Annotated in this window: 52 protein-coding genes and 1 pseudogene (1 of these 53 running past the window's edge); 28 read left to right on the top strand and 25 right to left on the bottom strand. The window is 36.1% G+C overall.

Annotated features, from left to right (window positions below):
* Nucleotides 1-146: 146 nt before the first annotated feature.
* From lpxL to gltP, 7 genes are all read left to right on the top strand, one after another.
* Nucleotides 147-1,097, top strand: a complete 951-nt coding sequence (gene lpxL, locus A9G42_RS03885) for an LpxL/LpxP family Kdo(2)-lipid IV(A) lauroyl/palmitoleoyl acyltransferase (RefSeq protein ID WP_065568311.1) — start codon at nucleotides 147-149, stop codon at nucleotides 1,095-1,097.
* 46 nt (nucleotides 1,098-1,143) lie between these two features.
* Complete coding sequence (gene rlmM / locus A9G42_RS03890) at nucleotides 1,144-2,226, top strand: 23S rRNA (cytidine(2498)-2'-O)-methyltransferase RlmM (RefSeq protein WP_065582290.1); 1,083 nt, start codon at nucleotides 1,144-1,146, stop codon at nucleotides 2,224-2,226.
* Nucleotides 2,227-2,246: 20 nt separating this feature from the next.
* Nucleotides 2,247-4,088 carry a penicillin-binding protein activator gene (locus A9G42_RS03895; RefSeq protein WP_065582289.1) on the top strand — a complete coding sequence of 614 codons (1,842 nt, stop codon included), beginning with the start codon at nucleotides 2,247-2,249 and terminating at the stop codon, nucleotides 4,086-4,088.
* 7 nt (nucleotides 4,089-4,095) lie between these two features.
* A complete protein-coding gene (locus A9G42_RS03900; protein ID WP_255307294.1) occupies nucleotides 4,096-4,425 on the top strand; it encodes a YraN family protein in 330 nt (109 codons plus the stop codon).
* A gap of 15 nt (nucleotides 4,426-4,440) precedes the next feature.
* Entirely contained in the window at nucleotides 4,441-5,019 is a 579-nt protein-coding gene (locus tag A9G42_RS03905) for an SIS domain-containing protein (protein WP_065568336.1), read from the top strand.
* Between the two features lie 96 nt (nucleotides 5,020-5,115).
* The gene (gene gyrA / locus A9G42_RS03910; protein ID WP_065652713.1) at nucleotides 5,116-7,806 is read left to right on the top strand and encodes a DNA topoisomerase (ATP-hydrolyzing) subunit A; all 2,691 of its coding nucleotides are present in this window, start codon (nucleotides 5,116-5,118) and stop codon (nucleotides 7,804-7,806) included.
* A 94-nt stretch (nucleotides 7,807-7,900) separates the two neighbouring features.
* A complete protein-coding gene (gltP, locus tag A9G42_RS03915; RefSeq protein ID WP_065582293.1) occupies nucleotides 7,901-9,211 on the top strand; it encodes a glutamate/aspartate:proton symporter GltP in 1,311 nt (436 codons plus the stop codon).
* Nucleotides 9,212-9,478: 267 nt separating this feature from the next.
* Here the strand turns inward: gltP and rpmG are convergent, their stop codons facing one another.
* A complete protein-coding gene (gene rpmG, locus A9G42_RS03920; RefSeq protein WP_034884348.1) occupies nucleotides 9,479-9,646 on the bottom strand; it encodes a 50S ribosomal protein L33 in 168 nt (55 codons plus the stop codon).
* Nucleotides 9,647-9,661: 15 nt separating this feature from the next.
* Nucleotides 9,662-9,898: a 50S ribosomal protein L28 gene (gene rpmB, locus A9G42_RS03925; RefSeq protein WP_034884345.1), complete on the bottom strand. Its 237-nt coding sequence runs from the start codon at nucleotides 9,896-9,898 to the stop codon at nucleotides 9,662-9,664.
* Nucleotides 9,899-10,270: 372 nt separating this feature from the next.
* Here rpmB and aroE point away from each other — a divergent pair, with 372 nt between their 5' ends.
* The 5 genes from aroE (at nucleotide 10,271) to argA (ending at nucleotide 15,451) form a co-directional block, all read left to right on the top strand.
* Complete coding sequence (aroE, locus tag A9G42_RS03930) at nucleotides 10,271-11,101, top strand: shikimate dehydrogenase (protein ID WP_065583006.1); 831 nt, start codon at nucleotides 10,271-10,273, stop codon at nucleotides 11,099-11,101.
* Nucleotides 11,102-11,264: 163 nt separating this feature from the next.
* Nucleotides 11,265-11,618 carry an Aca2/YdiL-like domain-containing protein gene (locus A9G42_RS03935; protein WP_065583007.1) on the top strand — a complete coding sequence of 118 codons (354 nt, stop codon included), beginning with the start codon at nucleotides 11,265-11,267 and terminating at the stop codon, nucleotides 11,616-11,618.
* Between the two features lie 218 nt (nucleotides 11,619-11,836).
* Entirely contained in the window at nucleotides 11,837-12,349 is a 513-nt protein-coding gene (aroL, locus tag A9G42_RS03940) for a shikimate kinase AroL (RefSeq protein ID WP_065652714.1), read from the top strand.
* A 273-nt stretch (nucleotides 12,350-12,622) separates the two neighbouring features.
* Nucleotides 12,623-13,819 (top strand): MFS transporter, encoded by a 1,197-nt coding sequence (locus A9G42_RS03945; RefSeq protein ID WP_065582308.1) that lies wholly within the window; start codon nucleotides 12,623-12,625, stop codon nucleotides 13,817-13,819.
* Nucleotides 13,820-14,122: 303 nt separating this feature from the next.
* Nucleotides 14,123-15,451, top strand: coding sequence for an amino-acid N-acetyltransferase (gene argA, locus A9G42_RS03950; protein ID WP_065582309.1), 1,329 nt, complete (start codon nucleotides 14,123-14,125; stop codon nucleotides 15,449-15,451).
* A 119-nt stretch (nucleotides 15,452-15,570) separates the two neighbouring features.
* Here the strand turns inward: argA and mutH are convergent, their stop codons facing one another.
* From mutH to A9G42_RS03965, 3 genes are all read right to left on the bottom strand, one after another.
* Nucleotides 15,571-16,245, bottom strand: coding sequence for a DNA mismatch repair endonuclease MutH (gene mutH / locus A9G42_RS03955; protein ID WP_065582310.1), 675 nt, complete (start codon nucleotides 16,243-16,245; stop codon nucleotides 15,571-15,573).
* Between the two features lie 80 nt (nucleotides 16,246-16,325).
* Entirely contained in the window at nucleotides 16,326-16,874 is a 549-nt protein-coding gene (locus A9G42_RS03960; RefSeq protein ID WP_065652715.1) for an NADPH-dependent FMN reductase, read from the bottom strand.
* A 71-nt stretch (nucleotides 16,875-16,945) separates the two neighbouring features.
* Nucleotides 16,946-17,482, bottom strand: coding sequence for a Dps family protein (locus A9G42_RS03965; RefSeq protein ID WP_065580888.1), 537 nt, complete (start codon nucleotides 17,480-17,482; stop codon nucleotides 16,946-16,948).
* Nucleotides 17,483-17,739: 257 nt separating this feature from the next.
* Here A9G42_RS03965 and srlA point away from each other — a divergent pair, with 257 nt between their 5' ends.
* From srlA to A9G42_RS04000, 7 genes are all read left to right on the top strand, one after another.
* Complete coding sequence (gene srlA, locus A9G42_RS03970) at nucleotides 17,740-18,288, top strand: PTS glucitol/sorbitol transporter subunit IIC (protein ID WP_065582312.1); 549 nt, start codon at nucleotides 17,740-17,742, stop codon at nucleotides 18,286-18,288.
* Nucleotides 18,289-18,309: 21 nt separating this feature from the next.
* Nucleotides 18,310-19,296, top strand: a complete 987-nt coding sequence (gene srlE, locus A9G42_RS03975; protein ID WP_065582313.1) for a PTS glucitol/sorbitol transporter subunit IIB — start codon at nucleotides 18,310-18,312, stop codon at nucleotides 19,294-19,296.
* A 93-nt stretch (nucleotides 19,297-19,389) separates the two neighbouring features.
* A complete protein-coding gene (srlB, locus tag A9G42_RS03980; RefSeq protein WP_065568332.1) occupies nucleotides 19,390-19,758 on the top strand; it encodes a PTS glucitol/sorbitol transporter subunit IIA in 369 nt (122 codons plus the stop codon).
* 11 nt (nucleotides 19,759-19,769) lie between these two features.
* Nucleotides 19,770-20,549: a sorbitol-6-phosphate dehydrogenase gene (gene srlD / locus A9G42_RS03985; RefSeq protein WP_065582314.1), complete on the top strand. Its 780-nt coding sequence runs from the start codon at nucleotides 19,770-19,772 to the stop codon at nucleotides 20,547-20,549.
* A 73-nt stretch (nucleotides 20,550-20,622) separates the two neighbouring features.
* Complete coding sequence (locus A9G42_RS03990; protein ID WP_065582315.1) at nucleotides 20,623-20,991, top strand: transcriptional regulator GutM; 369 nt, start codon at nucleotides 20,623-20,625, stop codon at nucleotides 20,989-20,991.
* Between the two features lie 99 nt (nucleotides 20,992-21,090).
* Nucleotides 21,091-21,870 carry a glucitol operon DNA-binding transcriptional repressor SrlR gene (gene srlR, locus A9G42_RS03995; protein ID WP_065582316.1) on the top strand — a complete coding sequence of 260 codons (780 nt, stop codon included), beginning with the start codon at nucleotides 21,091-21,093 and terminating at the stop codon, nucleotides 21,868-21,870.
* 707 nt (nucleotides 21,871-22,577) lie between these two features.
* Complete coding sequence (locus A9G42_RS04000) at nucleotides 22,578-23,912, top strand: hypothetical protein (RefSeq protein ID WP_065582317.1); 1,335 nt, start codon at nucleotides 22,578-22,580, stop codon at nucleotides 23,910-23,912.
* Between the two features lie 272 nt (nucleotides 23,913-24,184).
* Here A9G42_RS04000 and serA read toward each other — a convergent pair whose 3' ends face one another.
* The gene (serA, locus tag A9G42_RS04005) at nucleotides 24,185-25,426 is read right to left on the bottom strand and encodes a phosphoglycerate dehydrogenase (RefSeq protein ID WP_065582318.1); all 1,242 of its coding nucleotides are present in this window, start codon (nucleotides 25,424-25,426) and stop codon (nucleotides 24,185-24,187) included.
* A gap of 81 nt (nucleotides 25,427-25,507) precedes the next feature.
* Nucleotides 25,508-26,164, bottom strand: a complete 657-nt coding sequence (gene rpiA / locus A9G42_RS04010) for a ribose-5-phosphate isomerase RpiA (RefSeq protein WP_065582319.1) — start codon at nucleotides 26,162-26,164, stop codon at nucleotides 25,508-25,510.
* 208 nt (nucleotides 26,165-26,372) lie between these two features.
* On the opposite strand from rpiA, the gene A9G42_RS04015 reads away from it, so the two are divergent.
* From A9G42_RS04015 to A9G42_RS04030, 4 genes are all read left to right on the top strand, one after another.
* A complete protein-coding gene (locus tag A9G42_RS04015) occupies nucleotides 26,373-27,266 on the top strand; it encodes a LysR family transcriptional regulator ArgP (RefSeq protein WP_065566208.1) in 894 nt (297 codons plus the stop codon).
* 108 nt (nucleotides 27,267-27,374) lie between these two features.
* Nucleotides 27,375-28,445 (top strand): uroporphyrinogen decarboxylase, encoded by a 1,071-nt coding sequence (hemE, locus tag A9G42_RS04020; RefSeq protein WP_065566207.1) that lies wholly within the window; start codon nucleotides 27,375-27,377, stop codon nucleotides 28,443-28,445.
* Nucleotides 28,442-29,035 carry a YjaG family protein gene (locus tag A9G42_RS04025; protein WP_065582320.1) on the top strand — a complete coding sequence of 198 codons (594 nt, stop codon included), beginning with the start codon at nucleotides 28,442-28,444 and terminating at the stop codon, nucleotides 29,033-29,035. The genes hemE and A9G42_RS04025 overlap by 4 nt, the downstream gene beginning before the upstream one ends.
* Nucleotides 29,036-29,223: 188 nt before the next feature.
* A complete protein-coding gene (locus tag A9G42_RS04030) occupies nucleotides 29,224-29,496 on the top strand; it encodes an HU family DNA-binding protein (protein ID WP_065566205.1) in 273 nt (90 codons plus the stop codon).
* A gap of 214 nt (nucleotides 29,497-29,710) precedes the next feature.
* On the opposite strand, the gene ybaK is transcribed toward A9G42_RS04030, so the two are convergent.
* From ybaK to gltB, 6 genes are all read right to left on the bottom strand, one after another.
* Complete coding sequence (gene ybaK / locus A9G42_RS04035) at nucleotides 29,711-30,205, bottom strand: Cys-tRNA(Pro) deacylase (RefSeq protein WP_065652716.1); 495 nt, start codon at nucleotides 30,203-30,205, stop codon at nucleotides 29,711-29,713.
* Between the two features lie 103 nt (nucleotides 30,206-30,308).
* Nucleotides 30,309-31,163, bottom strand: a complete 855-nt coding sequence (locus tag A9G42_RS04040; protein ID WP_065652717.1) for a hypothetical protein — start codon at nucleotides 31,161-31,163, stop codon at nucleotides 30,309-30,311.
* 60 nt (nucleotides 31,164-31,223) lie between these two features.
* Nucleotides 31,224-33,296, bottom strand: coding sequence for a glycine--tRNA ligase subunit beta (gene glyS, locus A9G42_RS04045; RefSeq protein WP_065652718.1), 2,073 nt, complete (start codon nucleotides 33,294-33,296; stop codon nucleotides 31,224-31,226).
* 10 nt (nucleotides 33,297-33,306) lie between these two features.
* Complete coding sequence (gene glyQ, locus A9G42_RS04050) at nucleotides 33,307-34,239, bottom strand: glycine--tRNA ligase subunit alpha (RefSeq protein ID WP_065566201.1); 933 nt, start codon at nucleotides 34,237-34,239, stop codon at nucleotides 33,307-33,309.
* 1,186 nt (nucleotides 34,240-35,425) lie between these two features.
* Nucleotides 35,426-36,838 carry an FAD-dependent oxidoreductase gene (locus A9G42_RS04055; RefSeq protein WP_065652719.1) on the bottom strand — a complete coding sequence of 471 codons (1,413 nt, stop codon included), beginning with the start codon at nucleotides 36,836-36,838 and terminating at the stop codon, nucleotides 35,426-35,428.
* Nucleotides 36,839-36,854: 16 nt separating this feature from the next.
* Nucleotides 36,855-41,312 (bottom strand): glutamate synthase large subunit, encoded by a 4,458-nt coding sequence (gltB, locus tag A9G42_RS04060; RefSeq protein WP_065652720.1) that lies wholly within the window; start codon nucleotides 41,310-41,312, stop codon nucleotides 36,855-36,857.
* Between the two features lie 375 nt (nucleotides 41,313-41,687).
* Here gltB and A9G42_RS04065 point away from each other — a divergent pair, with 375 nt between their 5' ends.
* Entirely contained in the window at nucleotides 41,688-42,869 is a 1,182-nt protein-coding gene (locus A9G42_RS04065; protein WP_065652732.1) for an NAD(P)/FAD-dependent oxidoreductase, read from the top strand.
* Nucleotides 42,870-42,888: 19 nt separating this feature from the next.
* On the opposite strand, the gene A9G42_RS04070 is transcribed toward A9G42_RS04065, so the two are convergent.
* Nucleotides 42,889-44,328 carry a sigma 54-interacting transcriptional regulator gene (locus tag A9G42_RS04070; RefSeq protein ID WP_141673642.1) on the bottom strand — a complete coding sequence of 480 codons (1,440 nt, stop codon included), beginning with the start codon at nucleotides 44,326-44,328 and terminating at the stop codon, nucleotides 42,889-42,891.
* Between the two features lie 250 nt (nucleotides 44,329-44,578).
* Here A9G42_RS04070 and lysA point away from each other — a divergent pair, with 250 nt between their 5' ends.
* Genes lysA through A9G42_RS04090 form a run of 4 tightly spaced genes read left to right on the top strand, consistent with a single transcriptional unit; the run spans nucleotide 44,579 to nucleotide 50,018 of the window.
* Complete coding sequence (gene lysA, locus A9G42_RS04075) at nucleotides 44,579-45,976, top strand: diaminopimelate decarboxylase (protein ID WP_065652721.1); 1,398 nt, start codon at nucleotides 44,579-44,581, stop codon at nucleotides 45,974-45,976.
* Nucleotides 45,977-46,029: 53 nt separating this feature from the next.
* On the top strand, nucleotides 46,030-47,457 hold the full coding sequence (locus A9G42_RS04080) for an APC family permease (protein ID WP_065566331.1): 1,428 nt from the start codon (nucleotides 46,030-46,032) through the stop codon (nucleotides 47,455-47,457).
* 4 nt (nucleotides 47,458-47,461) lie between these two features.
* Nucleotides 47,462-48,568, top strand: coding sequence for an alanine/ornithine racemase family PLP-dependent enzyme (locus A9G42_RS04085; RefSeq protein WP_065566332.1), 1,107 nt, complete (start codon nucleotides 47,462-47,464; stop codon nucleotides 48,566-48,568).
* 52 nt (nucleotides 48,569-48,620) lie between these two features.
* Nucleotides 48,621-50,018: an amino acid permease gene (locus tag A9G42_RS04090; RefSeq protein ID WP_065652722.1), complete on the top strand. Its 1,398-nt coding sequence runs from the start codon at nucleotides 48,621-48,623 to the stop codon at nucleotides 50,016-50,018.
* A 196-nt stretch (nucleotides 50,019-50,214) separates the two neighbouring features.
* Here the strand turns inward: A9G42_RS04090 and A9G42_RS04095 are convergent, their stop codons facing one another.
* The 11 genes and pseudogenes from A9G42_RS04095 to lplT all read right to left on the bottom strand — a co-directional run.
* Nucleotides 50,215-50,817: a MarC family protein gene (locus A9G42_RS04095; RefSeq protein WP_065566334.1), complete on the bottom strand. Its 603-nt coding sequence runs from the start codon at nucleotides 50,815-50,817 to the stop codon at nucleotides 50,215-50,217.
* A 146-nt stretch (nucleotides 50,818-50,963) separates the two neighbouring features.
* Complete coding sequence (gene rplS, locus A9G42_RS04100) at nucleotides 50,964-51,314, bottom strand: 50S ribosomal protein L19 (RefSeq protein WP_034913735.1); 351 nt, start codon at nucleotides 51,312-51,314, stop codon at nucleotides 50,964-50,966.
* A gap of 31 nt (nucleotides 51,315-51,345) precedes the next feature.
* Nucleotides 51,346-52,098, bottom strand: a complete 753-nt coding sequence (gene trmD, locus A9G42_RS04105) for a tRNA (guanosine(37)-N1)-methyltransferase TrmD (protein ID WP_065566335.1) — start codon at nucleotides 52,096-52,098, stop codon at nucleotides 51,346-51,348.
* 16 nt (nucleotides 52,099-52,114) lie between these two features.
* Entirely contained in the window at nucleotides 52,115-52,645 is a 531-nt protein-coding gene (gene rimM / locus A9G42_RS04110) for a ribosome maturation factor RimM (RefSeq protein ID WP_065566336.1), read from the bottom strand.
* Between the two features lie 23 nt (nucleotides 52,646-52,668).
* On the bottom strand, nucleotides 52,669-52,917 hold the full coding sequence (gene rpsP / locus A9G42_RS04115) for a 30S ribosomal protein S16 (protein ID WP_034900786.1): 249 nt from the start codon (nucleotides 52,915-52,917) through the stop codon (nucleotides 52,669-52,671).
* A 267-nt stretch (nucleotides 52,918-53,184) separates the two neighbouring features.
* Entirely contained in the window at nucleotides 53,185-53,550 is a 366-nt protein-coding gene (locus A9G42_RS04120; RefSeq protein ID WP_065579565.1) for a DUF956 family protein, read from the bottom strand.
* A gap of 138 nt (nucleotides 53,551-53,688) precedes the next feature.
* Nucleotides 53,689-54,600: a PTS system mannose/fructose/sorbose family transporter subunit IID gene (locus A9G42_RS04125; protein WP_065580681.1), complete on the bottom strand. Its 912-nt coding sequence runs from the start codon at nucleotides 54,598-54,600 to the stop codon at nucleotides 53,689-53,691.
* A gap of 15 nt (nucleotides 54,601-54,615) precedes the next feature.
* Nucleotides 54,616-55,041 (bottom strand): PTS sugar transporter subunit IIC, encoded by a 426-nt coding sequence (locus tag A9G42_RS14650; protein ID WP_442903189.1) that lies wholly within the window; start codon nucleotides 55,039-55,041, stop codon nucleotides 54,616-54,618.
* A 12-nt stretch (nucleotides 55,042-55,053) separates the two neighbouring features.
* Nucleotides 55,054-55,632, bottom strand: a pseudogene (locus A9G42_RS14655) (mannose/fructose/sorbose PTS transporter subunit IIA); the annotation flags it as partial.
* A 153-nt stretch (nucleotides 55,633-55,785) separates the two neighbouring features.
* Nucleotides 55,786-56,691 carry an N-acetylmuramic acid 6-phosphate etherase gene (gene murQ, locus A9G42_RS04135; RefSeq protein WP_065582338.1) on the bottom strand — a complete coding sequence of 302 codons (906 nt, stop codon included), beginning with the start codon at nucleotides 56,689-56,691 and terminating at the stop codon, nucleotides 55,786-55,788.
* A protein-coding gene (lplT, locus tag A9G42_RS04140; RefSeq protein ID WP_065587731.1) for a lysophospholipid transporter LplT crosses the window boundary here: on the bottom strand, nucleotides 56,678-57,671 show its 3' portion. 194 nt of this gene lie beyond the right edge of the window; 994 of the gene's 1,188 nt are visible here — the last part of the coding sequence; its start codon lies beyond the right edge, outside the window; its stop codon occupies nucleotides 56,678-56,680. Before lplT ends, murQ begins: the two co-directional genes overlap by 14 nt.

Consider the following 57,671-nt stretch of genomic DNA (forward strand, 5'->3'; position numbering starts at 1 on the left):
AATGTTTATTTTAAATTATCATTTTTACTCAAAACAAAAATTAAAGGAAGTATTTATTTAAATGTAAGTATTTTATTTTCTGCTTCGCAAATCAAGATATGGTATATAATAATCTACTACTGTTTAAATAGCTATTTGATCTTACTATGAGCCCAAATCAGGAAATTCGCCCTATTTTTACTAAACGGTTACTGCACCCTCGTTATTGGTTAACGTGGTTTGGTATCGGCGTTTTATATGTAACTGTTTTATTACCTTACCCAGTTATTTACCAAATTGGTAAAGGACTAGGTTTACTTTCAATGCGACTGATCGGAAAACGTAAAGAAACAGCAAGGCAAAATCTTAAGCTCTGTTTTCCAAAAAAATCGCAACAAGAACGAGAGCAGATGTTGCGTGAAAATTTTATTTCGACTGGCTTGGCTATTTTTGAGACAGGTATGGCTTGGTTTTGGTCAGATAAACGGCTTGCGAAATATGTTTCTATTGTTGGCGACTTTAACATTACAAAAGTGCAACAATCAGGCCAAGGTGTTTTGCTTATTGGCATTCATTTTTTAACTTTGGAATTAGGTGCTCGTATTTTAGGAATGAGCCATCCTGGTGTAGGTGTTTATCGACCCAATGATAATCCGGTCATGGATTATGTTCAACTTAAAGGTCGGCTCAAGTCAAATAAATATATGCTAGACCGTCATAACACAAAAGGGATGATTCGTGCACTAAAAAATGGCGAGCTGTTGTGGTATGCGCCTGACCACGATTATGGTCCTAAAAATAGCGTATTTGCACCACTATTTTCAGTTGAAAAAGTGGCAACAACGGTGGGAACTCGCATATTAGTTAAATTAGGTCAGCCTGCAATTATTCCCTTTACGCCAAAACGTGAAAAGGATGGTCACTACACAGTTTACGTTACCTCAGAACTGGAAGGTTATCCAATAGATGATGATGTACGTGCTGCTACTTTTATGAATAAAGTCATTGAGCAAGAAATTTTAAAAGCACCAGAACAATATATGTGGTTACATCGGCGATTTAAAACTCGCCCAAAGGGAGATGCTCCTTTATATACCGATAATGTTCAATCCGATTAAAATTGCTGTTATTTATAGCTTTTGTTGAAAGAGTAAAAATTACAATATGCAAAAACTAAATAAAATTATTTTATATTGTCGCTGTGGATTTGAAAAAGAGTGTGCAGCAGAAATTACCGATAGAGCAGCAAAAAAAGAAATATACGGCTATGCAAAAGTGAGAGAAAGCAGTGGCTATGTTGTCTTTGAATGTTATCAAGATAGTGATGCACAATTGATAATAAAAGATTTAGCTTTTCGAACATTAATTTTTGCAAGACAAATGTTTGTATCGGGCGATTTATTAACAGATTTGCCGACAAATGATCGAATTTCTCCTATTATTGATGCATTAGCTGGTCTTATCGATAAAGCTGGCGATTTGCGTGTTGAAGTTGCCGATTCAAATGAAGGCAAAGTGCTTTCTGGATTTTGCCGAAAATTTACTGTTCCCCTTCGCCAAGCATTGCGCAGTAAACGTATTTTATTAAAAGTCCAAAATCCATTAAGACCTGTAATTCACTTATTTTTTATCAATAATAATAGCTGTTATGTTGGTTATTCGCTAAGCCAAAATAATTCACCTTTTTATATGGGCATTCCTAGACTAAAATTTCCAACTGATGCGCCAAGCCGTTCTACACTAAAATTAGAAGAAGCTTTTCATATTTTTATTCCTTATGAAGAATGGGATGAGCGTTTAAAGGGGGGGATGAATGCGGTTGACTTAGGTGCTTGTCCTGGCGGTTGGACTTATCAGTTGGTTAAAAGATGTATGATGGTTTATGCCATTGATAATGGGGCTATGAATGAAAAACTAATGGAAACAGGGCAAGTTAAACATTATCGTGAAGATGGCTTCAAATTTGTGCCTAAAAAGCATAATATTTACTGGTTGGTTTGTGATATGGTTGAAAAACCAGCCAAGGTAACTGAATTAATAGCCAAATGGCTGATTAATGGCTGGTGCAGAGAGGCTATTTTTAACCTCAAACTACCAATGAAAAAGCGTTATGAAGAAGTAAAACAAAGTTTACAATTGTTAAACGATGAATTAAATAATAAAAAAATCAATGTACAAATTCAGGCTAAGCAGCTTTATCATGATCGAGAAGAAGTGACCGTTCATGTACAACGAATTTGGGGATAATAACTTACAAGAGAATGGGTATGAATTTAAAACGCTCCTTTTATATTATGTTAATTATGTCACTATTTACATTTTTGGCAGGATGTACTTTTGAAACATCAAAGCAATCACTTAGCTTTGATAATAACAAAAATTCTAGTTATTATTTATCACAAGCAGATAATAGTTCTGGCTCTGTGAAAGTTAATTGGCAATTATTAGCTATTCGAGCCCTAATAAAAGAAAATAAATTGACACAAGCAAACACATTATTATCAAATTTACCTTCCGATCTTAATGCTGAACAGAAAGAAGAAAAATTATTATCACAAGGTGAAATTGCTGTAAAAAAAAGGCGTCCATTTGACCTTAATCAATTAACGATTGTTGATTTGAATAACTCACAGCTATATCGCTATTATATGATAAAATTAGGCTTAGATATAAATAGTAAAGATATTAATGCCCAAGCTCATGATTATCTTCAATTAGAAAAATATGTATCTGAAACTGAAAAAAGGCAACTATTAAACAGTACATGGAATTTTTTTAGTAAGTTAAAGGCTGATAAAATTGGTAAAGTTTTAGTGGGTGAAGATGACATTACATTACAAGGTTGGATTGATTTGGCATATGCTTATCAACAAAATAATGATGTACCTGTTCCACAAGATGATGATACGCCAGACACAATTGCTACAAAATCTCAAAATCAAAAGCAATTATTAAAACAAGCCATTAATAATTGGGCTATACAATACCCTGATCATCCAGCTAAAGAAATTATATCAATATTGACTGGTGAACAAACGCTTGCAGTTGATGCTAATGGAAAAAAGGTTGCTTTATTGTTACCATTAAGTGGTTCTTCTCGTATATTTGGTGAAACTATTCGTCAAGGTTACATTGATGCTATAAAGTTTTTTCCACAAGAACCGCAACAAAATGTAATTGTAGTCGATACAACTAGTGCTCCTATGGATGCTTTAATCCAGCAAGCACAGGAACAACATGTTGAATTAATTGTCGGTCCTTTATTAAAAAATGAAGTAACTAAAATAAAAGAGCTAGCGCCTGCTATCCCTGTTTTAGCCTTGAACAAAGTTGATAAAACAACTACTTCTGCTAATAAAATGTGTTTTTTTGCTTTATCTCCAGAAGATGAAGCAAAAGATGCAGCTGACCATATTTATTCCCAAAATAAAATAAAACCACTGGTATTAGTGCCTCAAAATGATTTGGGAAGGCGTGTTGCGCAAAGCTTTGCAGCACAATGGGCACAACTGTCGGCAAATAGTTCACAAGCTTACGTACAATATTTTGGTAACGCTAAAACACTAAGTGCTAATATGAATCACAATGTCGGTATTAGCCTTGCGGGAAGCCCTATTTCGAATGATGAAGTATCATCAGGTGAAATGATATCGGCTGGGTTTGATGCTATTTACATTTACGCATCATATGATGAATTGACGTTGATAAAACCAATGCTTGATATGGGCGCTAATAAGAATATTGGTAACTCATCTGCTGTCATGCTTTATTCAAGCTCAAAAAGCCATGTTGCTAATGCTTCTGATGATTTTTATTATGATATGAATAAAACTGAATATGCTGAAATTCCTATGATTCAAAAGGATAATGTGAATACAAAGATACCTAGCAATGTTCAGAAAGATTATTCGTTAATGCGTTTATATGCCATGGGGATTGATGCGTGGAGGCTTACCAATCGATTTAATCAACTCAATTCATATCAACTCAATTTTCTAGATGGTATGACTGGTAAATTATCAACAAGTGATCAATGTGAAGTGACTCGCTCACTCTCTTGGCAGCAATACATTTATAGCGGAGCTAACTCTGATTCGAAAAGCGAATAAAAAACAAATTGGTGAGTATTATGAAAATATTGCTTGCCAATACCTACTTAAGCAAGGACTCAAACTTCTGGCCTATAATGCCCAATTTCGCTTTGGTGAACTTGATTTAATTATGCTAGATGGTAAATGCCTTGTTTTTATTGAAGTACGTTATAGAAAAAATGCCAATTTTGGCCATGCTGAAACGACTGTGACGTTAAATAAGCAAAATAAAATAAAGCAAGCTGCTCAGCAATGGATGATAACGCAAAATTTAAATATTGAAGATACAGAGTTTAGGTTTGATGTTTTTGCTATTACAGGTAAAAGTCAAAAATGGATTATTAACGCATTTTAATTTTTGGGTGAAAGCGTGCAAGATTTAATTAAAAATTATTTTACTGAAAGTATTCAAACTCAAATTGTGATGGCAGAATCACTTGGTTATTCTATTGAAAAAGCAGCAAATATTATTGTTGAGAGTTTACTTAATGGCAATAAAATAATGAGCTGTGGTAATGGCCCATCTGCTGCTAATGTACAAAGCTTTACTTCGCGTTTGATCACCAGTATTAATATCGAAAGACCAAGCATTCCTGCAATAGCTCTTGTATCGGACAATGTTTTATTAAGTGCAATTGCCAACCATGAAGAAATTTATGCTCGCCAAATTCAAGCATTAGGGCAGCAAAGTGATGTTTTAATTATAGCAACGTGCCAAGGAAATAGCAGAGCCATTATTCGAGCCGTTCAAGAGGCAGTAATTAAAGACATGAAAATTGTCGCTTTAACTGCTTTTGATGGAGGCGAAGTTATTGGTTTGCTTGGGCAAAATGATATTGAAATAAGAGTCCCATCTTACAACAAAGTGATGGCATATGAAATGCACGCAATGATTTTAAATTGCTTATGCCAATTAATTGAAAATACATTGTTTATTCATAGCGAATAAGTTGAAATAAAAACAGTTTAGTTCTGCATTAATAGCGTTTTTATGCTATATTATAGCCTGTTATGATGACTTAAATTAATAAGAGAACATGGTGTTATGACCGAATTAGCCAAAGAAATAACCCCCGTTAATATTGAAGATGAACTAAAATCCTCTTATCTTGACTATGCAATGTCTGTTATTGTTGGACGTGCTTTACCTGATGTCCGAGATGGCTTAAAGCCTGTTCATAGGCGTGTTTTATTTGCTATGCATGAAGCGGGATATGAGTGGAATAAACCTTATCGAAAATCAGCTCGTGTTGTTGGGGACGTTATCGGTAAATACCATCCACATGGTGATTCAGCTGTTTATGATACAATTGTGCGGATGGCTCAGCCATTTTCATTACGTTATATGTTGGTTGATGGTCAAGGAAACTTCGGTTCTGTTGATGGTGATTCAGCAGCGGCAATGCGTTATACCGAAATTCGGATGCAAAAATTTGCTGGGGCGTTATTGACTGATCTTGATAAGGAAACAGTTGATTTTTCACCTAACTATGATGGTTCAGAAATGATCCCCGATGTATTACCGACTCGTATCCCAAACTTATTAATTAACGGCTCTTCAGGGATTGCTGTTGGTATGGCAACAAATATTCCTCCACACAATCTCTCTGAAGTTATTAATGGTTGCCTAGCTTTTATTGAAGATGAAAATATTTCGGTTGATGGTTTAATGGAGTATATTCATGGGCCAGACTTTCCAACCGCAGCATTAATTAATGGCCGTAAAGGCATTGAAAATGCTTATCGTACAGGTCGTGGCATTATTTATATTCGGTCTAAAGCGACAATTGAAGTCGATGATCATAGTGGGCGGGAAACCATTATAGTCCACGAGATCCCATATCAAGTTAATAAGAAAAAATTGATTGAAAAAATCGCAGAATTAGTTAAAGATAAAAAAGTAGAAGGCATCTCAGCATTACGTGACGAATCTGACAAAGATGGTATGCGTATTGTTATTGAAATCAAGCGAGATGCGGTTGGTGAAGTTGTATTAAATAATCTTTTCTCGTTGACTCAATTACAAGTTTCGTTTGGTATCAATATGGTTGCTTTACATAAAGGTCAACCAAAGCTTTTAAACTTACGTGACATGATTGAAGCTTTTGTCCTTCATCGTCGAGAAGTAGTAACACGTCGAACAATATACGAATTACGTAAAGCTCGTGAGCGTGCTCATGTATTAGAAGGTTTAGCGATAGCACTTGCTAATATTGATCCTGTGATTGAACTTATTCGAGCTGCATCAACGCCTAGCGAAGCAAAAACGAAATTATTAGCGCAAGCTTGGCAATTAGGTAATGTTGCTGCAATGCTTGAAAAGGCGGGTAATGATGTTGCTCGCCCTGAAGATTTAGCACCAGAATTTGGTATTTGCCAAGAGCACTATTACCTATCAGAGGCACAAGCACAAGCTATATTAGATCTTCGTTTACATCGTTTAACAGGCCTAGAACACGAAAAAATTCTTGATGAATATAAAGATCTATTAGTTCAAATTGGTGAGTTATTGCGCATCTTAGCTAGTTCAGAACGCCTAATGAAAGTGATTCGCGAAGAACTAGAAAGTGTTCGTGACCAATTTCAAGATGCAAGGCGAACTGAAATTACGGCAAGCAGTGCAGATATCAATATTGAAGACTTAATAGCTCAAGAAGATGTCGTTGTTACGCTTTCGCACCAAGGTTATGTCAAATATCAGCCGCTTTCAGATTATGAAGCTCAACGTCGTGGTGGTAAAGGTAAATCGGCAACTAAAATTAAAGAAGAAGACTTTGTTGAAAAATTATTAGTTGCTAATACTCACGATACTATTCTTTGCTTCTCTAGCCGTGGCAGATTGTATTGGATGAAAGTTTACCAACTTCCTGAAGCTAGTCGTGGTTCGCGAGGGCGCCCAATAATTAATTTATTACCGCTTGAAGAAAATGAACGCATTACCGCAATTCTACCAGTTAGAGAATTTGATGATGAACATTGCGTATTTATGGCAACAGCGCAAGGTACCGTTAAGAAGACGTCATTAATTGAATTTAGTCGCCCTCGAAGTGGGGGGATTATTGCGATTAACTTACGTGATGATGACGAGCTAATTGGCGTTGATTTAACGAGTAATGAAACGTCTGATACCGTTGATGATGAAGAACTTAATGATGATGCCATTGTTGATGAGATTGAGAATGATGATGAAGTTTCTCAAATCTCTAATACAGAAGATATTATGTTGTTCTCTGCAAATGGTAAAGTTGTTCGATTCCCAGCAAATAAAGTTCGCTGCATGGGGCGAACCGCGACGGGCGTTCGAGGTATTAAGTTAGAGGGCGATGACAAAGTCGTATCACTGATAGTTCCTCGAGGAAATGGTGCAATACTAACAGCAACTCAAAACGGTTATGGTAAGCGTACTGAGAAAGAGTTATACCCAACTAAATCACGCGCAACTAAAGGAGTGATATCTATTAAAGTGAGCGAACGAAATGGTGCAGTTGTTGGTGCAGTACAGGTTGAAGAAACCGATCAAATCATGCTGATTACTGATGCAGGTACTTTAGTGCGTACTCGAGTATCTGAAGTAAGTATTGTTGGTCGAAATACTCAAGGTGTAACCCTGATTCGAACAGCCGAAAACGAAAAAGTTGTTGGACTGCAGCGAATTGCTGAAACGGAAGATGAAGTTGAATCAGAATTATCTCAAGATGCTTACGATAGTGATGATTCCACTCAAGAATCTGAATAATAATTTTTAATTACAAAAAAGGATTAGTCGGTATTGCTAGTCCTTTTTTGTTTTCCAATATCGTGAAAAGGAATAGAATTACATGTCTTTCTCAATAAAAAAAGTCTTAACTAATCTTGCATGGCAGATTTTGATTGCATTAATTTTAGGGATAGCGGTGGGGGCTTATTTATTTGAACTCTCTACTCCTAGCCACCCTTTACACTCTTATTATCAATTTTCGATAGTCAACATTTTCCAACCAGCGGGCGATATTTTTATTCGTTTAATTAAAATGATTGTCTTGCCTATTATACTTAGTACATTAACTTTAGGTATTGCTGGTATTGGTGGTTCGAAACGATTAGGGACATTAGGTCTAAAAACAATACTTTATTTTGAGATTATTACCACGATTGCTATCTTATTAGGTCTTTGCTGGGGAAATATTTTTGCGCCGGGAGCGGGAATTGACTCTTCAACACTTGCAACAGCAGATGTGAGCAAATATGCAAAGGCTGCTGAAGAATTAAGTGGAAAACCTCATGGCTTAATTGTCATGATTCTTGATATGATTCCTGCAAATATCTTTAAAGCAATGGCTGATGGAGCTATATTGCCTGTTATCTTTTTCTGTGTCTTTTTCGGCTTAGGTCTAATGTCGTTACCAGATAAACAGCGCGAGCCTTTTGTATTTTTCTTAAAGGTTATCTCTGACACAATGTTTAAAGTTACTAACATGATTATGCGTTATGCCCCAATTGGTGTATTTGCTCTCATTACTGTGACAGTTGCCAAATATGGTTTTGAATCTTTATTACCACTACTTAAACTGATTCTAACTGTTTATTCAGCGATGATTATATTTACATTAGTGGTACTTGGTCTTGTTTGTAAAATTTGTCATTTTAATATTTTCACACTGCTAAAAATATTGAAAGAAGAACTGGTTATCGCATTTTCAACTGCAAGCTCTGAAACAGCATTACCGAAAATTATTGAAAAAATGGAGTCATATGGTGCACCAAAATCAATTACAAGTTTCGTTATTCCAACTGGTTATTCATTTAATCTTGATGGCTCAACGCTTTATCAAAGTATTACAGTCATCTTTCTAGCCCAATTATTCCATATTGATTTAACTATTTTAGATCAAATTATAGTTGTCATTACCTTAATGATAGCTTCTAAAGGTATAGCAGGAGTACCAGGTGCTTCAATCCTTGTGTTATCCGCAACCCTTGGCAGTGTTGGCATTCCCCTTGAAGGGATTGGTTATATTATGGGGGTAGAGCGTATTTTAGATATGGGTAGAACGGTTGTTAATGTGGTTGGCAATGCATTAGCTGCAATTGTTATAGCTCGCTGGGAACATGTTTTTGATGACAAAAAAGCAAGAGCCTATGAACAACAATATTTGAAATAGAGTTATTTGTTTACTGACAAAAGCGCCGTTAACAACTGGCGCTTTTTTATTTTTTCAAGGAGTGCTTTTAAATAGCTAACCATCTTAATTGCTATCAGTTGTATGATTTTGGGCTTAAGTTATTCTTAATTTAAAATAGTAAAAAAGGCAGGCTAACATGCAAGTATGGGTAATAAGTTGGTAGGCAGATATTGATAGTTATGATGGTTATGTATAGAAAAGAAAATAAAAAACCCAGCATTTGCTGGGTTTTTTATTTATCTAAAACTATTTAATTTTAGCTTCTTTATAAACTACATGCTGACGAACAACAGGATCATACTTTTTGATCTCCATCTTTTCAGGCATAGTTCTTTTATTTTTGCTAGTGGTATAAAAATGACCTGTACCAGCAGAAGAAACTAATCTAATTTTTTCGCGTACACCTTTTGCCATGATATGGTTTCCTTATTAGTACTTTTCACCACGGGCACGAAGTTCAGCTAAAACCGCATCAATACCCTTTTTATCGATAGTACGCATACCTTTAGCAGATACACGCAATTTTACAAAACGTTTTTCACTCTCAATCCAGAAACGGTGAGTTTGAAGGTTTGGTAGAAAACGACGTTTAGTAGCATTCATCGCATGAGAACGATTATTTCCTACTAAAGGGCCTTTTCCTGTTACTTGGCATACTCGTGACATGTCAATAATTCTCCGAAATTTCAATGCTTAAGCCCTGGGCGTAATATGTTAATGGAATTAACCTCGTCAGGCTTTTAGTTTGCTGCAGTTCTATCTGAGAAGCAGTCTAACCTCTCACACTACACCCATAATAATGAGGTAGCGAAGTATACGCTGTTATACACAAATTCTCAAGCATTATCTTATTTAAGTGTAAAAATAAGATCATTATCCAAATAATTATTAACAAATAAATAATAATTGTTGTGATAACACTATTATGGCTAAGGTTAATTTAGATAAATATAAAAACCGTTTAATTTTATGATAAATATGGTTTAATACTATTAATTATCGCTTTTATCTATTAGATCTAATTTTCAAGGAGATTGTATGAGCCAGTTCACGCCATATAGTATATACGGCATTATCGGTTATCCGTTAGGGCATAGTATGAGTCCTCTTATTCATACTACATCATTTCAAGATTATGGTATTCCTGCCGTTTTAGTGCCTTTTGCTACGCCACCTGAAGAAATATCAACACTATTTAAATCAGTAAGACTATTAAATATTAGAGGGTTATGTGTCACTATTCCACATAAGCAGGCTATTATTCCTTATTTAGACGAAGTAACTGAGCATGTCAAAAAAGCAGGGGCAGCTAATTTAGTTTATTGGAATGGCGATAAGCTTTGTGGCGATAATACGGATATTGTTGGCTTTATGCAGCCACTGGAACAAAAGAAATTACCTGTTGAATATAAAAAAGTTTTATTACTAGGAGCGGGAGGCGCAGCACGTGCTGCTGTTGTTGGATTGCAAGACCTTGGTTATACCGAAATTACTGTGACAGACATTATGCTCGACTCAGCCAAAGCATTAGCAAAAGAGTTCAATCTAAAAGCAATAGCTTGGGAAGAACGCAGCCAAGTTGAAGCACAAATTATTATTAATTCTACCCCATTAGGTATGCAAGGTAGATTTGAAGATCAGACGCCTTATGAACAGGCTTGGTTTAAAGGGAAAGGCTTGGCGTATGATATTGTCTATACACCATACAATACTCGATTTAGACAAGAAGCAGAAAAAGCGGGCTGGGAATCAATATCAGGGCGTGAAATGTTTATTGGTCAAGCAAATGCTCAATTTAAAATTTGGACAGGAAAAGATCTTTCTGAACGAGCAAAACAATCTGTAATTGATGCTTTAGCCGGAAAATAATTACTCAACAGATAAACACATCTAACGACATTGGAATTAGCTGTGTTTTTTTATGATTTTATCATTAGGTTAGTAATTAATAACTCTCTGCATTAATAAATTAGCTTAATAAAAATTAGCACATTAAGTGGATAGATCAAAAGCATTATAATAAGGAGTATTTATGACTAGCGTAGAATTGCAAGCGTATCGTCGTTTTCTTATGATAAAAGTGTCAGAAGCAAGCGAATATATTGGTAAAACAGATACAAATACATGGCTTGATTGGGAAAAAGGTATAACACCTGTGCCCAAATTCATTATAACGGCTATGCAAGAGCTAAAAAAGCTTCGAAACGAAAAAATTAATCTTATCATTAATAGCATCAATGATCGTGTTGGTAGTAATACTATTCGCTATTTTATGACATATGAAGAGTTTAAAAAGGTAAATCCAGAGCTTGACATCATTCAATGGCGACTACATCAATCAATTGCCACAGAGCTTTATTTCCGAGGTTTAGAAAAACTATGCTAATTAACTTAACCAAGATTATTTTAGGATCCTAATAGAGTATATTTACAAATAATGTAAATTTTAATTTACAAATTTAAGTTAAAAAATTTTAGTTAATTTATTGAAAAATAAATATTTTTTCAATTGTACCGATAATGTGTAAAAATATATTGCAAAAACAAATGTGAATCACTAGCATGGTGACTATATTCTGTAAATCTAAAAGGGCAGAACCCAATATGAATAAAACAATTTTTTTAGTTGGTGCTAGAGCTGCGGGTAAAACAACAATGGGAAAAATGTTAGCTGACAAGTTATCGTTTTCTTTTGTTGATACTGACAAGCATTTATTTGAAACCACTCAAAAAACAGTAGCTGAAATTGTTGAAAAAGAAGGTTGGGAAGGATTCAGAGCAAGAGAAAGCCAAGTACTTGTTGATATAGCTAAACCAAATCATGTTATTGCAACTGGTGGAGGAATGGTATTAGCTGAGCATAACCGAGATTTTATGAAACAAAATGGCACGGTTATCTTTTTATCAGCACCTGCAGCAACACTGGCAGCGCGTTTAATGAAAGATCCTAATGTTGCTCAGCGCCCATCACTAACAGGTTTGTCTATTTTTGATGAACTGGAAAAGGTATTAACTGAAAGACTACCTTTATATCATGATGCTGCACATTATGAGGTCAATGTTGATCAAGATGAAAACTTGGTTCTCACGAAAATCCTTGAAATGCTTAAGCGTTAAATTTAGCCAAAATATTACCTAAAAAGTGGTGTTGTTTAATAAAAGCAAATAATCAATTTAATAAAGAATTCTATATAAATTTATATCTTAATTAAACTTTTGCTATTCTATCTAAAAAATAGCAAAGCCTTGTTCTTCAGGACAAGGATAATGCCAATTAGGAATAAAGAAGGTACAAGTTAAGCAACAAATTTATACTGGCTATCTTTTTGATTAATAATTATATATTTAAATGAAGTTAAAATGTTATGTTGTACATATGGAGCACGACACATGGATAATCAAAAAGTCAATTCTTATGGAATTGTTGGATCTATTTATGCTAACTATATTATTCAAAGCATTGCATTAATTGTGATTATGCAATTTTCTCAATCGCTTTCACAGCAATTAAATACTGATATAGTTGGGCTTGGTTATGTTGCATCAGGTATAGGCATTGGCAAGATATGTTTAATGTTTGTTGGTGGTGTGCTATCCGATAAGTTTGGCAGAAAGTTATTTATTTATCTTGGTATGACTTGTTACGCTATCTTCTTTATTGGAATGATTTTTTGCACTAATATTAATATTGCATATTGTTTAGCAATTGCTATTGGGGTTGGCAACTCTTTTTTAGATACAGGTTCAATGCCTGCACTGACTGAATGTTTTCCTCGCTCAGCGGGTTCGGCAAGTGTACTAATAAAAGCATTTATTTCTATTGGCACCCTAATTCTTCCATTAATTGCTACTTTCTTTTATGCCAATCAAATATGGTATGGTTGGGCATTTCTTGGTTTTACTGCTTATTTAGTCATTAATGGCTTATTATTGCCAAAACAATTTCCTCATAAAGATACAGTAATTAAAGGATACCAAGGGGAAGTAAATTATTTTAAATCTAATCCTGCATTTGGCTGTGAAGGTATTTTATTGATTTTGATGGGATTTACAACAACAGCCACATTTGTCATTATTTTGCAATGGCTGCCGACTATAGCTATTAAAGGTGTTAATATGAGTGATATTGATGCTAAACAGCTTATAAGTTATTATAGCGTAGCATCGATTATTTCTGTATTTGTTACTGCTTTTGTTGTAAAACATTTATTAAAACCAATCTTTTGTATCATTATTTTGCCTGCTTTATCTGCGTTGGTATTAATTATTTTTTATTTTCATATCTCGCCAGTAATGTGTGTTATAGCTGCAATTGGCATGGGATTTACTGCTGCAGGGGGTGTGCTACAATTAACTTTGGTTGTGATGCAACAAATGTTTCCAACTCGTAAAGGTCTTGCTGTCGGTTGTATGTATACTTTCAGTGGATTAGCGTTTGTAGTTATACCACTTATCGTACCCAAATTAACCATGATCAATGTAAGTTATGCTATTTTAATTGACTTTTTTATCGCATTATTAAGTGTCATATTTGGCTCAATTATTTTTTATCGTTTTAAAAAGGTGATTGATTTTACGAAAATATAAATCACAAGCTTCATGAATAGAAAACAAAATAATTGATTATAATTAATCTTATTTGTAGTTAAAAAATAGCCAGTATTTTATATCAGGAGCATGGAAGCAATAGCATGCTCCTTATTTAGCTGGCGATTAAACCCCTATCTTCTGACCTTTCATATCTTTATTAAATATCACCATATGAGCACTTGGCTTATATCTTCATAAAAATTACTCTTACAAATATTTATAAAAATATCTTGCTATTAAATTAAAAATAAATAAAAATACATAAAATATGAATAAATATTCATTTTGGGCGGTGTGAAAATGAAAGAACGTACCACTGAATTAGTTGATGGATTAAGACATTCGGTACCGTATATTAATGCACATCATGGCAAAACGTTTGTAATTTTGCTTACAGGTGCAGTATTAAAAAGTAATAATTATTCAAGTATTATCAATGATATTGGCTTACTCTACAGCCTTGGTATTAAACTTGTTATTGTCAATGGCGCACGCAACCAAATTGACGAGTCCCTTAAAAATTATAATATTAAACCTAAATACTATAAAAATACTCGCATCACTGATGCAATCACGCTAGATATTATTAAGCAAGTTACTGGGTTATTGCAGCTTAATATTACAGCCAGTTTATCTATGAGCTTAAATAACACACCGTTACAAGGAGCTCACATTAGTGTTGTCAGTGGTAACTTTGTTATTGCGCAACCTTTGGGGATTGACGATGGCGTTGATTATTGTCATACAGGCAAAATTCGCCGTATTAACAAAGAGGCTATTGAACAGCAATTAGCGCGAGGATCTATTGTACTATTGGGGCCTGTTGGGGTATCGGTTACTGGTGAAAGTTTTAATTTAGCGTCAGAAGATGTTGCTGCTGAAGTTGCTATTCGCTTAAAAGCGGATAAATTAATCAGTTTTTGTGCTGAGCAAGGTGTTTTAGATGAGCATGGTCTGGTTATCACTGATCTTTATCCTATTGACGCTGACAATTATGTCAATCAAAAAGAGCAACAAGGAAAACATTTATCGAGCGAATCACGCTTTTTACGAGCCGCGGCGAAAGCATGCCGTAACGGAGTAAGACGAAGTCATTTAGTCAGTTATTTGCTAGATGGATCTATTTTACAAGAATTATTTTCGCGTGATGGGATTGGAACACAAGTTTCTATGGAGCATTCTGAGCAGATTCGCTTAGCAACGATTAATGATATAGGGGGAATTTTAGAGCTTATTCGCCCACTTGAAGAACAAGGTATTTTAGTCAAACGCTCACGTGAACAATTAGAGATTGAGATTGACAAATTTACTATTATTGAACGTGATAACATGACAATTGGATGTGCAGCGCTTTATCCTTATCCAGAAGAAAAAATGGGTGAAATGGCTTGCGTTGCTATTCACCCACAGTATCGCAATTCGTCTCGTGGTGATTTATTAATAGAAAAAATAGTCGAAACAGCTAATAATTTAGGATTAGAAAAAATATTTGTCTTAACGACACGTAGCATTCACTGGTTTAGAGAAAAAGGATTCTATCCAGCTGAAGTGGATGATTTGCCAATTAAAAAGAAACAGCTCTATAATTACCAAAGAAACTCAAAAATTTTAATGCTTGATATTTCTTAATTTATTTTCAAATAAAATTGGAAGTTATTGATGTTTCGAGCATTAATGGTTTGTATTAAAAAAACAATTCTTAATAAGCTATAAAAAGTAAAGTGAGCTAGCTAAGTTTTTATAAGAAATCATTGATATTTTACAACAGCATTTAGAATTTGCATAGTAAATGTTTTTTTTAAATAAAATCCTCGTGGGCGAGTTAAAATAATTTCACCATTTTCACCAATTGCTTCGGTGAGCGCTTGCCCATTGGCTGCCTTTGGTCTAATTTGTAGATAAGTACCGTATCTTGCAGTAATTTTTTCAACTTGCCCTAGTGCTATCATATCCATTAATTCTTGCCAATCCTGTTTAAGCTGCTGTTCTTGTGCTTGAGTTGGTGTCCATAAAATAGGCTTCCCCACTTTTCGATCAATAAGCGGAATTGTTCTTTCCCCTTCAATTGGAACCCACAAGACTTTGGCGAGTTTATATTTTACATGGCTTGTTTCCCAAATAACGCCATGATTAGCCATTAATGGCGTAACACTGACAAAGGTAGTTTCTAAAGGTTTACCTTGTTTATCGACGGGAATTGTTTTTAGCTCGATACCTAGATTAGCAAAATCGCGCTCAGCTTTACTGCCCGCATTTGCACCTAAAATAGTTTCGATAAGATTACCAACCCAACCTTTTTGTTTATTTAAATTATCGGGTATTGGAATGTTTAAATATTGTGCTATATCTCCAAAAGAATATCCTGCAACTAATTGTGCACGATCTAATAGCTCTTGTTCGCTCTTGGGAATAGATAATGTCATTACAGAGGAATATAAATTGATTTACCGAATAAAACACACAGCCAAGTCATTTTGGCTGCGATGATGTAAATGTATATCAATTAGCTTAGTTTTTCAACCCAAGCAGCATAAGAATTAATAAATAATGACAAAAATTCTTTGCTTTTTTCGGTAACATTGCCTTGATCATCAAAAACCGCACTTACACTGCCAAAATAAGCTTCAGGTTGTTGTAATGTTGGCATGTCAAGAAATACTAATGATTGACGTAGCTGATGGTTAGCACCAAACCCACCAATCACACCTTGTGAAACAGAAATAATTGCAGCAGGCTTTTTAGACCAGATACTTTTACCATAAGGTCGAGAACCCACATCAATTGCATTTTTGATAACGGCGGGTAAGCCACGATTATACTCAGGCGTTACAAAAATAGCGCCCTGACAATCAGCTATTTCTTGACGAAAACGAGTGTAAGAGGCAGGTGGGGCATCAGTATCAATATCTTCATTATATAAAGGTAAATCCCCAATTTGGATAATTTGTAATGAAAGTGATGGTGGTGCGATTTTTTGGAAAAATTTTGCTACTTTTAAGTTATAAGAGTCTTTACGTAAACTTCCTACTAATACAGCAATTTTTTTACTCATCTTAAATCTCCACATATTTTTAATAAGAGGCATAATCAATGCCTCTTATTATTATCATTAATAATTATTTATTAATGTCCTGATGAGTCGACTTTTCGGCCGGCTTCAAATAAGAACCATGCACGCTGTTCGGTTTGATCAATCCACTCTTCAATTAAACTTGCAGTAGCAGTATCGTTATATTTATCGCAGATATCATGCGCTACACGCATGCGTTCTGTCAATCTTACATTATCTTGGCAAAGTTCAGCAAGCATATCTGATGGCTCAACAAAATCAGCGTCGTTATCAGCAATGCTTTGCAATTTAGCAATATGACCGATTGAACGAAGTGTTGTACCGCCTAATTTACGTACACGTTCGGCAATTGGATCTGTCATTGCAAATAGCTCTTCACCTTGATCATCTAGCATTAAGTGATAGTCACGGAAGTGCGGGCCACTAACATGCCAATGAAAGTTTTTGGTTTTTAAATATAGAGCAAATACATCTGCTAAAACAGAATTCATTGCTCCAGAAATATCTTTTGATGCCTTTTGACCTAAATCAGTTGGAAACAAAATCGCTGCTTGTTGTAGCTTTTTAGCAGAAGTCGTACTTTTAGCCATGATATATTCTCCTTAAAGTGAATAATAAATACCCGTATTGACAAAATTACGCCAACTTAAGGCTAATGTCCAATAAAAAAACGTTAATTTTTTACTATCGTTGCTATTTTATTAACCTATTACTTTTCTCATTTCTTTTTATTTGAAATATTATTTTTCAAAATGAAATAAAATATTTTAAATTGTGATCATCTTAAAAGTTTTTTGTTTCTAGAATTGATAGTATTTTCCTGAAATTTAACTTAATAGGAGACAACATGATTGATGCTATTTCATTTGGTGCCGAGTGGTTTATTGGTTTATTCCAAGAAGGAGGCAAAGTATTTATGGGAATGGTAACTAACATTTTGCCATTATTAATTTCATTACTTGTAGTGATGAATGCAGTGATTAAATTTATAGGGCAGGAACGTATCGAACGTTTAGCGCAAGCATGTGCTGGTAACCCAATTTCTAGATATTTATTACTACCGCTCATTGGAACTTTTGTTTTTTGTAACCCAATGACATTAAGTTTGGGGCGCTTTATGCCAGAGTTTTACAAACCAAGTTACTACGCAGCTTCGTCTTACAGTTGCCATTCAATGAATGGACTCTTTCCACACGTTAACCCTGGTGAACTTTTTGTTTATTTGGGAATAGCGGCTGGTTTAACTACCCTAAATTTACCTTTAGGTCCTCTTGCTGTGAGTTATTTCCTTGTCGGTTTAGGTACTAATTTCTTTAGAGGTTGGATTACTGACTTTTGCACTACCATTTTTGAAAGAAAAATGGGCATCAAGTTAGAAAGAAAAGTTCATCTATAATAAAAATAAGGAATATAAAAAATGGAAAAATTTATCCACATAGAAAAAGGCGAAGCAGGTTGGGGTGGACCTTTGGAGCTTCCTGTTATTGCTGGTAAAAAAATTGTTTATATTGCAGCAGGTACTCGTCCAGCCATAGTTGATACTTTAGTTGAGCTAACAGGTTGGGAAGCTATTGATGGTTTTAAAGATGGCGAGCCGCCTAAAGAAGAAATTGGTGTTGCTGTAATTGATTGTGGAGGAACATTACGCTGCGGAATTTACCCAAAAAATCGTATACCAACTATCAATATTCATGCCACAGGTAAATCAGGCCCTCTGGCTCAATATATTGTTGAAGATATTTATGTTTCTGCAGTAAAACCTCACAATATCAAACTAATAGAAAAAGAAAGCGATGTAGTAAGCGAACCGGCGACAAACAATAAATCGCCTGAATTTAAAGATTATGACAGCCGCAAAAAAATTACTGAACAAAGCGATGGATTATTAGCAAAAATTGGTATTGGTATGGGATCGGGCGTTGCTGTCTTCTTCCAAGCTGGCCGAGATACAATTGACACTGTACTGAAAACAATACTTCCTTTTATGGCGTTTGTATCGGCACTAATTGGGATCATTATTGCATCTGGATTAGGCAACCTTATTGCACATGGGCTGGTTCCGTTAGCCAATAACCCTATAGGACTTATTATATTAGCCTTGATCTGTTCTTTCCCATTGCTTTCTCCATTCTTAGGACCCGGTGCGGTTATTGCCCAAGTTATTGGCACTTTGGTTGGTGTACAAATTGGGCTTGGCAATATTCCGCCTCATTTAGCATTGCCAGCGTTGTTTGCAATTAATGCACAAGCGGCATGTGACTTTATTCCTGTTGGTTTATCGCTTGCTGAAGCCAAGCAAAACACGGTGAGAGTGGGCGTGCCATCTGTATTGGTGAGCCGTTTTTTAACGGGTGCACCAACAGTATTAATAGCATGGGCGGTTTCGTTATTTATATACCAATAAATTGTTTTAAAGATGAGAGCATCAGCTCCTAATTTAAAGCAATGGTAAAAATAAAAAATCCCGTATTAAGTGTAAAAGATAAGAAGGTTAATCATGTCAAATGTTATCTATCATTCAAAAATTGATCAAATTGGTGAGTTTGCCCAAGAAGCATTAGCTGACGGTATGTTAATCCTGTTTAAAAACGGTGCACCTGCTGATTTAGCTGATTACTGTTTTGTTCATAGCCATGATGATTTAAAACTGGAATTACAAGTGGGGCAGATACTTCAATTAGGCAATCATATTTATAACATCACATCGGTTGGCGAAGTTGCTAATGTTAACTTACGTGAATTAGGTCACATCACATTAAGATTTGATGGTAATAGCCAAGCTGAATTACCTGGCACTGTTCACGTAAAAGGGGAAATTCCTGCGCAACTTTTTGTGGGTGATGAAATTAGAATTTTAAATGATTAAGGAATATAAAAATGAAAAAAGTAGCAGTTGTTATAGGTGGCGGTCAAACTTTAGGTGAGTTTTTGTGCAAAGGTATCGCTGATGCAGGATACAAAGTTATTGTTGCTGATTTGAATATTGACAATGCAAATAAGGTAGCAGAAGCAATTAAGCATAAACATGGTGCAGGTTCAGCTCAAGGGTTTGGGGTTGATGCTACCAACGAAGAAAGTGTACTGCAATTAGCGCAAGGTGTTGATAGTATGTTTAAGCGTGTTGATTTAATGGTGTATAGCGCAGGCGTTGCAAAAGCAGCACCTATTACCCATTTTGTATTGAATGATTTTCAGTTATCAGTCAATGTTAATCTCACTGGTTATTTTTTATGTGCACGTGAATTTGCCAAATTAATGATCAAATACAATACGCAAGGTCGCATTATTCAAATTAACTCAAAATCAGGTAAAGTGGGCAGTAAACATAATTCAGGATACAGTGCTGCCAAATTTGGAGGGGTCGGGTTAACACAATCTTTAGCCTTAGATCTTGCTGATCATGGTATCACTGTTAATTCGTTGATGCTGGGTAATTTATTAAAATCACCAATGTTTCAATCATTAATACCACAATACGCTAAAAAATTAGGTATTCCAGATGATCAAGTAGAGCAAGTTTATATTGATAAAGTGCCACTTAAACGAGGTTGTGATTATCAAGATGTTCTAGATGTGCTGTTATTTTATGCAAGTGATAAGGCTTCTTATTGTACAGGGCAATCTATTAACATTACTGGTGGGCAAGTAATGTTTTAGTTAAGATGATATGCGAAAATTAAATCAAGCAATTTTCGCATATTTTACACCTAACATATAATGGAGAGCAACCATGAATATGAGTAATACTTTAATTGTAATTGCACTTATTGCTTGGTGTCTTCAAATTGTATTTAGCTGGCTACAAATTCGGCGTTTTAATCAAGCCTTTTTAGCGATGAAAAAGGGGGCTTATTTAGGTATTGGTCGTAGCAAAACAAAACGATTTAGACCAAGAGTATTAATAGCTATTTCATTAGATGAAAATCAAGTGGTTATTGACTCTGTATTAATGAAAGGTATTACTGTTTTTGCCTCACCAAAACCCATCATTCAGCTACATGGATTACCTGTTGCTGATATTATGCCCGAAAACACTTTCCCCAATGATATTGCTTGTCAAAGTGCATTGACTGTGGCATTAGCCACAGATAAGAAATAATTAACTTTTATTCTGAAAAACATTCCCTTTCATTCTGAAATGATATATTTTAAAGTAATACGGTTTATATATGCACGCTAATGATGATGGGATTTTATTATGAAAGTGAAGCAACGACAAACAGCGATTTTGGAATACCTGCAAAGTAACGGGCAAGCTAGTGTAGATGAATTGGTTGAGCATTTTAAAACAACAGGAACAACAATTCGTAAGGATCTCACACAACTTTATGCAAGTGGTTTAGTTTTACGTACTTACGGCGGTGCCATGTTAAACCGCGAAATTGGTGATAGAGCTATTGATCACAAAACTTATATTAATACCGCACAAAAAAAAGCCATAGCAGAAGAGGCCGCTAAGCTGATTCATGAGGGGGATTCAATCATTTTTGACGCTGGAAGCACCGTTGCTCAAATGATCCCAACGCTAGCTAAATTTAATAACCTCACGATTATGACCAATAGTTTGCATATGGTTAATGAATTGGTTGCGAACGATAATGATCAAACTATTATTTTAACGGGAGGCACGTTTCGTCGAAAATCAGCCTCTTTTCATAGCAACAATGCATTAGCTATTGCCGCATTTGAATCTTATACCTTTGATATGTTATTTATGGGGGCTGATGGTGTTGATTTAGTTGGTGGCGTTACAACGTTTAATGAAAGTTACCATGGTAGTGTGGCAATGAGTAAGGCTGCTGCAAAGTTAATTTTATTAGTTGATTCATCAAAATTTGGTCGTCGTAGCCCCAATGTTGTGTGTGATTTAAGTGCTGTTCATACAATTATCACCGACGATAATTTAGATAATAGGTACTTTGAAGCGCTAACACAAAAAGGACTTAACCTGATTAAAGTGAAGATAAACGGAAAATAAATTACATTGAAGGCGTTAGTTTTGTTTTTTATGTATATGCATTGTAGTATTTTTTAATCGCTGTAAACAATGCGAGTAAGTCTTATATATTTCTGATTAATCATTTTTCCTAATAATTATGTTAATTTTATATTTACAAAAAAAATAATAATTTACTTTAAAAAGTCATGTAGTTTAGTTTATAGTTAGCTTAATTTTTTTTAATAGCTAATGTCAGTATTTTATACTTTTAAAAGCGCAATATTTACTCGTATATTTGCAAAACGTAATTAGTTAATAAAAGAACTATAATAAATTTTTATATAAAAATCATTGGGTTAAGTGATGAAAGAATTGCAATATGGACTAGAAAATGATATAATCAAAACAATAAGGTACACAGGTACACAGGTACACAGGTACACAGGTACACAGGTACACAGGTACACAGGTACACAGGTACACAGGTACACAGGTACACAGGTACACAGGTACACAGGTACACAGGTACACAGGTACACAGGTCACCCTCTGAACAACTTAAAAAGTTATTTTTATACATACTGTTAATTTTCACATATTCAAGTCCTTGTAGTTATAAGTTGTATTTAATTACAACTTCATTTTTGCTACCGAAGATAAAACCGAAGTTTCTGACTAAAATAGCAAAGATTTGTAAATTAACTCTACGGTTAACGCAACCAAATATAAAAAATTATGCTTTGAGAATGATATTGGTATTGTTAGGTTTAACGATATCGAGTAATACAATTGCACTATCAGCAATAACGGTAAAGACAATTCAAGGTAGTGCACCTTATTTAACGTTTGATGGAAAGGCGACTAAAGCAAATTCAACAGAAGATCTGTTGAGTATTACATTGTCTGATGGTAGGCAATATAGCATCCGTAATAATCCATCATCGGAAAATAATCCAATTGAGCTGCCTGCTGTAGATCAAAAACTGAAAGATATTAAGAAATTCATTCCCGAAGGGAAATCAGTAGTCACTTTAATAGATTTAATATCAACTAACAAATTTTGGGAAGATGATGATGGTGATGGTTCGATCTCTGTAACGGGTAATTTTACAATGACCGTGCAAGATGTTGATGGAAAAATAGTTAATGAGAATACAGAATTAAATGCATGTTATTCGCCTTATAAAATAACTTTAACGAGTGATAGTGGTATTTTATCTACCCAATACGGAGATCCAAGATCAACTGAGTTTAAAGGTGGAAGCGTTAGTTATTATCTAACACCTAAAGTTGCAGTTCCTTATGCATGCTTTGCTCAACCAACGTTAAAGTATAATGGAAATGTATTTATTGGTTATCGTGGTCCAGTTGAACAGTGGGATGACGATAAAGGCTTTAAACCGCAGGATATAAATTCCCCTGAATCAAATTTCCCAACTATAGGGGCCAAGGGGATGTACTTTGATTTAACGGTGGCAGGTGCATCGGCAAAAGAGTTAACTTACAGCAAATGGCCAACAGACTCAAGTATAGATTTAAGTATAAAACAAGGAAGCCGTTATAATATTGCTAAAGTAGAATTAACAGGGCCTAGCGATTCTAATAAAAGTCAAGCCTCATCAGTTGTTCCAACTTACTTTAATATTTACTCAGATAGAGCAAAGACAAACGTTATATATCGTTTTATGATAAGTAAATGGTTTGTTGCAAAACCGACTTATAGCGGAGGTTTAGAAGCAGCTAAAGCTTACTGTAGTAGTTTAGGAAATGGTTATAGGATTCCCCATATTGTTGAAATGACGAATGCAAATAATGATATTGTTGCTTGGGCAGGAGGATTACCAGGACAACCCAATAATTTCCAACGTCGGATTGGGGGAGGATTCTTTGCAGAGTGGGGGTATACGGATAATACATACTACACGAATAGTGATTTTATAAAGGATGATATCAATTTTGATTACTGGACTGCTGACCCTTTTCATGGGGGAGTACAAAATTATACTGTTTTTTCAAAGCAAGGTAATGTTGGGCACTATTATTTTGTGCATAATGAAACTAGAGTGGTGTGCGTACGTTAACTAGCTGTCACTACTCGTTGTTAAACGGCGAGTAGTGAATTGTGCAAACTAATTGGGTGAAATAGGCAAACAGCAAAAAACGGGTATAACGGGTAATTTGATCATGCTAGGTAATTTTATCGCCTTTTAGTGCATTATGCTTTAAATCCCTTTTATAAAGTAACATGACTAACTAATAGAACTTAATTAGGATATTAGTGCTCTTTGGTTTTTATTGATATCTAATTTATTAGCCGCCTAAAGAAAGATAGGCGGCATTGAGTGCATTTAAATTAAAACAGCAACCTTGTGCGGATAGTGCCTGAGACATTTTTTAGTTTATCAAGCAATTCCTCGGCTTTATCGGGATTGACTCTATCAATATCAATCACAACATAACCAATTTTGGCATCGGTTTGTAAATATTGCGCTGAAATATTAAGCCCTTGCTCAGCAAATAAGGTATTAATCGCGGTTAATACGCCCGGTTGATTACGGTGAATATTAATAAAGCGACTTGAGCCTTTAGCGGGTATTGGTAACGATGCTTCGGGAAAGTTAACCGCAGAAAGTGTTGCACCTGTATTAGAGTATTTTGCGAGTTTAGTGGTTACTTCAATGCCAATATTTTCTTGCGCTTCACTGGTTGAACCGCCAATATGAGGGGTGATAATGACATTGTCAAATTGGCACAATGGCGATTCAAATGGATCGTTGTTGCTAGCCGGTTCTGTTGGAAAGACATCAATTGCTGCACCACTAATTTTATCGGTTTGTAGTGCATGAGTTAATGCATCAAGGTCAATGACTTTACCGCGCGAAGCATTAATTAAAATAGCACCTTGTTTCATGGCGTCTATTTCGCTATCGCTTATCATTTTTATCGTTGTTGAATTTTCGGGTACATGCATTGAAACGATATCGCTTATCGCTAACAGCTCTTTCATTGATGACACTTGTTTAGCGTTGCCTAACGGTAATTTGGTTTCAATATCGTAAAAATAAACATTCATTCCTAACGATTCAGCTAGAATACTTAATTGGCTACCAATGTGTCCATAACCAATAATACCTAAATTCTTACCACGAGCCTCGTGTGAACCAGTAGCCATTTTATTCCATTTACCTCGGTGAGCTTTTGCATTGGCTTCGGGCACTCGGCGCAGTAGCAATACCGCTTCAGCTAAGACCAGCTCGGCAACAGATCGTGTATTAGAAAATGGTGCATTAAATACAGGAATCCCTTTCACCGTTGCCGCATCAAGATCAACCTGATTAGTGCCAATACAAAAGCAACCAATGCCAGCAAGTTTGGGGGCGGCATCAATAATATCTTTGGTTAATTGAGTTCTTGAGCGGATCCCAATAAAACGAGCATCTTTTAATGCCTGCTTAAGTTCTTCGGGCGATAATGCACTTTTATGGTACTCAATATTGGTAAAACCTGCCGATTTTAATATTTCTATGGCACTAGGATGAATACCCTCAAGTAATAAAAATTTGTTTTCATCTTTGGTTGACGTTTGAATAGTCATTATTTCCTCTCATTGCTTTCAGAATATAAATTGAGTCTTATAGTGATATAAAAGCAATAAATTTGATTATGATAAACAAATTTATTTTAGCTCTTTTACTCCCGAAGGTGTTCCTATAAGCGCAATATTTGCCCCTTTGTTGGCAAATAACCCAACCGTTACCACGCCAGCAATACTATTTATTCGATTTTCTAATTCTATGGGGTTGGCAATGATAAGGTCATGAACGTCTAAAATAACATTACCATTATCCGTTATGACGCCTTGGCGATAAATTGGTTTACCACCTAGTTTGAATAATTCACGAGCAACATAAGAGCGAGCCATTGGGATCACTTCAATGGGTAACGGGAATTTACCTAATACATCAACAACTTTTGATTCATCGGCAATACAAATAAATTGTTTGGCAATGGCTGAAACCACTTTTTCACGTGTTAAAGCAGCGCCTCCACCTTTAATCATTTGTAACTGGTGATTGATTTCATCAGCACCATCAACATAGATATCTAAACTATCTACTTCATTACAATCAAGAACAGTAATGCCATAGCTCTTTAATTTTTGTGTCGATGCTTCAGAGCTTGATACAGTACCTTTGATTTGATCTTTTATTGTAGCTAATGCATCAATAAAGTGGGATGCTGTCGAACCGGTTCCCACACCAACATAAGAGTCAGGCTTAATAAATTTCAATGCTGACCAGCCTACGGCTTTTTTTAATTCGTCTTGTGTCATGGTATCACCTATTTTTGAGGATACTTTTTCTTAAAAAAATAAAATTTTAAAAGCAAAATTATTGAAGATATGGCATAGTACCCAATTAGAAAGTAAAAATCATTAGGATTTTAAGAAAATATATCAATGTTTGATATGTTTAAAACTTATTGCGATGTTAAAGTAGCTTGAAGATTCAAGCAGTGATCAAATCATTAGTAAAGAGATTATGAAGCGTCCAGATTATAGAGCATTACAAGCATTAGATGCAGTGATAAAAGAACGAGGATTTGAGCGAGCAGCTGATAAGCTGTGTATTACACAACCCGCGGTATCGCAACGCATTAAGCAGTTAGAAAGCTTTTTTGGTCAACAACTATTAGTGAGAACCATTCCGCCAAAAGCAACCAAACAAGGCGAGCACCTTTTGGGGTTACTACACCAAGTTGAATTATTAGAACAACAATGGCTAGGTGATAATGAACAAAATACTACACCATTGTCATTGTCGATTGCGATTAATGCTGACTCTTTAGCAACATGGCTTTTACCAGCGTTAAAGCCTGTTTTAGATAAAAATATTTTACGTTTCGATATTCAGGTAAAAGATGAAGAGCATACTTTAGAACTGCTACGCTTAGGCACAGTCGTTGGTGCAATTAGTATTCAAGCTAACCCTTTACCAGGATGTTTGTCTGATTTATTAGGTGCATTAGACTATATTTTTGTTGCCTCTCCTGATTTTGCTAAAAAGTACTTTCCAAATGGTGTCACGCGATCGTCTTTACTTAAAGCGCCAGCGGTTGCATTCGACCATTTAGATGATATGCATCAGGCTTTTTTACAAGAAAATTTTAACCTTACCCCAGGTAGTGTGGTGTGTCATATCACCAGTTCATCTGAGGCGTTTGTGCAATTAGCTAAACAAGGCTCTGCGTGCTGTATGCTACCAAAGTTACAGATTGAACAAGAGCTGAAGAATGGTGAATTGGTTAATTTAACAGAAGGGCTATATCAAAGGCGTATGCTATATTGGCATCGTTTTGCACCTGAAAGCAGTGTCATGCAAAATATTTCTGAAACGTTGATTTGTTATGCAAAAAATACATTATCACAACCTTAGCTTCAAATCACAAATAAATAATAGTTAAGTGAGATGATGTTATATTAAAACGCTGCTTACCTAAAACTTCTTTGACAAAATAAACACTTGATTTAAAGAGCTGAAGATATGAGCCAATTAAAAAACGATCGTTATTTGCGTGCATTGCAATGTTTACCTGTTGATTACACCCCTATTTGGATGATGCGTCAAGCTGGACGCTATCTGCCGGAGTATCGTCAGTTAAGAGCAAAAGTGGGCGATTTTATGACTATGTGCCAAACACCTGAATTAGCTTGTGAAGTGACGCTACAGCCATTAAAACGCTTTGATCTTGATGCTGCTATTATTTTTTCTGATATTTTGACCATTCCTGACGCTATGGGGCTGGGTTTGCACTTTGAAGCGGGTGAAGGTCCTAAATTTGCTAAAACAATATCCTGTTTATCTGATATTGAGCAATTGCCGATCCCTGATCCTGAGCAATCGCTTAAGTATGTAATGGATGCGATTCGTTTAACCAAAAAAGAGCTTAATGGTAAGGTTCCATTAATTGGCTTTTCGGGTAGCCCATGGACATTAGCAACTTACATGGTAGAAGGCGGCAGTAGTAAAGCTTTTACTAAAATTAAACGCTTACTTTATAGCAAACCTAAAGTATTACATTTGCTGCTCGAAAAGCTCGCTGAAAGCGTCGCTTTGTATTTAAACGCCCAAATCGAAGCTGGGGCACAATCGATAATGATATTTGATACATGGGGTGGTGTATTGAGCCATCAGAGCTATCAAACGTTTTCGCTGCATTATATGCAACTTATCTTATCAAAATTAAAACGAGGCATTAAAACTGACGATATCAGCTCATATGTTCCTGTTACGCTTTTTACAAAAGGGGGGGGGCTGTGGTTAGATAGTATTGCCAACACAGGTTGTGATGCGATTGGTGTTGATTGGAGCGTTAATTTGCGCGATATTCACCAAAAAGGAAAAATTGCGATACAAGGTAATTTGGATCCGTCAGTCCTCTATGCTAGCAAATTAATAATCGAGTCTAATGTTGATGCCGTTCTGAAAGAATTTGGTGCTTATAATGGGCATATTTTTAATTTAGGTCACGGTATTCATCAAGATATTCCTGTAGAACATGTGCAGTATTTGATTGATGCTGTGCATCAACGGTCCCAAAAGGTTTTGTCATGATTAAAAATCCAGTCCAATTAAGATTAGCAAAGTTAGCCCCTTGGCAGCAACGTTTGTTTATGGTTTGTTTATGTGAACGTATGTACCCGAATTTGGTTTTTTATTGTCAACAACAACATACCGAAGAAGTCGCTAAAAGCTACAAAAAAATACTGGATTTAGTCTGGGAATCACTATTAGTTGAAGAGGCAAAAATCAATTTTGATTTACAACTTGAAAAATTAGAAGCTATCATTCCAACGGTAACAGATGACAGTCCTTATATGATTTACCCAGCTATCGATGCTTGTCAGGCGCTTGGTGAGGTTTTACACTCTTATTTGAGTGGTGAAATGGCTGATCATACCGCTAAAGTAAGTAGCATATCGGCAACCACCATTGCTGAATTTGAAATGACTAAAACTAATGTTAATCTTTCACCAGATGCGCAACAAACTTTACCCAGTGTGATTGATGAATTTGATTTACAGTGGGAGATATTACGATTATTACGTGATGAAAATAATGAGATGATTGAGCTGATAAAAGGCTTAAAAGATGAAATTCGAGCATCTGGAGTAAGTAATATTGGTGTTTTTTTGTGCGGTTAAGCGGTTTAAAGTGTAATTTTTTTATTTTTTATTAAATTTTTCTTTAATATTAGATGAATATAGACTACATTTAACCGCAATGTAATCTAAACACTGTTTACAGTAGCGAAGCTAAATTTTAGATTTTAGATTTTAGCTTTGTTTATAATGTTAACTTTAACAATAAAATAATATGTAAGGATATATCCATGAATAAAACAGAACTTGTCGACGCTATTGCTAGCAAAGCTGATATTACTAAAGTAGCTGCTAAAACAGCATTGGAAGCTACGTTAGCTGCTATTACTGAATCATTAAAAGCAGGTGAGCCAGTTCAATTAGTTGGTTTCGGTACATTCAAAGTCAACGAGCGTAAAGCACGTACTGGTCGTAACCCGAAAACAGGTAAAGAAATTAAAATTGAAGCAAGCAAAGTGCCTGCATTTGTATCAGGTAAAAGTTTAAAAGAAGCAATCAAATAAGTTTGCTGCCTTTCTGTCGATTTTATTGATGGGAGTTGTTTTAAGGTCATGAGCATATTCTCATGACCTTGTCGCTTTAATTTGTTATTTCATTATTTTTGTATCAATTAAAAAAATAAAATACGCATATCAAAGAACGTCGATTATTTTTATTTTCTGCTTCATCATCATCTCAACGAATCTACCCTATAAATCTTATTAAATATGAATGTGATCAATTATGTTTAATAGTGATATCAGTCAATTGGGCTTGCAATATATCAGCTAGATCTTGAGGTGCAATTTCAATTTCTAACCCTCTTCTACCGCCTGATATAAACATGGTTTTGTGTTGGTTGGCGCTACTGTCAATGAGTGTAAAAAGTTGTTGTTTTTGACCTAATGGGCTAATTCCACCCACCAAATACCCCGTTACTTTTTGGGCTAAATTAGCATCGGCTAAATCTATTTTTTTACAGTTTAGTCTCTGTGCCACTTTTTTTAAATCTAAATGTTCATTAACAGGTAATACGCATACCGCTAATGTTTTATTATTACCATTTAAATTGACAATCAGCGTTTTAAATATTTGTGATGCGGTGACATTTAAACTGGGATCGAGTTTATCAACCGCTTCTTGCCCATAATGGGTTTGCTTGGGATCATGCTGATATTGGTGAATGTTAAATTGCGTTTTAAGTTTTTTAAGTAAATTTATGGCGGGGGTCATTGTTGTTATCCAATTAATTTTAGCTAAATGAAAAAATATATGGGAAAACGTTATCCTTACCAGCTTTCTTTTGCTAACTTAAACTGGTAAGGAAATAAAATGATTAAACTATGAGTTTGTTATTTTCATCATTTTTAGGTGGTACTTTTGGGCTAGCTATACCGGTGGCTAAAGAATAAAGCCGATAAAAAAAGATGACAATAAAAGTGTCTAACATGATAGCAAAGAAGAAAAGCATAATGTCAATTAGAATACTAACAATATGACTATTTATTAAATTCTCAATTGCTACTTCAACTGCACCAAATAAAAGCCCAAATCCAGCAAGTATTAGTTCAAAAGCCAAAAATGTTAATAACATAAGTAACGCGGGTTTCCAATGCTGTTTAGATAATGTCAAGCTTAGATTGATTAGCTCCATAAAGCTTCTATTATTAGGATTAACCAGCAAACCAAAAAAGAAGTTACTAAAAATGGCTATAAATATAATTGAAAAAAAGACTATTAAGATCATTAAGATTGATAAAATTGCTGTAGGCAACAACATTTTTAAAATAAAAATGCCCATACTTACTATTAATACTGCAAACAAGAGAATTACAAAAATAAAAAGATAAAAAAGAATAATATTTAATAAATTAGATAATGCTTTAGATAATAATAAATTTAAGTTAAGTCTATCGCTGGTATATAGATTAGAAATCATAGCAATACTAATTGCTTTAAGAATGATACCTATCATTAACGTAAACATTATTATGAGTGAAATAGTGCTATTTATGTGCCCTAAATATAAATTTTTGATTGCCTCTTCATCAATAGATATAGTTCCAGTAAGGATATTATTAATTACTGCTAACACTAGGCAAACCAAAGTAATTGGTTTAATTCGATTACAAAGAAAATTACTCGATTGCTCAAAAATTAAAGAAAAAGATAGTTTTGTTTGTAACTCCATATAAATTCCTTATAGGGGTGGCAACAGGATGTTACCACTATTGATTTTTAATGATTAAAATTAGGACTGTAATAATGAAATATCAGCGACTTTTAAGAATAGGTTTTGTAGCTTTTTCAACAGTGCTAATCGATTAAGTTTAATTTTTTCATCGCCAACCATAACCATGACTGAATCAAAAAATGTGTTTACAGTGTCTTTTAGCGACGATAGTTCAACTAAAGCCTCTTGATAACGACCTCGGTTAAAATAAGGCGCAAGTTTATCGGTTAAAATTGCCAATTTTTTAGCTAATTCTCCTTCGGCTCCCGTTTCTAGTAATGCTGCATTGATCTGCTCTGGAATCGCAATATCTGTTTTTGATAAGATATTTGACACCCGTTTATTCGCTTCCGCTAATGACGAAGCTTCAGGCAACGTTCTAAAGTGAGTCACTGCTTTAACGCGCGCATCAAAATCAGCTGGCTTAGTTGGATTAAGAGCTAGAACTGATTGGATAGTATCAATAGCAAAGCCTTGTTCTTGATACCAAGCTCGAAAACGACCTTGCATAAAATTAACAATATCTTCAACTACATTTTTATTATTTAGCTTATCGCCATATAACGATGTGGCATAATTTGCTAATTCAACAAGATCTAACGGCAATGCCTTCTCAACAATGATGCGTAATATTCCAATAGCCGCTCTGCGCAAGGCAAAAGGATCTTTGTCTCCTTTAGGATGCTGACCAATGCCAAAAATACCCGCTAAGGTGTCCGTTTTTTCAGCAATAGAAACCGCACAAGCAACCGTAGTACTTGGTAACTCATCACCAGCAAAACGTGGTTTATATTGTTCTTCAATTGCAGTAGCTACTTCAATATTTTCGCTGTCTTTAAGCGCTAAATAGCGCCCCATAATACCTTGTGTTTCAGGAAATTCGAAAACAGTATTGGTTACTAAATCGCATTTAGTTAACTTACCTGCTCGTTTCGCTTGTTCAATATTTGCGCCAATTTTTTCAGCAATAAAGCCTGATAGTAGCTCAATGCGAATTGATTTCTCTTTAACTGTTCCAAGCTGTTGTTGGAATAAGACTGTTTCAAGGCGAGGCAAGCGATCTTCTAAACGTTGTTTTAAATCGGTTTGGTAAAAGAATTCAGCATCAGCAAGGCGTGGGCGAACTACTTTTTCGTTCCCGGAAATGACCACTTGTGGATCTTTGGATTCAATGTTAGCGACAAAAATAAAGTTTGGTAATAATTTGCCTTGTTTATCATAAACAGGGAAGTATTTTTGATCGCCTTTCATGGTGTAAACCAGTGATTCAGCCGGTACTTCTAAAAAACGTTCTTCAAATTTAGCCGTTAATACAACAGGCCATTCAACTAAAGATGAGACTTCTTCAAGCAAGCTGTCTGTTAAGTCGGCTTTACCATTAAGTTTAGCAGCTTCGCTTTCAGCTTGTTGTTTAATAATTGCTTTTCGTTTGTCATAATCAGCAATCACTTTGCCTCGTTGTTCTAAAATGTCGGGATATTGATCGGCATTATCGATAGTGAACTCTTGTTCCCCCATAAAACGATGACCACGAATAATTCGGTTTGATTCAATATCTAAAATTGTACCTGCTACAATCTCATCCCCATAAAGCATTGTGACAGTATGGCAGGGGCGAATAAATTCAACTTGGCGAGCTGCCCAGCGCATTGGTTTAGGAATAGGTAGCTTGCTTAGTGCTGTTTTAACCATATCGCATAATAAATTAACCACAAGTTGGCCTTGTTGATGTTGAGTATAAGAAAGCCATTCGCCTTTATCGGTTTGTATTCGCTCGGCTTGATCAACTGTAATTCCACAACCTCGGGCCCAGCCTTCGGCCGCTTTAGTTGGTTTGCCATTAGTATCAAATGCAGCACTCACTGCAGGACCACGTTTAACAATTTGGCTATCGGGCTGAGTATCATTCAGATTAATAACTTTTAATGCTAAACGGCGAGGGGATGCATACCACAGTACTTCTCCATGCTCTAAATTCGCATTATCAAGTTGTTGTATAAAATTAGCCGCAAAGCTTTCTGCTAATGTGCGCAGTGATTTTGGTGGTAACTCTTCGGTACCAATTTCCACTAAAAATGTTTTTTGCATAATCTTTTAAATCCTACTTTGATGCGTTTTGCTTAGCGTGTGAATTTTGGCACATAGGAAATCCGAGTGCTTCACGTGATGCGTAATAGGCTTCTGCCACCATTTTAGTTAATGTTCTAATGCGTAAAATATAACGTTGACGTTCAGTAACTGAAATCGCTTTACGTGCGTCAAGTAAATTAAAACAGTGAGCTGCTTTTAATATACGTTCATAAGCAGGTAGTGGCAGAGGTTTTTCTAGCTCAAGTAAATACTTTGCTTCTTTTTCGTGTTGTTCAAAACAATAAAATAAAAACTCAACATTAGCATATTCAAAATTATAAGTGGACTGCTCTACTTCATTTTGATGGAACACATCACCATAAGTGGTTTTTCCAAAAGCGCCATCACTCCAAACTAAATCATAAACGCTATCCACACCTTGGATATACATCGCTAAGCGCTCAAGCCCGTAAGTGATTTCACCTGTAACTGGTTTACATTCAAGACCACCAACTTGTTGAAAGTAAGTAAATTGGGTTACTTCCATACCGTTTAACCAAACTTCCCAACCTAGCCCCCATGCACCAAGCGTTGGGTTTTCCCAGTTATCTTCCACAAAACGGATATCATTAATAGTTGGATCGAGCCCTAGCTCTTTTAATGAACCTAAATAAAGCTCTTGAATATTATCTGGAGATGGTTTTAAGATAACTTGAAATTGGTAATAATGTTGTAACCTATTTGGGTTTTCACCATAGCGACCATCAGTTGGCCTACGTGATGGCTGAACATAAGCTGCATTTATCGGTTCTGGGCCTAATGCACGTAAACAGGTCATAGGGTGAGAAGTCCCCGCACCCACTTCCATATCTAAAGGCTGAATCACTGTACAGCCTTGATTCGCCCAGTAATCTTGTAACGTAAGAATTAACCCCTGAAAGGTTTTGACATTAAACTTTTGCATGATGTTATCTTTATGGTTGAATTGATATTTCGACTATTTAAATAGTGCTATAGTTTATACTTTTTATCAATACTTGTGAAATGCCTAATTTTATTCTATTTGATATATTGCCTAATTGGGTTGAAGTTGTTAAAAAGATATAAAAGGCTACCCAATAAACAAATGTCGTGTTTTATAATTCATTGATTTAAATGAAAACAAAAAATCAAATAAAATCAATATGTTTTCTGAATGTTTTTAGGGTAGATAGAGGAATTAAGAATTTTGTGGATAAAATTAACGGTTGATGAAAATTCTCTGCTTATTGATTTTTATGATAAAAAATCCATACCACATGCATGATTGCCGAATGTTGCCTACAGCCACCAGACTTTGTTGCTCGGTTTTAATACACTAGCTCTAATTGTTCCCGATAAAATAGCGTCTTGCCAAACGTTCCTGTTTGGTGGGCACATTCTGATGCCAATAAAAATAGTTGTAATAACTTTTTAGTGATACAAAAGAAGTCAGTTTTTATAAAAGACAAAATAAAAATTCAATAAAATCAATTGTTTTTCTGAATGTTTTTTTGTGTGAAATTAAGGTTTTTGAGAATTGGGTGGGGGGTGTATAAAAATACCCTAAACCAAAGTAGTCAAAATAACTAATTTTATACCTAAACAAAAATGTACGTGAAAGTTTTGATGATGCTTTCTAGTTTTATTAGAAATCTAAGCAAAGCAAGATTACATTACCAATATTCTATTCCACGTACTATTTTTCTCTCTATATTCACCAATTTTGTTTCCGCATTTTCTTCATTATCGTCTGTTAAAATTCTTGTTTCGGCTGTGCAATCTCCATACACATTCCTATTATGATAAGATGATATAGTCTTGCCTTTTTATCACCCAAAATAGTTGTAATGCTTTCTAATAAATCATCAGAGTAAGTAGCGATAGTTTATTTTTTTATATGTCTTGAATAAGGGGCATATTCAATAATTGAAGAATATTCATTAAATGCCTGTATTCGATTAAACTTTGTTTTATTATCACATCCTATTAATGTAATAACAAAGCAGTTGATGAAGATAAATTTACCGATGATCTTCATTCCGTAATTTCTTAAGCTTTATTGTTATTTATCATTCAAAAATAAACCCGCTTGCAATCAGCGGGTTTATTAATTTAATAGTAAATGATTATTAAACGTCCAAATAATCCAAGATTCCTTCGGCTGCTTTTCGCCCTTCGCTAATCGCTGTGACTACTAGATCAGATCCTCGAACAGCATCGCCACCAGCAAAAATTTTGGGATTGCTGGTTTGATAGCGGTTGGCTTCTGGCGCGATGATTCGACCTTGTGGGTCAAAATCAACACCATGCTCAGCCAGCCAAGGCATGGCATGGGGTTTGAAGCCAAATGCCATTATTACTGCTTCGGCAGGTAGAATAAATTCAGAACCTTCAACAATAATTGGTGAGCGCCGTCCTTTTGCATCAGGTTCACCAAGTTCAGTTTTGACCATTCTTACCCCTGTTACTTGTCCTATTCCATTAATTTCAATACTTAAGGGTTGGACATTGAATTGGAAGTTTGCACCTTCTTCTTTGGCGTTTTTGACTTCTCGTTTTGAACCTGGCATATTGGCTTCATCTCGGCGATAGGCGCAGGTGACGTCGCTTGCCCCTTGGCGAATAGATGTTCGTACACAGTCCATTGCCGTATCACCACCACCTAATACCACAACACGCTTACCTTTCATGTCAATGTATGGTGTCTCTTGGGTTTGTGGGTGATTCATAAGATGTTTGGTATTGGCTATTAAAAATGGTAAGGCATCATAAACACCGTTGGCATCTTCATTTTTTAGTCCTGCACGTATGGATTGATAGGTACCAGTACCGACAAAGACGGCATCAAATTCATTAATCAAATCATTTAATTGAATATTTTTGCCTACTTCAGTATTGAGACGGAATTCAATACCCATTTCAGTAAATATACGTCTGCGATTGATTAATACGTCTTTATCAAGTTTGAACGCAGGAATTCCAAATGTAAGTAATCCACCAATTTCAGGATGACGATCAAAGACGATAGGCGTTACGCCATTGCGCACTAATACATCGGCACAAGCAAGACCAGCAGGACCAGCGCCAATTATGGCAACTTTCAATCCTGTTTGCTCAACATTGGATAAATCAGGTTTCCATCCCATTTTAAACGCAGTATCTGTTATATAACGTTCAATATTGCCAATGGTGACAGCACCAAATTCTGCATTTAAAGTACATGAGCCTTCACAAAGGCGATCTTGTGGGCAAACACGTCCACATACTTCAGGCAAACTATTGGTTTGATGAGATAGTTCAACCGCTTCTAATATTTTACCTTCATTAACCAATTTTAACCAATTTGGGATATAGTTATGTACAGGGCAACGCCATTCACAATAAGGATTACCACAAGCTAGGCAGCGATCTGCTTGCGCTTGGGATTGTGAGGCGGAAAAGCCTTCATAAATTTCAACAAATTCTATTTTGCGAATGTTTAGCGATTTTTTGGGCGGTTCAACACGTTGTAAATCGATAAACTGGTAAACATTTTGACTCATTTCGTGCTCTCCTTACTTACTGTGCTTGAATGCGTAGTTCTGCTGATGAGCGACTACGGTGCCCTAATAAGGCTTTGACATCACTGGATTTAGGTTTGACTAAGACAAATTGTTTAGCAAAGTCATCCCAATTAGCTAAAATGTCCTCAGCTCGTGATGAATGCGTAAGTTGAGCATGTTCCATGATTAAACCACGCAAATGTTCTTCGTGGATAGAGTAATCAGCAACATTGAGTAATTCTATGAGTTCTTTGTTAATGCGTTTATGGAAATCACCGTCTGTATCTAAGATATAAGCAAAACCACCAGTCATTCCTGCACCAAAGTTAATGCCTGTTTTTCCTAACACGCAGACAATACCGCCAGTCATATATTCGCAGCCATTATCACCTATTCCTTCAACCACACTAATTGCGCCTGAGTTTCGCACAGCAAAACGTTCACCAGCGCGACCGGCAGCAAATAGTTTGCCGCCTGTTGCGCCATATAAACAGGTATTTCCGGCAATGGTTGCTTCATGGCTTAAAAATGCCGAACCTTGTGGTGGGCGAATAACAATACGCCCACCAGTCATACCTTTACCAACATAATCATTCGCATCCCCAGTTAGCGTTAAGTCTACGCCACCAGCATTCCATACGCCAAAGCTTTGACCAGCAGTCCCATTAAAATTGAGCGAAATAGGATCAGCTGCTAAACCTTGATCGCCATATTTTTTGGCAATATAGCCAGATAAGCTAGTGCCTACAGAACGGTCAGTATTTTGAATGTCAAAATAGAAACTTTTGCTTTGGCGATTATCAACACATTGTTGCGCTTGTGTGATGATCTCTTTATTTAGTACACCTTTATCAAATGGTTTATTGTCTTCAACGCAATAAACTGGTTTACCATCAATTGGTTTTGCTGTTTTTAGCAATCCTGATAGATCCAATTTTTGTTGTTTGGCGGTGATCCCTTCAAGTTCTAATAGTAGATCTGTGCGCCCAATTAGATCGACAATACGACTTACGCCAAGTTCTGCCATGACTTCTCGAGTATTGCGAGCAATAAAGCGGAAGTAATTCATCGCTTTTTCAGGCAGGCCGTGATAGTGCTCACTACGTAATTTTTCGTCTTGCGTTGCAACGCCAGTTGCACAGTTATTTAGGTGACAAATACGTAGATATTTACACCCTAAAGCAACCATAGGACCTGTACCAAATCCAAAGCTTTCAGCACCTAAAATAGCAGCTTTAACAATATCAGCACCTGTTTTTAAGCCACCGTCAACTTGCAGGCGTATTTTGTGACGTAACCCATTGGCAACTAATGATTGTTGTGTTTCAACCAATCCAAGTTCCCAAGGGGAACCGGCGTATTTTACCGAGGTCAATGGGCTAGCCCCTGTGCCACCGTCATAACCTGAAATAGTAATTAAGTCGGCATAGGCTTTAGCAACGCCTGTTGCGATGGTACCAACACCGGGTTCGGATACGAGTTTAACCGAAATCATAGCGTGTGGATTGATCTGTTTTAAATCAAAGATTAGTTGTGCCAAATCTTCAATCGAGTAAATGTCGTGATGTGGTGGCGGTGAAATTAATGTCACACCGGGTACAGAAAAGCGTAATTTTGCAATATATGGTGTGACTTTATCACCTGGTAATTGACCGCCTTCCCCCGGTTTTGCGCCTTGTGCTACCTTTATCTGGATAACATCAGCACTCATTAAGTAACTTGGTGTTACGCCAAAACGACCTGATGCAACTTGTTTTATACGTGAAACTTTTATGGTGTTGTAACGTGCAGGATCTTCACCCCCTTCCCCTGAATTGGAAAATCCGCCTAGTGTATTCATCGCTGTGGCAAGGGATTCGTGCGCTTCTGGACTGAGTGCTCCAATGGACATGGCTGCTGAATCAAAGCGTTTAAATAATGATTCTTCGGGTTCGACTTGCTCAAGCGGTATGGTTGCATTTTCAGGTGGATTGAGTTTTAATAAATCGCGCAATGTGGTAATAGGGCGATGATTAACTATATCAGCATAACGTTTGTAATCTTCATAATTACCATTATTGACTGCTTTTTGTAGTGATTGCACAACATCAGGATTATAGGCATGATATTCACCACCGTGGACAAATTTAAGTAACCCACCTTGTTCTAAGGGTTTTCTTCTTAACCATGCGCTTTTTGATAAGTTAAATTGGTCTTGGGAAAAATCATCAAAATTAGCGCCACTAATACGGCATGTGACACCTTGAAAACAAAGTTCAACGACTTCTTCATGTAATCCAACGGCTTCAAACAGTTTTGAGCAACGATAAGATGCGACTGTTGAAATGCCCATTTTGGACATAATTTTATATAAACCTTTATTAATCCCATTGCGGTAATTAACTATCGCTTCACGATGAGATTTGTTTATCGTACCATTATCCACCATTTGGGATAAGGTTTCATAGGCTAAATAAGGGTAAATTGCTGTTGCACCAAAACCAAGAAGTACGGCAAAGTGGTGCGGATCACGACAACTTGCCGTTTCAACAATAATATTGGCATCGCAGCGTAAATTCTTTTCAACTAAGCGTTGTTGAACAGCCCCAACTGCCATAGGTGCTGGAATGGGTAGACGGTCGGGAGCAATATTTTTATCTGATAAAATCAGTAATACGGTGCCATTGCGAACTTTTGTTTCAGCATCACCACATAATTGTTCAATAGCATCACGCAAGCTACCATCAATTTCATAAGTGATATCTAATGTTTCTGATTTGTAGTAACGTGATTCTAGCGCTGTTAATTGTTGTAGATCCGAATAGACTAAAACAGGATATTTAAAAGCAACTCGATGCGCTTGGCCTTCTGCTTCGGCAAATACATTCATTTCACGACCAATACTGGTTGAAAGTGACATAACGTGTGCTTCACGCAGGGGATCGATAGGTGGGTTAGTAACCTGCGCAAATTTTTGGCGGAAATAATCATAAATTGATCGAGGCTTATTTGATAATACCGCAAAAGGTGTATCATCGCCCATTGAGCCAGTAGCTTCTTGCCCATTTTCGCCAAGTACTCGGATGCATTGATCGAGTTCTTCAGCACTATAACCAAACTGTTTTTGGTAGGTTGCTAGTAATGTATCATCATAATCGCGCGAACCGATGCTATCATCGGGTAAGCTTTCAAATGGGATTAATTGCTTAACATTTTTTGTCATCCATTCTTTATAAGGATGACGTTTTTGTAAATCATTATCGGTTTCAGCAGATTGTAAAATGCGGCCTTCTTCCGTATCGATAACTAACAATTCACCTGGACCAACACGTCCTTTAGTAACTACTTCGTCGGGCTGATAATCCCAAATACCAATTTCAGAGGCACAGGTGATAAGTTTGTCTGTGGTAATAACATAACGTGCAGGGCGTAATCCATTTCGATCTAAGTTACATGCCGCATAACGTCCATCAGACATAACAATGCCAGCAGGCCCATCCCAAGGTTCCATATGCATTGAGTTGAAGTCAAAAAAGGCACGTAGATCTTCATTCATGTCTGGATTGTTTTGCCATGCAGGGGGAACAAGTAGGCGCATAGCTCGCACTATATCCATTCCTCCAACTAAAAATAGTTCTAGCATGTTATCTAATGAACTTGAGTCAGAACCAGTGACATTCACAAATGGGGCTGCATCTTGTAAATCAGGGATAAGTGGCGTTTTAAATTTATATGATCGTGCTTTTGCCCATTGGCGATTGCCCTCAATAGTATTAATTTCGCCATTATGTGCCAAATGTCTAAAAGGTTGAGCTAATGGCCAACGTGGAACGGTATTGGTTGAAAAACGTTGGTGGAATAAACAAATCGCGGTTTCCATACGAATATCGGCCAAATCTAAATAGAATCGAGGCAAATCTTTAGGCATACATAAGCCTTTATAAATATTGACCTGATTTGAGAAACTACAAACATAAAATGTATCGTCTTGTACGCGTTTTTCAATGCGGCGGCGAACCATATACAAACGGCGCTCTAAATCAATCTTTGTCCAACCAGCTGGTGCATTAACAAAAACTTGTTCAATTCTTGGTAGCGATGCAAGTGCGATTTCACCCAGAACACTTTTATCAATCGGCACTTCACGCCAACCTAAAATAGATAAGGTTTCTTCGGCTAATTCTTCTTCGACTATCTCACGGCTAGCTTGCGCCTCGGCTTCATCTTGGCTTAAAAACAACATGCCTACTGCATAATTCGTCGCTAAACGCCAACCGGCATCCTCGGCGACTAGACGAAAAAATCGGTCAGGTTTTTGTAATAAAAGACCACATCCATCACCGGTTTTACCATCCGATAATATCGCGCCACGGTGTTGCATACGAGCAAGCCCGTGAATTGCAGTACGCACCACTTTATGACTTGGTTGCCCCTCAATGTGAGCAATTAACCCAAATCCGCAGTTATCTTTTTCATGATGCTGGTTATATAACATATCATTGCCTCTAATTCATCGTTTTTATAATTTGAGAAGGTATAGGCATTAATCCCATATTAGGTATGAAGTTAATTAAAAAAACGTTTTCGGTCAAATAAATATTACTTATAAGTTAATCTTCTCATAACTTATATTTGAGTTATTAATTAAGCTAATAATGACATATACCACTATGATTTTTTAAGTGTTTATAAATTTAAATTGTTTTTTTTAAAATAGCGTATATAAATTAGCTATAAGTTTTTTTTCTTTTATGTTAAAAACTTTCAGAAAAGTATCTGTTTAAGTATAAAATTTAACTCAAGCTAACGACTATAAGTGATGGCGGTATCTTGCTATAATTTGTTATCTTTTATTTTTAATCTATCAATAATGCAAACTAAAATTACAATTGTTGGGGCGGGCGCTGCTGGGCTTTTTTGTGCTGGCCTATTGGGGCAAAAAGGGTATGATGTTACCGTAATTGATAATGGTAAAAAGCTCGGGCGTAAAATTTTAATGTCTGGTGGTGGTAAATGTAATTTTACTAATTTATCTGTTGAGCCATCCCATTATATTTCTCATAATCCACATTTTTGCAAATCTGCTTTAAAGCGCTTTACCCAGTGGGATTTTATACAATTAGTCAACCAATATGGTATTAGTTATCATGAAAAAGCTCATGGCCAATTATTTTGTGATAATTCAGCGCAAGATATCGTTGATCTGCTAGTAAAAGAGTGCCAAAAGGGGCATGTTAATTTTGTGATGCGAACCCAAGTTGAAGATATTGATAGTAATGGGCAAGGGTTCCAATTATATACTTCTGGTGGCATTATGGATAGTGAAAATCTTATTATTGCTACAGGCGGTTTATCTATGCCCGCACTCGGTATGACATCAATAGGCTATAAAATTGCTGAAAAATTTGCTATTCCTGTTGTACCAGTAAAAGCTGGATTAGTGCCTTTTACGTTGCATAAGCCTTTACTGGATGTGCTTGCAAATTTGTCAGGTATTGCAATTCTAGTTGAAGTTTCTAATCAAAGAATGAGCTTTAAAGAGAATCTATTATTTACGCATCGAGGGCTTTCTGGACCAGCTATTTTACAATTGTCGAGTTATTGGCAAGCTGGTGAATCAATTACTATCAATTTATTACCTGAATTAGTATTTGAATCATCGTTTAAACTATTATTAGAACAAAACCGCAATCAGACTATAAAAAACTGCTTGGCGTCGCTTTTACCCAAAAGGCTCATTGAAGCATTAATACAATTAAATTTAATGGACGATTTAACGGTGAAACAGCTTACCCCTAGGCAACAGCAGCAACTTTATTACAACCTAACACACTGGAAAATTACTCCAAATGGAACAGAAGGTTATCGTACTGCCGAAGTCACACTGGGCGGTATAAGCACTGATGCGTTATCCTCCAAAACTATGGCGGTTAAAACACTTCCTAACCTCTATTTTATTGGTGAGGTGGTTGATGTTTCGGGGTGGCTCGGAGGTTATAATTTCCAATGGGCATGGAGTAGTGCATTTGCATGTGCTCAGGCGTTTAATTGATCGTTTTTGATGCTTAAAATTAAGCATCAATTACCCCCATCTGAATATGATACTTTTTGACTTTATATTGTAATGTTGTGCGTGAAATATTTAAGTTTTTTGCCGCCGTTATAATTTTGCCATTAGCTTGATTCAATGCGTCAATAATCAGTTGCCGTTCAAAGTTTTCAACTTGTTCGGTTAAGTTACCTCCATTAGGAGATGTTTGAACAACTGTTTCATTGTGCTTATTTGTATTATCATCTTCAGACTGCGGGTTATTAAGTTCAAATAACTCTTCATCAAGGGTAATATGCTGTAATTCACCAGGTTCGTTTTGAAGTACCATACTTCTGACAATGGCATTTTCAAGCATACGCACATTACCAGGCCAATGTGCTGACATTAATTGTTGTAGTGCTTGTTTACTGATACCACTAATGACTATATTTACATCGTTTTTATGTTTATCAATAAAATAACGAGCTAAAACGGGAATATCTTCTGTTCGGTCTCGCAAAGCAGGAAGTTTAATTAAACCAACGTTTAATCGATAAAATAGATCGCCTCTTATTTTTCCCGTTTTTAGCAACTCTGTCGGTGATTCATTCATGGCGGCAACGATACGAACATCTGAATGTTGTTCTTTACTACCACCCAATGGCCAATAGGTTTTCTCTTGTAGAAATCGTAATAGCTTACTTTGCATATCAAAAGGCATTGCATTAAGTTCATCAAGAAACAGTGTGCCTCCGTTAGCTAGCGCTAAATAACCCTGACGGTTTTCTGCCCCCGTAAACGCACCTTTGACTGTGCCAAATAAAGTGCTTTCAATCAGGGTAGTTGGTAACGCACCACAATTAAGTGAGATGAAAGCTTTGTCACGGCGTTGACTTGTCTGGTGTATTAAGCGAGCAAACAGTTCTTTACCTGTTCCTGTTTCACCTACAATTAGTACAGGAACATCATTGCGTCCTAAAATATTGGTTTGGTCAATCACTTTCTGCATTTTTTCCGAAACAAAAACAATATCGGGTAAAGGCTGTTCTTTATTGTGGTATAACTTACTATGTAATTTAAAAACTTGATCTTGCAAATGTCTAACCGTTGATAAGTTTCGGCCTATCTCAATGGCACCAATGATTTCTTCTTTATTATTATAAAGCGGAACAGTTGTATGCAAATAATCAACCAACTTACCAACATGGTTATAATAAGTTTGGTAGTTATCTTGGTATTCTTTACCAAGTTGCAAAGCTTGCAACATAGTACTATCTTCTTTTTTTAAGTTGGGGTAAACCTCAAGCATGGGGTTACCAATAGCTTGCTCTTTAGGGTAGCCATCGAGTTCTGCACTTTCCTGATTGTAATAAATATAATTGCCATTTTTATCAATAATAGCTATCGGTTGATGGATTAAATCAAAAAAATGTTTAAATATTTCCAATGCTTGTAATAACTCAGGATCAATGGTCATGATATTAGTACCTTTTTATGTTTGGATTATTTACTAAATTTTGCTTCGTTTAATTTAAATGCTTTTCGGCCATCATCAAAAAATGACAAATTTTTGTCATAAAAACATATTTTGTACTAAATGACTAATTTTAATTTTGGGGCTAAACTTATTAACTAATTGATTATATTTGATTCTAATTTTGGCATGCTGATTGCATTACCAGTGAGAAGTCTGTTACATATTTCTATATACTAAATTAACTGGAGGTCATATGTCTGACTCAATTATGTCAAATTATAACAAATTACGTACCAATCTTGTAACAAAAGATCGTCGCTTTAGTGCTCAAAATGGCAAATTATGTTTTGATGGAGTTAATTTAGAAGAATTAGCCAAAAAATATCCAACTCCTTTTTATGTGTTTTCTGAGAAAGAAATTGATCGCAATGTTCAAGAAATAAAAGATGCATTTAAGGCTCATCCAAATACAAAAATCTTCTATGCCTCAAAAACCTGCTCAGTTATGGGGGTGCTTAAGGCGATTAAAGATGCAGGTATTTATGCCGAAGCAAACTCGATGTTTGAAGTGCGTAAATGCTTAGAAATAGGCTTTAGTGGTAGCCAAATTGTGTTCAACGGTGTGGTTAAAAAACCAGTTGATTTGGAATTTGCAATCCAAAACGATCTTTATATTATCAATGTTGATAGTTTATATGAGCTTGATATTATTGATGAAATTTCAAGACGTTTGAAGAAAGTTGCAAATGTTTGCGTGCGTGTTGAGCCAAATGTGCCGTCAGCAACCCATGCAGAATTGGTTACAGCTTATCATGCCAAATCAGGTATTGATTTAGAACAAGCAGAAGAAACTTGCCGACGCATTCTCGAAATGCCATATGTTCATTTACGTGGCTTGCATATGCATGTTGGGGATCAAGTACCCGAAGCAGAACCTTTTGCAAAAGCAACGAAAGTATTAGTTGATGAATCTCGCCGTTTAGAAGAAGTACTTGGTACTAAATTTGATTTAATCAACGTTGGAGGCGGTATTCCTGTTCCATATAAGTATGACGAAGAAAATGGCAATCCATTGCAAGATAATATGTATGCAGGGATTACTGCTCAAGACTTTGCTGACGCGGTAATTAGTGAAGTACACAAATGGCGTACTGATGTTGAAATCTGTATTGAACCAGGTCGTAAAGTAACTGGTTCTGCCGGCGTGCTTGTCACCGAGGTCGCTTGTGAAAAACGTAAAACTAACTACGATTTAGACGGTAACATTGAAGAGCATGTTGAGTGGAAATTTGTTGATGCTGGTTATAGCGTTTTATCTGATAGTCAACATTTTGATTGGTTCTTCTATGTTTATAATGCGTCAAGAATCAATGAAGAACACGACGAATATATTAAATTAGCTGGTCCTTTATGTGATGGTGGCGACTACTTCCATGTCGGTGTTAAAGGTGAAGAATTTTTAATGCCAAAAGATACGCAAATTGGCGATATTGTTGCTTTCTTGGATGCAGGTGCTTATACCATTGAAAGCCAAACAGTCTATAACAATCGCCCTCGTACATCTGTTGTTATGATAGGTAAAGAAGGTAAAGATAGATTGATTCGCCGTGAAGATACTTACGAAGATATGGTTGGATACGACGTGTATTAATCATGAACTATCTGGAGCATTTATTGCTCCAGATATTACAATGTGAGGTTATTATGAGTGATTCTAAAGATTCAAGTTTACTTGGTATTAAAGACATTGTGTTTATGAATGTTATTGCGATACTCAGTTTACGTCAAATTCCAAATGTTGCTCCCTATGGGGCGTCAGCAATGGTGCTTTGGTTACTTGCTGCATTTTGTTTGTTTTTTCCATTAGCGATGGTTTGTGGTGAACTTTCTACTGGTTGGCCAAAAGATGGTGGGATATTTGTTTGGGTAAAAGAAGCATTTGGTAAACGAGTTGGCTGGATAGTAGTTGTTTGTTTCTTGTTTTCTTGTGTGCTTTTCTTCCCATTAATGTTGCAATTTGGCTTTACGGCAATTGGCTATATGTTTAGTGCTGAGTTGGCCCAAAATCAGGTGTTTATTGGGGTGGGATCCATGGTGGTATTTTGGATCTTAACATTAATGAATATTAAAGGCATGAAGTGGACTAAAATCATTAACAGTGTTAGTGCATGGTTAGGTGTGTTTATTCCTGCCGGTATTATTGTGTTATTAGCGATTGTATGGTTAATGACTGGTCACTCTATGGCAACGGATTATAGTCATGTTAGTGATTGGGTTCCGGATTTAAGCAGTTGGGATACTATTGTTTTCTTATCAAGCATGATGTTTGCGTTTGCTGGTTTTGAAGTGGCTCCAATGATTGCTGGCCGTACTCGTAACCCACAACGTGACTTCCCTAAAGCGATGGTTGTTTCAGCTATTGTGATTGTGGGTATTTATATGATTGGTACTTGGGCAATTAATACTTTATTGCCAGCAAAAGATACTGATATTGTTGCAGGTGTAATGCAAGCGATGGAAGTATCGGCAAAAGCGTTACATATGCCTTGGTTATTACCAGTAATGGCAATTTGTTTATTCTTTGGTGCGTTAGGCCAAATTAACTCATGGTTAGTTGGTCCTATCTATATGTTACAAGAAGCATCAAAAGAAGATAATTTGCTTGGTGAACGTATCGGTCGTTTACACCCGGTATATCAAACACCAGCTTTTGCTTTAATTGTTCAAGCGATTATTGTAACAGTACTTTGTTTTTCAACTTTCGTTTCACCAAGTATTGCAGCTGCATATTGGATGTTAACTGCGTTAACAACAATTTGTTACTTTATTCCTTATTTAGTGATGTTTATTGCGTACTATCGTTTGCGTATTGCTCAACCAGATGTGCCACGTAGCTTTAAGATTCCGGGTAAAGTTTTACCAGTTGTTTTACCAGCTTTAGGATTCTTATCTACACTATTTGCGGTGATCTTGGTGTTTATTCCACCAGCACAAATTGATATGGGTGGATATGCTGAGTACATCGCTAAAATTGTTGGTGGTGCAGTGCTTGCCATTGTGTTAGCTGAATGGATCTATCATCGAGCTCAAAAACGTAATCGTTTGCAACAAGTTAAAGATATAGAGGAGTAATATTATGTACAAACCTATATTAGAAATTGATTTACGTAAATTAAGAGACAATGCTCGTGTTGAAAAAGAGCTACTTGCTAAACACGGCATTGAAGTAATGGCGGTTAATAAAGTTTTTGATGGTTGTGTTGAAACTGCTAAAGCCGTGCTTGATGGCGGTATTGATGTGATTGCCGAGTCAAGAACTTACAATTTGAAGAAGCTTAAAGATGCTTTAAATTGTAAAACTTGTTTATTGCGTAGTCCTTGTTTAAGTGAGATTAGTGATGTTGTGAAATATGCTGATATTAGCTTAAACAGCGAAAAACAAGTGATTAAGGCACTTTCTGATGAGGCGGTAAAACAGCAAAAAGTCCATCAAGTATTATTAATGGTTGATATGGGTGATTTGCGAGAAGGTATTTGGTTTGAACATGTGGATGATATTATCGATACTGTCAAACTCATTCTATCGTTACCGGGTGTTGAGCTTTATGGGCTTGGTACTAATTTTAACTGTTATGGTACTGTTTTACCAACGGTTAAAAATGGTGTGGATTTTTTACACATAGCACGTAAAGTAGAGCAATCTTGTCATATTAAGATAAAATATTTATCAGCTGGTAATTGTACTAGTTACCACCTGTTGGATAAAGGTATTTGGCCAGAAGGGCTGAATCATTTGAGAATTGGCGGTTTGCATGAGTTCGGTATTGAATATGTGGATATGAAATACCTTGATGAATTTCATCATTCCAACAAACCTGTCGATAAAGCGTGCAGTAATTTATATAAGTTTTACGCGCAAATTATTGAGCTCAATAGTAAGCCGACAGTTCCTGTTGGTGAGTTAGGTGTAGATGCTTTTTTAAACAGCAAAACCTTTGTTGACCATGGTACACGTAAACGAGCCTTGTTGGCTTTTGGCCGTCAAGATGTGCCGGCAGAAAGCTGTGTACCTATCAATGATAATATTACTGTATTGGGTCAAACCAGTGATCATACTATTGTTGATATTGAAGATGTTTCTGAAACATTACGTGTTGGCGATATGATTGGGTTTGAGCTTGATTATACAGCGCTACTTATGGCTTGCCAAACTAATGGTGTAGAAAAACGGTTTGTTTATTAATGTATCAGCTGCTGGGCAATCAGCAGCTATTATTGATTAGTAGGCGGTTTACATGGCAACATCAGAAGCTCAAGAAAGCCCTTATCCTAGCACCTTAAAGAAGAACTTGAAAAATCGTCATTTATTGATGATTTCATTAGGTGGTTCGATTGGTACTGGGTTGTTTATTGGTATTGCAGCACCACTTAGCACGGTTGGACCATTGGGGACGATCATTGCTTATTTTCTTGCCGGTAGCATTATGCTATCAACTATGCTGTGCCTAGGTGAGCTTTCTTGTGCATTCCCACATGCAGGTTCTTTTCAGCATTATGCATTAATGTTTATTCCTCATCCTATTTGGAGTTATACCATTGGCTGGTTATACTGGTTAAGTTGGGTGCTATCTATGGCTGCTGATTTAACGGCTGCCGCTATGATTGCCCATCAAGCCTTTCCTGCTTTTCCTATTTACCTTTTTAGTTTGTTAATTCTTATTGTCATTACCTCGGTACATTTAACCTCAGTTCAAGCATTTGGAGAAAGTGAGTATTGGTTTTCAACGATTAAAGTGTTAGCAATAATTGCTTTTATTTGTGTAGGAATTTATTTACTTCATCAGCAATATAGTCAAACACATGTGTTACCAACATTTAAAACCGAAAGAGGGTGGTTTCCTAATGGTTTTTTCGCCATATTTATTTGCATGACTATTGTTACTTATTCATTCCAAGGGATCGAATTGATCGGTAATGCCGCCGGTGAAGCACAATCTCCGCAATCTGTGTTGCCAAAAATAATTACTGGTGTTGCTTTTCGTATTATTCTGTTTTATATCTTGGCTATTGCTGTTTTAGCGCTTGTTTATCCATATGGAACGGTTCATTCTGAAATTAGTCCATTTGTATGGGTATTTAACCAAGCAGGGATTAAATTTGCTTCTTATATGATGCTTTTTGTTATTTTTTGTGCAGCAATATCGGCCGCAAATTCAGCTATTTATGCTAGTTCAAGAATGTTATGGTCTATGGCGCAAGATAACTTAGCACCAAAATACTTTTCAGTAGTTAATCAACGAGGTGTGCCCACAAAAGGTATATTATTTATTGCTATTATTGCGTTAGTTTCGCTATTTTCGAAATATATTGCTGCTGAAAAATTATATCTTTATTTAGTCGCAGGAACAGGGCAGGTTGGTTGTTTTGCGTGGATTATCATTGCTTGGTGTCAGTATCGATTCCGTAAAGGGGTCAATTGTGGTAAATACTCAAAAGACATGATCAAGTTTAAATCACCACTGTTTCCTTGGCTTGCTTTTATCTCTATTATTATGAATATTGTTATTATTGTTGGTGTTTGGTTTGGTGAGTCAGGTCATTTTATTTTATTATCTGAAATAATTTTAATTGCAATCATTCTAATTTCTTATTTTTTCTATAAAAAAATAAATATTACAATAAGCCATAATTAATTATATATTGCAAAGCTATGTAATCACTAGCACAAAATTTATTATTGTTAGTGATTACAGGCTATTGGTGCTTAGTGAAAATTAAGCCATTTTATGTTAATCGACTTATTAGCAGATGAATATTGATTGCGTAAATCCTATTTTTGCATCGTAATATTGTTATTATGCATGCTATTGAGAAATTTAAAATAAATGTTCATTTTAAAAAAGCAGATATACCTGTAAAAACGACCTGTGCAGCAATAGCTGATATGAGTAATCCCGTTAGCTTTGATAATATCGCAATTCCAGTATTTTTTAATACTTTTGCAATGCTTTTAGCGCACAATAACATAATATAAATACCCATTGAGGCAACAAGCAACGAAATTGCACCAATCAAATTCGGAACAACGCCAATTGAGCTAGTGCCCATCACAATGATAGTACCAATAGATGCCGGACCCATACATAGTGGAATGGCTAGTGGAACAACACTGATATCATCATCGCTATTGATTTTGTTTTTTTCTGGCGAATCGTTCATTAGTGATACCGCAGTGATAAACAGTAATGCCCCCGAGCCAATTCGAAATGCATCAAGGGTAAATCCAAAAACGCTAAACATGGTATTGCCAAAAAAGAATAGTACAATACCGATAATAAATACTGCACATGAAGTTTTTAGTGCTATTTTTCTCCTAAGCTGTTCATCATATTGCTTTGTACCACTTAGAAATGCGCTCAAAACGGCAGGTGGTGTCATTAATGCAAACAATTTTACTGTTGTTGAGAGAATCGCAAAAATATAATCAACCATTGCACTACCTTTTACTTTATTTAAAAAATTGCTTTAATTTTGCCAACTAGTTATTGTTGGATTGAAATTATTTTTATCATATATAAAAACGGTCACCACAAAGGTGACCATCTTAATCCGATATTTTTATTGATAATCAACAAAAATTAGTTAAGGCGCTCTTTAATACGAGCTGCTTTACCACGAAGTTCGCGTAAGTAGTAAAGTTTAGCTTGACGCACTTGACCACGACGTTTCACAGTAATTGAATCAACAATTGGTGAGTGAGTTTGGAATACTCGTTCAACACCTTCGCCATTCGAAATTTTACGTACCGTAAATGCTGAGTGTAAACCGCGATTACGAATTCCAATGACAACACCTTCGTAAGCTTGAAGACGTTTTTTATTACCTTCAACAACCCATACTTTTACTTCAACCGTGTCACCAGGGCGAAACGACGGGATGTCTTTCTTCATTTGTTCTTGTTCTAATTGCTGAATAATTGCATTTTTCATAATATTATCTCTTACTAGTTATACTGAAATATTAATTGCCTTGTTTATCACTGTATTCTCGTTGGAATTCAGTGAGTAAACATTGCTCTTCATCAGTCAGAGCTAGATTTGCAAGAAGATCTTTTCTTCTTAACCAAGTTCGTCCTAGTGATTGTTTTAACCGCCAGCGACGAATCGCTTCATGGTGACCAGACATTAACACGTCAGGCACCGCCATTCCATCTAACACCTCAGGTCGAGTATAGTGTGGGCAGTCAAGTAAACCGTTAGCAAAAGAGTCTTCTTCTGCCGATGATTGGTGATTTAGCACGCCAGGTATAAATCTTGCTAATGCATCAATCATAGTCATCGCAGGTAATTCACCACCACTTAACACGTAATCCCCAATTGACCATTCTTCATCAATTTCAGTTTGGATAACACGTTCATCTATACCTTCATATCGCCCACAAATCAAAATTAATTTTTGGCTTTGGGACAATTCGCAAACACCTTGTTGGTTTAATTTGCGCCCTTGTGGGGAAAGATAAATTACTTTTGTATCGTTACCAGCAACAGCCTTTGCCGCATGAATTGCATCCTTAAGTGGTTGCACCATCATTAACATGCCAGGACCACCGCCATAAGGTCTGTCATCAACAGTCTTATGCTTATCATACGCAAAATCGCGCGGGTTCCAATATTCTACTGTTAACAGCCCATTTTTAACGGCTCGACCAGTTACACCATAACAGGTAATAGCTTGAAACATTTCGGGAAAAAGGCTAATTACGCCAATCCACATAGTCTTACCTTACCAATTAAAAAGCAGGATCCCAATCGACCACAATCATTTTTGTTACTAAATCAACTTGTTTTATAAATTGATCATCAACAAAAGGAATTAAACGTTCTGTTGTACCAAATGCATCTTTTAGATTTGCTTTTACCACCAACACATCATTAGAGCCAGTTTCCATTAAATCAGTAACCTGACCTAAATCGTAACCGTTAACTGTTTTCACTCGACAGCCAATGAGATCTTTCCAATAAAAATCACCATTATTAAGCGCTGGTAATTTTTCTGCATCAACAAACACTTCAATATTAGTTAATGCATTAGCTTGATCACGATCATCAATACCTTTGAGTTTCACAATCATATCATGATTATGTGGTTTGAAGCTTTCTACAATGACTTCTTGCCATTGTCCAGCTCGCTGGATATACCAAGGAGTGTAATCAAAAATGCTATCTGGCAATTCTGTAAACGAAAAAATTCTGAGCCATCCGCGAATGCCGTAGCTTGAACCAAGTTTACCAACAACAATAAGATTCTCAGTATTCATCATTACAGTGACTATTAATTACTAAATTAAGCAGCTTTTTGTGCTTGTTTAATCAGTGCATTCACACGATCAGAAACAGTTGCACCTAAACCAACCCAATGATTTACGCGATCAAGATCTAAACGTAATTCTTCTGCTTTACCTTGTGCAATTGGATTAAAAAAGCCAACGCGCTCAATAAAACGACCATCACGTGGGTTACGGCTATCAGTGACAACTACTTGATAAAAAGGGCGCTTTTTAGAGCCACCACGAGCTAAACGAATAGTTACCATAACATCCTCTTAAATTAAAAAAATAATCTTTTTTCTGTCCAACATGGACAAAATCAAAGCCCCAGAATTATACCCTTTCTAGCAAAAAGTGCAATGACTCTTTATTGACGGTGGGTGGGGGAATATGCAAGACTAAAGCAAAATGAGAAAAGAGTAGATAAAATAATACTAATTACCATTCATTTACATTAAGCCAAAATTAGTAATTATTACAAAAAAGTATACTTTTTTTAGGGGCTATTTACACGCATTTATCATCTGTCGCCACTATTTTTTATGAAATAAAGCGCGTTTTAAAACATCAAAAAAACCAAGTGAACGAACCATCTTCTGCCCGTCAACATAACCACGGATCGCTCTTAGCACTTTTTTAGGCTCTTTAGATGCAAAGGTAAAAGTACCATTTTTCTTCGTTTCAACTGAATAGCGTGGTATCCATTTTCCACCAAATAGCACAGATGCGACGACATAATCAACCTCATCCCAAGGGATTTGGATATATTTACGTGGGTCATGTTGATGATAGAATTCAAAAGCTTTGTCACCAACTATTATATTGCCATATTCGGTAAATCCAGTAAAAGAAGTGGCTTTAATCGTTAAGTCTATTTTAGTATTTAAGGACTGAACCATTTTTTGATATCCATTTTTCGCACACTAATAAGGCCATCCTTTTTACCACTTAAGGTGATAAAAAGGATATTTAATAAAAAATATAATTTTATTCTAACGATTTATATTTTTCTTGAATATTTTAGCAAATTTATATACTTATAAAAGGCCAATGACATGACCAATAATACCCACTATAAATAAGCCCATAATGATGATAATTGGCGATATTTTTTTACGTAATAACCACATACAAAAGAAGGTCAACAGTAAAGGAACTAATCCCGGTATCAACTGATCTAAGTTATTTTGTAAAGTAGTAATCTTTTCTTGAGTTAGCGATAATCCGCTTTGCATTTGAAGTAACGCTTTTTGAATACCTTCTGCACCGATTGGTAATGTATTCCAATCAATAAATGCACCCTTGTCTAGTTTGACGATAGATACAATTGGTTGGAATTTTATTGATACCCATCGTTGCACTAATGCAGCAAGCACAAACATGCCTAAAATAGATGCGCCTTTAGTAATTTTTTGTAGTAACCCGCCTGATAAATTATCGGTAATTTTCGAACCCGTTCTATAACCAAATTCTTGGGTATACCACATAAAGCTCCAACGAATAATATTCCAGAGTAAAAAGAATAAAATAGGTCCCATGATATTACCGCTTAGCGCAAGCGAGGCACCAAGCGCACCTAGCATTGGCCTTACGGTAAACCAAAATACAGGATCACCTACGCCGGCTAATGGTCCCATCATACCCACTTTAACCCCTTGAATTGCTACATCATCAACCGCTGCACCATTGGCTCTTTCTTCTTCAAGAGCAAGCGTTACTCCAAGAACTGGAGAAGCTAAATAAGGGTGTGTATTAAAAAACTCCAAGTGCCGTTTAAGTGCTGCAGCACGATCTTCTTTAGTTGAATATAATTTTTTTATAGCGGGGATCATGGAATACACCCAACCACCATTTTGCATCCGTTCGTAATTCCAAGATCCTTGGAGAAAAGTTGAACGCCAAGCAACGGCTAAACGATCTTTCTTGCTTAATTGAATTCTATTTGTCATATTTTTCTCCAGTGCCTAGTAATCATTTAAAATATCATCAAGTGGATCACCTTTGCTACCACCATTTGATGAATTGCCTCGTTCTGAAAGATTAAGATAAATCAATGCTAATGCGAAGCCTAAGGCACCCAGTGCGATTAGTGTTAATTGCGATATCGCAGCAACGACAAATCCGATAATAAAAAATGGCCATACTTCACGATTAGCCATCATATTAATCACCATCGCATAGCCGACAGCAACAACCATACCACCACCAATGGCCATACCCGTTGTTAACCATTCAGGCATTGCATTTAATGTTGCTTTAACCGTTTCTGCTGGGATGAATAATAAAGCCGCAGCCGGTATAGCGATACGTAAACCTTGTAAACAGATACCTAAAATTTGTAACCATTCAATTTTTCGAATATTGCCTTCAGTTGCTGCAGCATCCATCATATGCACTAAATTTGCAACTGAATCAGAAACAACAATAATACGGTTAGGATTGGTTGATTTTGTCCATGCTGTTGCAACTTGCCCATGTAATAGGCGCGAATCAACCCGAGCTAAAACGATTTTCATTTTACCCTCACCAATTACTGTTCCTTCAGGAATCGTATTTGCAGTCTTCGCATTGGTAGCGGTTTGCTCTTGTATTTTGACAGTTGTTCGAACGCCTTCTTTACTTGGTTCAATAATTGCGGTAGCGATTTCTTTGGCTGTTTCCATTGAAAAACGGGAAGAATAGGCTTCAATTAACATTGGTAAGTTTAAACCCGCCACAATAGTCCAATTATCATGTTCTCCACATAAATTGTTGGCTTGATTAAATGGCGTTCCACCCCATAAATCTACTAAAAACAGCACTTCACTTTGATTATCAAATGTTGCTATTGCTTCAAGCATCCTTTCTTTTAAACTTTCAGGACTATCACTTGGGTGCAAGGTAACGGCTTTAACATTATCTTGCTCACCAAATATCATCGATCCTGATTGTAAAATACCTTCTGCAAACTCACCATGAGTTGCTAGGATAATTCCAACCATAAATTTTCCTCCAAATTTTATATTAATGACATAATATAAAAGTCTATATAATGAAAATATTGGGTTAGTTTACACCACAAAATAATTTAAGACATATGTGCTCATCACATTTTGAGAGAAAACTTTAATTTCTTACTGTTCATCAATGCAAGGTTAGGTTGTTTGTAGGGCTTGGCGAATAAAACCATGGGCTTGGGTTAGTTTTTTCTTCGCTTGCTCTGCATTTAACCCCGAAAGAATCATCAAAATAGCGGTTTTACAATGCCTGTTACTCTCGGTTAATGTGACAATGGCTTTTTCTCGACTGCAATCGGTGGCTTGCATAACAATGGATATTTGTCGTTCAATAAGTTTGGCATTAGTTGCCTCAACATCAACCATTAAGTTTCCATAAACTTTACCTTGTTTTATCATGCTTGCTGTTGTTAACATGTTGAGAACTAATTTTTGTGCCGTACCAGCCTTCATTCTTGATGAGCCAGTAATTACTTCTGCACCAACAATTGGTGTAATGGCGATATCGGCTAAATTAATCATTGGGGATTTTGGATTACAACATAAACCAATCACTGTTGAGCCGATTAATTTAGCATATTGCATACCACCTATTACATAAGGTGTGCGCCCACTAGCAGCAATGCCAACTAAAATGTCGTTTGAATTAAAATTAATTTTTTTAAGATCATTAGTTGCCAACTCAGGGTTATCTTCAGCATTTTCAACTGCCTTAAGAATAGCCGGCTGACCACCAGCGATTAATCCAATGACTTGTTCTGGCGATGTGCCGTATGTCGGTGGGCATTCACTTGCATCTAAAATGCCTAATCGTCCTGAAGTGCCAGCACCGATATAAATTAATCGGCCTTGATTTAAAAAAGCTTGACTAATTGCATCAACAGCTAAGCTAATATTGGCGAGTTCTTTTTCAACTGCTAGTGCTACTTGCTTATCTTCATTATTTATAATTTTAAGTATTTCAAGCGTTGAACAGCTATCAATATTTTCACTGTTTGGATTGCGACTTTCGGTTACCATTCCTAAAAGATTAATTTGTTGCATGCTTTCTTAACCTTAACCATAACAAAAATATTACGATAGCAAATAAGCTACCAAAGCCAACACCTATAGCAATAACGGACAAATTCAGCGCAACTGCTAATGTATAACCCCCTAACATGACCATCATTGAGGTATACTCAATTAAATTCTGCACAGAAATTACACTGCCAGCTCCCACTAATCCTTTACCTATTTTCTGAATAAAAGCGTTTAATGGTACTAAAAACAGGCCGCCTAGCGCGCCAATGGCAATAAGCAAAATATAAGATGAAATTATATTACTTTGTAATGTAAAAGCGATTACAGCAATTCCCATCATGATACCCGCAGGGATGCAACGTAACGTGTTGTTAATTGATATAAATGTACTTGCTAATCCTGCACCAATAACAATGCCGATAGCAACAATCGCATTGAGATTTGTTGGTGTTGCATTATCATGAATATTTAAAACAGCAGGAACCCAACTAATCAACAAAAACCGTAAAGTAACACCCGCTCCCCAAAACAGACTAGTGCCTAATAATGTCAATGAAAGAAGTTTATTCGTAAAGATGATTTTAACTGTGTTAGCAAAATCCTTTACCATACTATTGGGTTTCCATGAAGTATTTTGTCGTGCGACAGGTAATTTAGGAATAAAAAAGTTAGCAATAACCGCAAGCCCATATAGTAGTACGCAAATAAGTAAAGATGCGCTTACATTAAGATCGGCAATATGTCCACCAGCTAGTGAACCTAGTAAAATGGCGGCAATGGTTGATGCTTCAATTAACCCATTTGCTTTAATCAAATTATCGCCCGAGGTAAGCTCGCCTAAAATTCCATATTTAGCTGGAGAGTATGCGGCAGCACCAATACCAACTAAAAAATAGCCGACAAAGGGGCTGATGTTTAAGCAAATACAAGCGGTACCGAGTAATTTTATGCTATTTGAAATCATCATGGCCTTGCCTTTTGGTATGCTGTCAGCAAATTGC

This window comes from Gilliamella sp. Nev6-6, assembly GCF_001690605.1.
In the GTDB taxonomy this organism is placed as follows: domain Bacteria; phylum Pseudomonadota; class Gammaproteobacteria; order Enterobacterales; family Orbaceae; genus Gilliamella; species Gilliamella apicola_C.

What these genes read in the sequence shown, in the direction of transcription:
- lpxL (WP_065568311.1), top strand. Translation starts at nt 147, where the DNA reads ATGAGCCCAAATCAGGAAATTCGCCCTATTTTTACTAAACGGTTACTG.
- rlmM (WP_065582290.1), top strand. Translation starts at nt 1,144, where the DNA reads ATGCAAAAACTAAATAAAATTATTTTATATTGTCGCTGTGGATTTGAA.
- A9G42_RS03895 (WP_065582289.1), top strand. Translation starts at nt 2,247, where the DNA reads ATGAATTTAAAACGCTCCTTTTATATTATGTTAATTATGTCACTATTT.
- gyrA (WP_065652713.1), top strand. Translation starts at nt 5,116, where the DNA reads ATGACCGAATTAGCCAAAGAAATAACCCCCGTTAATATTGAAGATGAA.
- rpmG (WP_034884348.1), bottom strand. Translation starts at nt 9,646, where the DNA reads ATGGCAAAAGGTGTACGCGAAAAAATTAGATTAGTTTCTTCTGCTGGT.
- rpmB (WP_034884345.1), bottom strand. Translation starts at nt 9,898, where the DNA reads ATGTCACGAGTATGCCAAGTAACAGGAAAAGGCCCTTTAGTAGGAAAT.
- aroE (WP_065583006.1), top strand. Translation starts at nt 10,271, where the DNA reads ATGAGCCAGTTCACGCCATATAGTATATACGGCATTATCGGTTATCCG.
- A9G42_RS03935 (WP_065583007.1), top strand. Translation starts at nt 11,265, where the DNA reads ATGACTAGCGTAGAATTGCAAGCGTATCGTCGTTTTCTTATGATAAAA.
- aroL (WP_065652714.1), top strand. Translation starts at nt 11,837, where the DNA reads ATGAATAAAACAATTTTTTTAGTTGGTGCTAGAGCTGCGGGTAAAACA.
- A9G42_RS03945 (WP_065582308.1), top strand. Translation starts at nt 12,623, where the DNA reads ATGGATAATCAAAAAGTCAATTCTTATGGAATTGTTGGATCTATTTAT.
- argA (WP_065582309.1), top strand. Translation starts at nt 14,123, where the DNA reads ATGAAAGAACGTACCACTGAATTAGTTGATGGATTAAGACATTCGGTA.
- mutH (WP_065582310.1), bottom strand. Translation starts at nt 16,245, where the DNA reads ATGACATTATCTATTCCCAAGAGCGAACAAGAGCTATTAGATCGTGCA.
- A9G42_RS03960 (WP_065652715.1), bottom strand. Translation starts at nt 16,874, where the DNA reads ATGAGTAAAAAAATTGCTGTATTAGTAGGAAGTTTACGTAAAGACTCT.
- A9G42_RS03965 (WP_065580888.1), bottom strand. Translation starts at nt 17,482, where the DNA reads ATGGCTAAAAGTACGACTTCTGCTAAAAAGCTACAACAAGCAGCGATT.
- srlA (WP_065582312.1), top strand. Translation starts at nt 17,740, where the DNA reads ATGATTGATGCTATTTCATTTGGTGCCGAGTGGTTTATTGGTTTATTC.
- srlE (WP_065582313.1), top strand. Translation starts at nt 18,310, where the DNA reads ATGGAAAAATTTATCCACATAGAAAAAGGCGAAGCAGGTTGGGGTGGA.
- srlB (WP_065568332.1), top strand. Translation starts at nt 19,390, where the DNA reads ATGTCAAATGTTATCTATCATTCAAAAATTGATCAAATTGGTGAGTTT.
- srlD (WP_065582314.1), top strand. Translation starts at nt 19,770, where the DNA reads ATGAAAAAAGTAGCAGTTGTTATAGGTGGCGGTCAAACTTTAGGTGAG.
- A9G42_RS03990 (WP_065582315.1), top strand. Translation starts at nt 20,623, where the DNA reads ATGAATATGAGTAATACTTTAATTGTAATTGCACTTATTGCTTGGTGT.
- srlR (WP_065582316.1), top strand. Translation starts at nt 21,091, where the DNA reads ATGAAAGTGAAGCAACGACAAACAGCGATTTTGGAATACCTGCAAAGT.
- A9G42_RS04000 (WP_065582317.1), top strand. Translation starts at nt 22,578, where the DNA reads ATGATATTGGTATTGTTAGGTTTAACGATATCGAGTAATACAATTGCA.
- serA (WP_065582318.1), bottom strand. Translation starts at nt 25,426, where the DNA reads ATGACTATTCAAACGTCAACCAAAGATGAAAACAAATTTTTATTACTT.
- rpiA (WP_065582319.1), bottom strand. Translation starts at nt 26,164, where the DNA reads ATGACACAAGACGAATTAAAAAAAGCCGTAGGCTGGTCAGCATTGAAA.
- A9G42_RS04015 (WP_065566208.1), top strand. Translation starts at nt 26,373, where the DNA reads ATGAAGCGTCCAGATTATAGAGCATTACAAGCATTAGATGCAGTGATA.
- hemE (WP_065566207.1), top strand. Translation starts at nt 27,375, where the DNA reads ATGAGCCAATTAAAAAACGATCGTTATTTGCGTGCATTGCAATGTTTA.
- A9G42_RS04025 (WP_065582320.1), top strand. Translation starts at nt 28,442, where the DNA reads ATGATTAAAAATCCAGTCCAATTAAGATTAGCAAAGTTAGCCCCTTGG.
- A9G42_RS04030 (WP_065566205.1), top strand. Translation starts at nt 29,224, where the DNA reads ATGAATAAAACAGAACTTGTCGACGCTATTGCTAGCAAAGCTGATATT.
- ybaK (WP_065652716.1), bottom strand. Translation starts at nt 30,205, where the DNA reads ATGACCCCCGCCATAAATTTACTTAAAAAACTTAAAACGCAATTTAAC.
- A9G42_RS04040 (WP_065652717.1), bottom strand. Translation starts at nt 31,163, where the DNA reads ATGGAGTTACAAACAAAACTATCTTTTTCTTTAATTTTTGAGCAATCG.
- glyQ (WP_065566201.1), bottom strand. Translation starts at nt 34,239, where the DNA reads ATGCAAAAGTTTAATGTCAAAACCTTTCAGGGGTTAATTCTTACGTTA.
- A9G42_RS04055 (WP_065652719.1), bottom strand. Translation starts at nt 36,838, where the DNA reads ATGAGTCAAAATGTTTACCAGTTTATCGATTTACAACGTGTTGAACCG.
- gltB (WP_065652720.1), bottom strand. Translation starts at nt 41,312, where the DNA reads ATGTTATATAACCAGCATCATGAAAAAGATAACTGCGGATTTGGGTTA.
- A9G42_RS04065 (WP_065652732.1), top strand. Translation starts at nt 41,688, where the DNA reads ATGCAAACTAAAATTACAATTGTTGGGGCGGGCGCTGCTGGGCTTTTT.
- lysA (WP_065652721.1), top strand. Translation starts at nt 44,579, where the DNA reads ATGTCTGACTCAATTATGTCAAATTATAACAAATTACGTACCAATCTT.
- A9G42_RS04080 (WP_065566331.1), top strand. Translation starts at nt 46,030, where the DNA reads ATGAGTGATTCTAAAGATTCAAGTTTACTTGGTATTAAAGACATTGTG.
- A9G42_RS04085 (WP_065566332.1), top strand. Translation starts at nt 47,462, where the DNA reads ATGTACAAACCTATATTAGAAATTGATTTACGTAAATTAAGAGACAAT.
- A9G42_RS04090 (WP_065652722.1), top strand. Translation starts at nt 48,621, where the DNA reads ATGGCAACATCAGAAGCTCAAGAAAGCCCTTATCCTAGCACCTTAAAG.
- A9G42_RS04095 (WP_065566334.1), bottom strand. Translation starts at nt 50,817, where the DNA reads ATGGTTGATTATATTTTTGCGATTCTCTCAACAACAGTAAAATTGTTT.
- rplS (WP_034913735.1), bottom strand. Translation starts at nt 51,314, where the DNA reads ATGAAAAATGCAATTATTCAGCAATTAGAACAAGAACAAATGAAGAAA.
- trmD (WP_065566335.1), bottom strand. Translation starts at nt 52,098, where the DNA reads ATGTGGATTGGCGTAATTAGCCTTTTTCCCGAAATGTTTCAAGCTATT.
- rimM (WP_065566336.1), bottom strand. Translation starts at nt 52,645, where the DNA reads ATGATGAATACTGAGAATCTTATTGTTGTTGGTAAACTTGGTTCAAGC.
- rpsP (WP_034900786.1), bottom strand. Translation starts at nt 52,917, where the DNA reads ATGGTAACTATTCGTTTAGCTCGTGGTGGCTCTAAAAAGCGCCCTTTT.
- A9G42_RS04120 (WP_065579565.1), bottom strand. Translation starts at nt 53,550, where the DNA reads ATGGTTCAGTCCTTAAATACTAAAATAGACTTAACGATTAAAGCCACT.
- A9G42_RS04125 (WP_065580681.1), bottom strand. Translation starts at nt 54,600, where the DNA reads ATGACAAATAGAATTCAATTAAGCAAGAAAGATCGTTTAGCCGTTGCT.
- A9G42_RS14650 (WP_442903189.1), bottom strand. Translation starts at nt 55,041, where the DNA reads ATGATGGATGCTGCAGCAACTGAAGGCAATATTCGAAAAATTGAATGG.
- murQ (WP_065582338.1), bottom strand. Translation starts at nt 56,691, where the DNA reads ATGCAACAAATTAATCTTTTAGGAATGGTAACCGAAAGTCGCAATCCA.